This is a genomic window from Paenibacillus paludis (genome assembly GCF_042610515.1).
Taxonomy (GTDB): domain Bacteria; phylum Bacillota; class Bacilli; order Paenibacillales; family Paenibacillaceae; genus Paenibacillus_AQ.
In genome coordinates this window covers 1-55,257 of the sequence record NZ_JBGJZP010000002.1, presented here as the reverse complement: position 1 = coordinate 55,257, position 55,257 = coordinate 1, and the positions used below count along the sequence as shown (strand labels likewise).

The window sequence follows — 55,257 nt, the reverse complement described above, 5'->3', positions numbered from 1 at the left end:
ACAGTGGTTTGGCTGCGTACGAGCAGGCCGTCATATTCGCCGATGATTGCAATAAGCTCTTCTTCACTAAGTCCAGTCTTCTTGTCTACAGTCACGTCGTTTGCGTCCATCAATTGCTGAATGCCCAAATCACTGATTGGATCCGATACTAATACTTTAAACATGGTTTCTTGTCCCCCTTAAAGTGATAAAGCTTAATATGCCAAGGATGCCCTGATAAGGCAATCCACAGTACCTGAAGCATCAAAACGGGTAAAAAGCATGTCGGAATAACGGAGTAACGCGCTGTCGCATAAAAGAAAGAGAGTGTAGGAGGTCGGTCTCCTGCCAAATTTGGGCCTTTTAGGCCAAAAGACGGATTCCGGGTAACAAAAAAACTCCCAACCCCATACTACTGCCGTAGTAAGGGACGAGAGTTGTCGTGGTACCACCCTAATTCACTGCAACGTTGAAGAAGCAGCCTCATTGGCCTGCAAAGGCCACACTGGTAACGGAGATGATCCGATTGCATCTACTTATAGTTCGATACAATATCTCAGGAGCGCTAAAGATATCTGTATGCCACCGGTTTGCACCACCCACCGGCTCTCTGAAGGCTTCCAGCATCCTTGTTCCATCATCGGTTTTGCTTGATTAATTTTTTCATAATGTAACATGGTGGCACCAAAAGTGTCAATAGGCTTATTACAACCTGCCTGCCTTGAAGTAGGCTTCATTTTTCGTTATGATGCAATATACTAGTCTTATTCATAGAAAAACGGAAGCTGCGGCATCGTTTCTTTGCCATAATATTGTTCACGCCACTTCATGAAGTCCTGCTCCTGTATAGCTCCGGTAGAAATAAGCAGTGTAACAGAGGATTGGACATCCTGCAGCTTCAGGGAGCTGGCCATGCCGGAGTAGATCATGTCGTCTATTTTGGCCGTGATATCCTGCGGATCATAACCGGCGTAAATTCCCCGGTTCAGCATCATTTCGGCGATGGAAGCATTTTTAAGCAGGAGCGGCATCTTCTTCCATTGGATGAAGGACAGCGTCTTCAGTTCACTGGGTACCGCCGGGATTTTGCTGTTGGTCTTGGAACCCCACTTCAGCATAGAGTCATAGAAATCCTTCTGGGCAAGCAGCCCGAATTGCATGGCACTGGCCGTGAAGTTATCGTTCTTCAGCGCTTTGGCTGTTTCTGTGCCTGATGATCCAGCAGACACCTTGTTGGAGGCCTGGGAGAAGAGCGTCAGGCTCTTAAGTATGTTAAGCTGGGATTGATACAGGAGTGGCGAGCCGCTGAAGATGGAATCCTGGTTAACCTTCTCATATTGCTTGTCCGCCAGAATACTGAGATTTTTCAGTGTGGCCGCGTTCTCACGGGCATCCGTGCTGCGTGACAAACTGTCTACCTCTTTGTTCCAATTCCGCTTGAATTCACGATACGGCAAAAATACGTTATGATAGAAGGTAACAAGATCCTGCTGCTGGTAAGAGCCGGAGAATTCCTCCGATGCGCCATCAGCTTCAATCAGGTGGGAATATTTAGCTTCTGTCTTGTCTGCACCTACTTTCACTCCCGTAAAGAAAGCGGCGAAAGCGCATATCAGGAAAAATACAAAACCTAGTGTGTATAACATTTGAGTGCGGGAGGTACGACTGTTCATAATTAGTGCTCCTTCTTCTATGGAAATTATCTTATGTAAAAACAATATAGAACAGGCAGGTTACAATGAAAAAATTCAAATTAGGTGACATAAAGATTAAAAAAGCCGATCCTCAAGCGTTAACCGACAAGCTGCTGCTGATCAATCTCTACATTACACAGGGCCTTACCTTATTTATCGGTTTGATATGGATATTATTGCAGAAAAGAAATCCGTTTGACATATTAAATTTTCCTAACAGTGTAAATTTTGTGTACTGGGGCCTTGGTTTGGCAGGGATTATGCTGATTGTGGATTTTATTCTGACTTATATTGTACCAGAAGAAAGCATGGATGACGGAGGAATTAACCAGTTGTTGTTCGGCAACCGCCCTTTGTGGCATATTGTTGTCATTGCAGCGGTTGTTTCAGTTTGCGAGGAACTCCTGTTCCGCGGTGCCATTCAGCATGGACTGGGTCCCTACTGGACGAGCATTCTTTTCGCAGTTATTCATGTACGTTATCTGCGGCACTGGATTCCGACCGGGTGGGTATTCCTCAGCAGCTACGGTCTTGGTTATATATACATCCATTCCGGAACGATTTGGGCACCGATTTTATGTCATTTCTTCATCGACCTGTTCTCAGGTCTGATGATTCGCTACAGGAGGGTATCATGAGTGACGACTTAAGCCGGGTGAAGTCCCGCCAGAAAAAATATAAAGGCGAAGGCCAGGCTCCGGTCAAAGGTAAAAATAGAAAGCAAGCTGCCGTATCTCCCCCCAAAGAGACGGAAGCGCCTGTTCTTGTGTCCGGTACGCTGTCAAGGAAGGCCCGGCATTCCAGCACCGCAGCTAAAACCTCCGTAAAGCATGATAGAGCAGAGCAGGAGGGGGAAGATACGCCTTCCCGTGCGCAGACCTACCCTTCGGAACGTATCCGCCTGAGTAAAATCTTCGTCAACTCGTTGATCGTAATGTTTGTCATGCTGCTGGCTTCGCTCTTTTGGTGGGGGTTTGAAGGAGCTCCTGAATTGAGGACTCTATGGTAACCGGCTGGGTTATAATTATTATGGTGGCCCTGCTCCTGTTGCTGGGTATAGTAGCTGCAATTATGGTAGTTTCGGCATTTAAAAAGAACATTATTGCCGAGGAAATATCTCTCGGTTCACTTCCAGCGGAATTTGACGGTTACCGGATTCTGTTTATCACGGATATTCATCGCCGCCGGCTTCCCAAAAAGCTGCTCGATCCCTTACATGGAAAAGTAGATGCTGTTTTTCTGGGAGGTGACCTGACGGAGAAGGGGAGTCCCATAATCCGTCTCGTTGATAATATGGCGCTTGTGGCTTCACTTGCACCTGTGTATGCCGTTCACGGTAACCATGATTACCGGGCAAATATTTCGCTGGTGGACAATATTATCCGCGGCAGCGGGGCCAGCCTGCTGATCGATGAGAATATAACACTTGAACGGGGAAATGAATGTCTGCTGCTGACCGGTGTGGATTTCCCGAAGAAAGGCGGCAAAAAAGCGTATGCCCCTCTGGCTCCGGTCCCTGAGTCACTCTCCTCATGCTGCCGGATTATCCTAGTTCATGATCCGCTTTGGGTGTCCCAGCAGCCCGGCTTGCCCGCAGATCTTATTCTTGCCGGCCATACGCATGGTGGACAGGTGGTTCTGCCATTGATCAGGCAGAGGCATACAGATCCGTTCTACCAGCAATATAATGCCGGAATGTACCAGCTTGAGCGGAAGGACAGCTCGGGAGCATTCGTCCAAATGCTAATCAGCCGCGGCTTCGGCACCGCTCATCTGCCGCTGCGCTGGGGCAGTCCGGCAGAAATGCATGTACTGACCCTGCGCAAAGGGCAGGGAACCGCTTGAGCAATCAGGTTAAGAGAGCCGGATTAGCGGCTGCTGGCCTGCACTGGATCGGGTTATGTATGCAGATAAACAAGAGGTATCCTCCGCAACATGCGCTGGATACCTCTTGTTTATTGTCTTCTATATAGAACAGGGACGCAGCAATACTCAGCGCATCTTCAGCTCAATGCTGCGCGGATCTACGAAGCTGTAACCCTTGGCTTCCAGCTTCGTAAGCAGCGTATCCAATGCTTCCACGGTCCAGGGAAGCTCATGCATCAGGATGTTGCTTCCGGAATGAAGCTGGTCGGTAACATTCGTAATCAGCTTCTCCGTTTTATTGGCATCCTTTTCTTTCATTTCCCAGTCTAGTGATCCTACGGACCAGGTCATATAAAGCAGTCCGTTCTCTGCCGCCACCTTCTTGCCGACATCGCCGCCTGCTCCATGCGGGGGACGGAAGAAATGCGGGGTTTCGCCTACAACTTCCTTGACAATCTTCTGCACATCCTCGATCTGTTTCTTCACTTCGGTATAGGATTCGTCCTTCAGCTTGATATGATCCCAGCTGTGATTACCGATAATTCCGCCCCGGCTATGGATAAGCTCAAGCAGCTCGGGATGTTCTTTGACGCGGTAGCCGTTCACGAAGAAGATCGCTTTAGCTTTGTGTTTGTCCAAGGTATCCATCAGCGGATTGATCATTTCCGCTTCCTTCGGGCCATCATCGAAGGTCAGCAGGATGACTTTCTTGTTGGTGCCTTCTTCATTCGGAACAATGTCGTAATTTTTGTTCATATGGTACAGGAGCGGGATTTCTGCTGGATTTGTCTCTCCGCTTGGCTGAGCGGTACCTGCATCGCCGGAAGTCGCTGCCTGCCCATCCGTGGCTGTGCTTCCGCCCGCAGTCCCTCCGGTGTTTGAAGAGCCGGCTGGTGTCGCCTGAGGTGAGGCACTTGCCTCCGCAGTATCATTCCCCTGAGCGGCTAGAGCCGTAGAAGATGGCGATGCTGTTTCAGTTGCCGCCGCTGTCGGCTGAGCATTGTTGTTCACTGTCTTGCCGCTGTTGTCGCCGTTGCTGCAGGATACCAGCAAAATGGCGGTCAGCAGCAGTGCTGATGTCGCTTTAACCACTTTTTTCATCTCGCTTTCTTGTAACTTTGCTGTATGAGTCGGAATCTTTCCGCGAACACTAAGCATGATTTTACCATACAAGGAGGTTAGAGATATGAATACTTCGTCATTTTTATGCGGAGTGGTGATGGGTGCAGCCGCTAGTATGATTATGTCCAAAAAACGCAGCGCCATGATGTCCTCCCTCGGATCAAGCGGTTCGATGCAAGGAGCCGGTGAAAAAGCGAAGGACAAAATTCTGGGCATGGCCATGACCGGATTCGGAAACACCGCCGCCGGCGGCAGCTCCCAGGACAAGGGCTCGCATGAGCTGAAGAGCAGTGCCGATCACAAGGGGGAGTCCACGGTTAAATCCAAGGAAGCCAACCTCAATATGCTGAAGGATTTCATCCGCAGCAACCCTGATGTAAAGCATGAAGTAGAGCAGATTCTCAAAGAAACACATACAGCGATACCGGGTTTGTAACCGCAAAGCAAAGCGCTAGAATCATTTTGGGGAGGATTCCATCCGCAAAATGATTCTTTTTTTATCAATAAACCGGCACAATTGGGTGATTAAATATATTTATTTACGTGCATTTATGGCAGCAAAATGATAACATACATACATAGTAACCATTTTTGGCTCATTACTCGGGACTCATCATACATTAATATTAAATGAGCTTGCAAAAGGAGGATCCTGTCATGAGAATAGAGCGATTAAGTCAAGATAAGATACGGATTTTCCTCACTTTTGACGACCTGAGCGAGCGGGGCATCCAGAAGGAAGATATGTGGCAGGAAGTTCCCAAGGTGCATGACCTTTTTACGGAAATGATGGATCAAGCGTATAGTGAACTTGGTTTTGACGCTACCGGTCCGCTTGCCGTAGAAGTGTTCGCAATGCCCGCGCAAGGTATGGTCGTTATTGTGACCCGGGGGAAATATGATCACCATCAGTACGGTGCGCCCGGAGAAGAAGAATTGCCTGAAGAGATTTATGAAATGGAAGTTACTCTTGAACAAAGCGACTCCATTGTGTATGCATTCCGCGATTTTGAGGTTCTGGTTGAAGCGGCACATGTACTCATCGGCAATATTACTTCCCAGGGGAAACTGTATTCTTATAACAATAAATGGTATCTTTACTTCGATCCGAAGGAATTTGAGGAGCCGGCATTGTCTGGACTTGTTGCCGTATTGGCAGAGTTCGGCGATTCTTCGCCGGTTACCGAGGCCGTACTGGATGAATACGGAAAGACGGTTATGGCCGAAAATGCGATCCAATTGTTGTGCACTCACTTTAAGCGCCAGGAATAACAATTGAGGAACGGCAGGACAGCGGGTGCTTTCTGCCTTCCTTCGACCATTGGAAGATAATGCAGTAGAAATGGGTCTAGTTTCAGGGGAGGTTATTCGGTGCTTTGGTTATCGGTCATTTCGTCGGCAGTGGCACCGGGACTTGCCCTGCTGACTTTTTTCTATCTGAAAGACAAGTACGATCAGGAACCGCTGCATATGGTGGTCAAGGTGTTTTTGCTTGGACTGCTGATTGTTTTTCCGGTAATGATCATTCAGAGAGGTCTTACGCTTGGGCTGGACAGTGGACCTTATGTCGATTCTTTTCTGATTTCCTCCGGGGTGGAGGAAGGGTTGAAGTGGTTTGTGCTGTACCATATGATTTACAACCATACCGAATTTGACGAGCCATATGATGGAATACTATACGCCGTGGCGATTTCGCTCGGTTTTGCAACAATAGAAAATGTAATGTACGCCTGGTACAGTCAAGCTTCAATAGGTTCAATGATTATGCGGGCGCTGCTTCCGGTGTCGGGACATGCAATGTTCGGGGTCATTATGGGCTACCACATGGGCAGGGCCAAGTTCTCGAAACCGGGCAAAGGCAGAGGAATATTGCTGGTCTCTCTGCTGCTGCCTTGGCTGTGGCACGGAATCTACGATTTTATCCTCAGCACGTCGCCCAATTACTGGATTTGGTATATCGTACCTTTGATGGCCGTATTGTGGTACGGAGGAATGGGCAAGGTGGCGCGGGCCAACAACCGTTCGCCGTTTCGTTTTCTGAAGCGGGAGGAAGAGGTTAACCTGTAATAGAGATGGACACACTTAAACTTGAAGGGTAGTTCCCGTAAGCAAGGAATTCCAGAGAGTAGCGAGGTGTCTTTTTTTTGCGCGTAAAAGTTCGGATTGTCTGTAAGCAGTGCGGCGAGAGCTACATATTAAGAGGAAACAAGGAAGAGGGAGTCATCCAGACCGGCTTCAAGCAATGTCTGTGCAACAGCAGCAGCGGATTTCAGATCGAGGAATGTGGCTGAAATGCTGCTTGGAAGTATTCTCTTGATATTATCGGCCTGCCGGGTGCATAAGACTTCTCAGTTATTGTCAAACTAACGGCAATAAGCTACCGAAAGGAGTCTTGCAGCCCTATGTACAAAAGATTAAGTGCCATAATGTTCCCGCTTACCGCGCTTTTGCTGATTGGCGCACTGGTGTGGGGGTATCAGGAGAACCAGGAGAAAAATTCGATTCTGATTAAAGCGGAGAACCAGTATCAACGGGCTTTTCACGATCTCTCCTATCATGTGGAGCGGCTTCATGGAGAGCTGGGAAACACACTTGCCGTCAATTCGGCCTCTAACGGTGTGCACCGCAAAGGACTAGTCAATGTATGGCGGCTTACCAGCGAGGCGCAGAATGAGATCAACCAACTGCCGCTTACGCTGCTGCCGTTTAGCCAAACGGAGGAGTTCCTCTCCAAGATCTCCAATTTCTCTTACAAAGCTGCTGTCCGCGATTTCACCAAGAAGCCGCTCACCGAAGCTGAGATGGAGAATTTAAAGGCGCTCTATAAGAATTCTGGTGAAATCTCCAAGGATCTGCAGGAGGTACAGAACAAGGTCATCAGCAATAAGCTGCGTTGGATGGATGTCGAGTCAGCTCTTGCTACAGAAGAAAAGGCGGAAGACAATACAATTATTGATGGCTTCAAGACGGTAGACAAGCGTGTGGCGGCCTATCCTGAGCTGGACTGGGGACCCTCTGTTGCCAGCATTTATGACAAGCGTTCCGTTAAGAAGCTGGGCGGTAAACCTGTCACGGCAGAGGATATCAAAGCCAAGGCTGTAAAGTTTGCCGATACTGGTGCTAATACCAAGGTGGATGTTAGGGAGAATGGCAAGGGAACCGAATGGGCTTCCTATACAGCCACTGTAACACCTCCGAATCACAAAGCTCCCATCAGCATGGACTTCACGGTGGAGGGCGGACTGCTGATTTCGTACAATGACAATCGCGAGGTCGGACCAGCCAAGGTATCCATGAAGCAGGCTGTCGCCAAAGCCGGGGAGTTTCTGAAGCAGAAGGGCTATGCCGGCATGACGGCAGTCAGTGCTGACAGATACAATAATTTGGGGAATTTAACTTTTGTAAGCAGCAAAGACGGTGTATTGATTTATCCTGAGAAATTGACGCTGCGCGTCGGGCTGGATACCGGAGGAACCGTGGGCTTTCAAGCCAGCGATTATGTCCGTGAGCATCAGGAGAAACGTGAAATTCCAAAACCTGAGCTGTCCCTCGCCAAGGCCAGAGAGAAGCTGAATCCGGAATTCAAGGAACTGTACAACCGGATGGCCTGGATCGAGAATGAGGATGCTGTTGAACTGCTGACCTATGAATTTGGCGGCAAAATCAATGGTTCACAGTATCGGATTTACCTCAATGCGGCGGATGGAAATGAAGAAGCGGTCGAAGAGATTCGCACCTCTTCGGGGGCTCAGGATAAATAAATGAAGCCTGTCTACACGGGATAGGGGAGGGAGGGGCGGTTCCTTTAGGGGATGCCGCCTCTTTTTTTTCTTTCTGCTGTGCAATAATATTTCTAACCGGAGGGCAAACGGCCATGCTATAATTATGAAGAATTTATTACTAACTCTGTGGCGGTGACATGATTGTATCCCAAAATTAACGAATATCTATACATACAGATTGCTTCCAGTGATGCGGCTGAAGCAGAACTAGAATATAGATCCAGAATTGCAGATATGGAAGATGAGGCCTTGCTGATTGAAATTCCAATGCAGGCCAGCAACGGGCGGCTGAAAAAGCTGTTTATAGGGGACGAGCTCTCTGTATATTTTCTTACCGAAGGCGGAATCAAAAATTACTTCAACACGCATGTACTCGGCTTTAAAGAGGATGTTATCCGGATGGTCCGGGTGCGCAAACCGGAAACGGATGCCATCTTCAAAATACAGCGCCGCAGCTTCTTCCGTGTAAATGCCGAGCTTGAACTGGCGGTGAAGGATTCGCTGGGCAGCCGTTTTCTGGTACGGACCGATGATATCGGAGGAGGAGGAGCTTCTTTTCTCAGTGATCCCAAAGTAAAGGTGGAGGTGGGAGACAAACTGTTCTGTTGGCTGCTGGTCCCTTACCGAAACGGCAGCACCGAGCATGTGAACTTTGAAGGTGAGGTTGTGCGGATAAAGCAGCTGGAAAGCGGGCGTAATCTAGTCATGTTAAAGTTTGCCGCCATCACGGATTCCGAGCGTCAAAAAATAATCCGCTACTGCTTCGAACGCCAGTTTGATTTCCGCGACCGTTAATGTTAGGTCGCCTGAACGCCCGGGAAGGGCATCAAAATAGCCTTTTTTATGCTGAATTAATGCTATGCCATTTTGCACTGAGGTATAAACTGTGGTATAATTTTATAAGTCGCAGGCAATGCCTGCTTTTTTCTTGATAAGATCATCAAGTTCCTAGAGATACGTCGGTGGACGTATTTCTTAATGAAAGCGTGTTTGAGGAGGAATGCCCCGTTGGTTAGGCAGGGGACACATACTTACGACAGAATCAACGTCGCCATCGACGGACCTGCCGGGGCAGGCAAGAGCACTGTAGCCCGATTGGTAGCCCAGAAGTTGTCTTACATTTATGTTGATACGGGTGCAATGTACCGGGCCATTACCTGGGATATGCTCCGCAGAGGCATTCCGCCGGAAGATCATGAATCAGTGGATCAAAGGGTCCGCGATATGGTGATTGAGCTTATTCCGGAGCAGGACATCCAGAAGGTGCTGATCAATGGGGAGGACGTAACCCCGCATATCCGCAGTCTCCAGGTTAGCGGCCAGGTGTCGCAGTATTCGAAGATCGAGGGCGTTAGATCCAGACTCAGTCATTTGCAGCGTCAGATGGCGCTTCGCAAGGGGGTCGTAATGGATGGCCGCGATATCGGTACGACCGTGCTGCCGGATGCCGAAGTGAAGATTTTCATGACGGCAAGTGTGGAGGAACGGGCTCTCCGCCGTTACAAAGAGCTGAAGGAAACGGAAACAATAACTCTCCAGCAGCTTGAACACGATATTGCAGCCCGTGACCGTCTTGATGAAGGACGGGAGATTTCACCGCTGCGCCGTGCAGAAGATGCCATTCTTCTTGACACGACCTTTATGGATATCAGGCAAGCCGTGGAAGCCATTGTCTCCCACTGCAGATCTCATGTTGACGGGGAGAGAAATCATTCATGATTTATGCCATTTGCTGTGGGTTGCTTCGCTTGATTTATGCCATCCTGTTCCCGCTGAAGATTGTCGGGAAAGAGAATGTGCCGAAGGAGGGCGGGGTGCTGCTCTGCGCCAATCACATCAGCCTGCTTGATCCAATGACGATCGGCATTAAGCTGAACCGCCAGGTAAAGTATATGGCCAAAGCAGAGCTGTTCAAGGTTCCTGTGCTAGGCTGGCTCATTAATAAGTTGGGCGCTTTTCCGGTGAAACGTGGCGGCGTAAGCAAAGAATCCATCAAAACAGCCCTTAATACGCTTCGCAGCGGACATGTTATGGGCATCTTTCCGGAAGGGACACGAAACTCTGATTCCGGTGTGGCTAAGAAGGGCGCAGCGAGTTTTGCGCTTCGCAGCGGTGCAGCAGTTGTTCCGGCCGCTATCGTCGGATCTTACAAGCCCTTTCGCCGGATGACTGTCATTTATGGGGCTCCCATTGACCTCAGTTCGTTTGATGGAAAGGGAAGCGAGTCTCTTGAAGAAGTCACTGATGTAATTATGGGACGGATTCATGAGATGGCCAAGACCGGCAGGCCCAGTGCAAGATAAACGTTGAATCACGCCGCTTTTTGCAGATGCTGAGGAATAACGGCATAACCGCTATTTTTTGGAACATACTAACTTAAAAATGTAAGTGATATTTAGGTAATGCTTGTTTTGAACTCTGCTCTACGCGGGTTTAAATAAATGGGGTTTTGAATCGAGGAGGGTAATCACATGTCTGAAGAAACTAGAAATCAGGAAGCTGCGGCTAATGTTGAGAACAACGAAGCCGTGGAAGCAACAGAAACAGTGGAATCCGCTGTAGGTAACGAAGAAGAAGTGACAAGCCAAGAAGGTTTGGAAATCATTTCGTTGAAAAAAGGCGATACCGTGAAAGGAACAATCGTCAAAATCGAAGATAACCAAGCTTATGTAAGCATTGGATATAAATACGACGGCGTTATTCCTATTCGCGAATTGTCTTCTGTACAACTGGACAACGCTGCAGCAGCAGTAGAAGTTGGACAAGAAGTGGAATGCAAAGTTGTCAGCATCAACGACAACAAGGAAAGCCTGGTTCTCTCCAAACGTGCAATTGACAGCGAGAAATCATGGGAAGATCTGGAGAAGTATTTTGCTTCCCAGGAAGCGTTCGATGTTACTGTGGCTGACGTTGTCAAAGGCGGCCTCGTAGCTGATGTCGGCGCGCGCGGATTTATTCCGGCTTCCATGGTTGAACGTCACTTTGTAGAAGATTTCAGCGACTACAAAGGCCGCACTCTACGCGTGAAAGTGAAAGAACTGGACCGTGAGAACAGCAAGGTTATTCTTTCCGCCAAAGAAGTGCTGGAAGAAGAATTCGAAGCCAACAAATTGAAGATTATGGCTGAGCTGTCCGAAGGACAAATCATCGAAGGTACTGTGCAACGTCTGACACAATTCGGCGCATTTGTTGATGTGGGCGGCGTTGACGGATTGGTTCACGTATCCGAAATCGCTTGGAACCATGTCGAAAAACCTTCCGATGTTGTTTCCGAAGGCGACAAGGTTCGCGTAAAAGTGCTTAAGGTTGATCCTGAAAAAGGCAAAATCAGCCTCAGCATCAAAGCTGCTGCTCCAGGTCCTTGGGATTCTGCAGCCGGTAAAATCAACATTGGCGATGTAGTTACAGGCGAAGTAAAACGCCTTGTAAACTTCGGCGCGTTTGTTGAACTGCTTCCAGGCGTGGAAGGCCTTGTGCATATCTCGCAAATCTCCCACAAGCACATCGGTACTCCGCATGAAGTGCTCAAAGAAGGACAAGAAGTACAAGTGAAAGTGCTTGACTTCAATCCATCCGAGAAACGCGTCAGCCTGAGCATCAAAGAAACCGAAGAAGCTCCGGCTCCTACAGCAAGACCGGAACGCAGCAACAGCAGAGACAGAGCTCCTAAAGAAGTGCTGAACAATCCTAACGTATCGCTCAGCAACGAAGGACTCAGCTTCACGCTTGCTGAACGCTTCGGCGACAAGCTGGACAAATTCAAGGGTAACAACTAATCCTTTAGATTGTCATACCGGGTAAAGTAATCGGCGAGCCCTCGATAAGAGGGTTCGCCGATTGTGTTTTTACAGGCATGTAAGTCCAAAAGGGGCAAGGTACAAGCTGGTTAGCCAATTTTATTGTTTTTTGCTATGATGAGTTACGTAAGGACGACAGGAGGAATGAATATGGCAAGACCCGTTGTGGCCATCGTAGGAAGGCCTAACGTCGGAAAATCGACGATATTTAACAGGCTGATTGGCGATAGACTGGCCATTGTAGAAGATAAACCGGGGATTACACGCGACCGGATTTATGGCGTTTCAGATTGGAACGGCAAATCCTTCAGTGTAATTGATACCGGAGGGATTGAAATTGATGGTGAAGACGCGATTCTGAAATCAATCCGTGTTCAGGCGGAGCTGGCGATTGAGGAAGCGGATGTCATCGTCTTTATGTGCGAGGCGAAAAGCGGACTGACCAATTCGGATGAAGAAGTGGCACAAATTCTTTTCCGTTCCGGCAAACCGGTCGTGCTTGCAATCAATAAAGTGGACAATATGAAGCGCACGGATGACATTTATGAATTTTACACCCTTGGAATCGGCGATCCTATCGGCATCTCCGGCAGCCATGGTACCGGAATCGGCGATTTGCTGGATGCGGTAACCGAGAAGCTTCCAGAGCCAACTGAAGAGGAATACGACGAAGATGTGATTCGTGTCGCCCTGATCGGCCGGCCGAATGTAGGTAAATCTTCTTTGGTCAACGCCATTTTGGGTGAAGAACGCGTAATTGTCAGCGATGTCGCAGGGACTACACGCGATGCCATTGATACTCCTTTTGAACGGGACGGGCAGCGCTATGTTCTGATCGATACTGCGGGTATGCGCAAACGCGGCAAAGTATATGAAACCACGGAAAAATACAGCGTGATGCGCGCAATGCGGGCCATTGAGCGGGCTGATGTTGTTCTGGTGGTAATCAACGGCGAAGAAGGCATTATCGATCAGGATAAGCATATTGCCGGTTATGCTCATGATGCCGGGAAAGCTTCGATCTTTGTGGTCAACAAATGGGATGCCGTCGAGAAGGATGACAAGACGATGCAGAACTTTGAGACCAAAATCCGTGATCACTTCCTGTTCATGAGCTACGCACCTGTAGTGTTCTTGTCCGCATTAACGAAACAGCGTCTGCAGAAGCTGCTGCCGGTGGTGCAGCATGTCGCCCAGCAGCATGCTCTGCGGATTACGACGCATTTGGTCAACGATGTGGTGTCCGATGCTGTGGCCATTAATCCTCCGCCAACGGATAAAGGACGGCGCCTGCGCATCAATTATGTCACTCAGGTTGCTGTCAAGCCGCCGACGATTGTGGTATTCGTCAATGACCCTTCGCTGATGCACTTCTCCTATGAACGATACCTGGAGAACAAAATCCGCGCGGCGTTCAATTTTGAAGGAACACCAATCCGTCTATTTACACGGCGCAAATCCGAAAACGAAGGTTAGGGGAGAAGAGTAGTGGCGTTTGAACTTCTGGTGATCGTTGTAAGCTATTTGCTTGGCTCTGTCAGCTTCAGTGTATTGCTCGCCCGGCTGCTCAAAGGTATTGATATCCGTCAATACGGAAGCGGCAATGCTGGAGCGACCAATACGCTGCGAGTGATGGGGAAAGGACCGGCAATACTGGTGCTGGTTCTGGACGTACTGAAGGGAATTGCCGCAGTTTGGCTCGGAACCTGGGCTGGCGGCTGGGGAACCTGGATCGCGGTGGCTTGCGGGGTCGCAGCCATCATCGGGCATAATTGGCCGCTCTACTTTCACTTTCGCGGCGGGAAGGGCATTGCGACTACAATTGGCGTAATGGCTACGCTTTGTTTTTGGCCTGCGCTGATTGCAGGGATCATTGCCATTCTGGCAATCGTTATTACCCGCTTTGTGTCGCTGGGCTCCCTGATTTTTGTCGCGCTTACCCCGGTATTCCTGCTGTTTACCGAATTTACAACACCTGAATTGTGGGGAAGCCTTATCATTGCAGTTTTCGCTTTCTGGCGGCACCGCAGCAATATTGTGAAGATCTCCCAGGGAAGAGAGAATAAAATCGGCGCTAAAGTCAAGGAGGGGAATCGCGTTGTCTGATAAAGTAACCGTGCTGGTCGCGGGCAGTTGGGGAACTGCGCTGGCTACTGTGCTGGCGGCTAACCACTCGGAGGTTTATCTATGGACACGCAGGTCCGGACAGGCTGCCGAGATTAATGAGGCTCACACGAATGACCATTTCTTGCCCGGGATTTCTTTGCCCGCTAATATCATTGCAACTACTGATATGGAGACAGCGGTCACCGGTTCCAAGGCGGTGGTTATTGTTGCCCCGTCCTCCGGAATGCGCCAGGTCGCCCGCAGCCTCAAACCTTTCTGGAAAGAAGATATGCTCTGTGTACATGCTACAAAGGGCTTTGAGACGGAATCCATGAAACGGATGTCCACCGTCATTTCCGAGGAGCTGGGCTGTGATGAAGGCCAGGTGGTCGTTTTGTCCGGACCTAGCCACGCCGAAGAGGTGGTGCGCCTGTGTCCTACAACGGTTGTGGTAGCATCACCGGACGACAGACGCGCTACAGAAGCACAAAGTTTATTTATCAACAATGATTTCCGTGTGTACACCAATCGAGATCAGGTAGGCGTTGAACTTGCCGGAGCACTGAAGAATATCATAGCGCTTGGGGCAGGTCTGTCTGACGGTCTGGGCTTTGGCGATAATGCCAAGGCGGCATTGCTCACCCGCGGTCTTGCCGAGATTTCCCGCGTCGGTGTCGAGCTGGGTGCCAATCCGCTGACCTTTGCTGGTCTGGCTGGACTCGGTGACCTTGTGGTAACAGCAACGAGCCAGCATAGCCGCAACTGGCGAGCAGGTTCGTTGCTTGGCCAAGGGAAACCGCTCTCTGAAGTGCTGGAGTCTATGGGCATGGTCGTTGAAGGGATACGCACCACGGAAGCCGCATACGCTATTTCGCTTAAGCTGGGCGTGCAGATGCCGATCACTGATCAGATCTATCATGTGCTGTTCAAAGGCAAAACGCCTCGCAGCGCCGTTGAGGCCCTGATGGGACGCGACCGCAAGACGGAGATGGAAACGATCTCGCAGGAAACTTGGGAGCAGTGGCATTCCTGATCACGTTCACCTTTTGACGGGGATCCTCATATGTTGTAATGGGGATTGACGGAGGAGGGATGAAAAGTGAGCAAAGATTTTTCCAAGGATGCATTGAACGCCATCAATAAAAAAGCGGGCAAAAACATCACACCAGGTGCCGTCCAAAAGCTGGCCAGTACGGTTAAACCGGGAACAATGCAGAATGAAGCCCAGCTCCGCCAGTTAATTAAGCAGGTGTCATCAATGGCGAAGGTACCGGTCAGCGAGGCTACGGTGCAGGATATCATCAACGCTGTCAAAAAAGGCGGCGCGAATTCGGGCACCATGGAGTCTTTAATGAAAATGATGCTAAAAAAATAGCATTACTCTTCGCGGAGCAAAGAGCAAATGATCCGGAATCAGTCCTGATTCTGTGATCTTTTGCTCTTTTTTTTGAGCCCTTAGACTTAGTAGGTTTCATGCCGTAGTCTTCATGATATAATAGTCGCAATCAAATATTGCCGGATGGAGGCGGTTTGTCCATGGATCCGATGACGAAAATGTGGTTGTCGCTAATAGCGATTCTGGTAATGGGATTGTCCGTATTTCTGATAACCTTTGCGCGCAGCAAGACAAAAGGCCTGCTGAGAGCTATATTATCAATAGTTGCTTTTGTCATTATGCTGATCGGGCTGTTGGGTGGAGCCGCTTCAATTATGTAAGCATTTACATTAAATTCAGGCAGAAGGTTCTTGGAAGAATCGCTGGACTTTTTTGCAGGAATAGGACGTGAGTAGATGGCAGATTCGGGAATTCCCTACATATTGGAAGCACTAGCCTCTATATGCGAGGTGTTAAGCCTGAGCTGGCTGGAGAAGCCGCCTGTATGGCTGCTGGGAGGAAGCTGCGGGCTTCTGCTGCACGGAGTGCAGCTGAGTGCCCCGCCGCGCGACATCGACCTCTACGCCGATCTGGAGGATGCCGAAGTACTTCATTCGGCTCTGAGCGGATATTCGGTGGACGGAGGTCCGGAAGAAGATTATAGCGGAGGCTGCTATTCGCTGCGCAGCCGCTACCGTATCGGAGCTGCGAGGGTAGAACTGGTATGCGGTTTTCAGATCGGCTCCGGCACGCGCCGGTATGCCGTGGATGTTCAGCAGCTTCTGCCGCATGCATTCATCCAGGATTTTAACGGTATCGGCTTAATGCGCCTCATGCCTGCGGCTCACGAGCTGGTGTTTAACCTGCTGCGGTGCAGGGTGGAGCGGTGCAGTGCTATTGCCAATTTTATGAAAGTCAATCTGGCTGGTCATTTACCACTGCTTCAGCAGCTAGTTCTGGAGAATGGACTGGATGAAGCCTTTGGGCTGCAGCTGGAGAAACTGCTCGGAGTGTCGACGTCGATACAGATTTAACAAGAAGCAAAGGAAGGAAGCTATGTCATGAAGCCACAAAAAGGATGGACTGTCACCTTCCAGCCTGAAGGACGAAAAACAGTAGTGCAGCACGGGGTAACCCTGCTAGAAGCTGCGCGCAAAGCGGGAGTGGTCCTGCCTACCCGCTGCGGCGGCAAAGCCGGTTGCCTGATGTGCAAGGTGACGGTCCCACAGGAAGAGGCTGCTGCCCTTCGGCCGCCGGGGGATGCCGAGCGGCGGAAGCTTGGCGGCTTGCTGGATTCAGGCGTCCGTCTGGCGTGCCAGGCAGCCGTCTGGAACGATTTGAGCGTCGAAGTTCCCGAGGACCCGCTCAAAGCCGCAGTGCGGCGCAGACTGGAAGCAGCGCGTCGTGGAGAAGAGGACGGGCTGTGGTAAGCTTGTGAAGTAACTTTCGGAGAATGCTGGAGCAGAAAGGGGCGGACGGAGTGCTTTTCACAGATGGGCTGAAGACATCCGGAATCAGAATGGGCTTGCTGCTGGGAATAAGCTTGCTGCTCTTTGTTCTCACGGGCTGTATGTACCGCGGAGAACAGAACCAGCCTGCGGGCAATTTCCGCGAGAGTGTCAAGCGGGTCCAGGCGGCAGTGGATGATTATCAGCAGGAGGAAGGTCTGCTGCCGATCCTGAATAGCGAGGAGTCTACTCCACGCTATGAGAAATTCGTAATTGATTTGGAGAAGCTGCGCCAAAAAGGATATTTGGATGAAATTCCGGCTGCTGCCTTTGAGAAGGGCGGCAGCGCCTATTTTCTTATCTTGGACGAAGAAAGTGATCCTACCGTAAAGCTGATGGATCTCGTTACCGTGCAGAAGGTAAATGATGTCTCCCGCCAGGTCAACCGCTACAAATCAGCGCATGGAGGCGCACTCCCGGCAGGGGAGGAACGGTATCCGGGCTTCTTCACCATTGATTCCAAAAAGGCGGGAACGGCGTCTATAACGCTGAAGAGCGTCTATTCCGGACAGCCGCTGGAGTTTATCATGGACAAGAACGGTGACGTGTATGTCGATTACAGCTTTGATATTATGTCTGCCATCGACAAGGAAGGCGCAACTCCTGCGGCCAATCAGGATCTGCGGATTGAGCTGGAGCAGGCTTCTTATTATGTACCGGTGAAATCTTTGCCGTATTTGTGGATTAATGGGCAGCCAGTTCCTCAGCCTCCGGACAGTCCATAGACCGTTTCCAGCCGACAGCAGTTCCAGAAGTTATTCTGGGGCTGTTTTTTTGTGTTTTCCGGTGCTTCTGCGGCAGCGGCCACATGAAAGGAGAGAGGTAGTTCTACTTGCTACTCCGCCCTCATATGATTGATGAGAAGACTTCCGGGCGTCGTGACGCCCTGCGGGGGTGCAGAACCTCATTTCGCAAATTACTATACAAATTGTGCAGCTGCGGGTCATAAATCCGTTCCGGATACATATGATGATACTAGTCCAAATGCATGTCCGAGCATTCGGAGTTTAGCGCGGGGCAAAAGTGTTCCGCCCTTAAGCAGCAGCTAGGCTTCGGGCGGACATACGAAAGTCCGGTGGATGTCCTGCAAGGGTCAGATTGCCGGCGGAACGCGAAGTCGATGCTCTTCAGGCATTTTTTCTTCGGAGTAATATGAGGAGGGGATCTCTTTTGGAAAAAGTGGATATTTTCAAGGACATTGCCGAGCGTACCGGCGGAGACATTTATCTTGGCGTCGTCGGCGCGGTTCGCACGGGGAAATCGACGTTCATCAAACGCTTCATGGAGACGATTGTCTTGCCGAACATCACCAGCGAGGCAGATCGGGTAAGGGCAGTGGATGAACTTCCGCAAAGTGCAGCGGGCAAAACCATTATGACAACTGAGCCGAAATTTGTACCGAACAACGCGGTGCAGATCAAGGTTGCGGAAGGGCTGGAAGTGAATGTCCGGCTGGTCGACTGTGTAGGATATGCTGTGGAGGGTGCAAAAGGGTATGAGGATGAGAACGGCCCTCGCATGATCTCCACTCCTTGGTTTGAGGAACCAATTCCTTTCCAGGAAGCGGCGGAAATTGGCACACGTAAGGTGATTCAGGAGCATTCCACGCTGGGTGTAGTTGTGACTACAGACGGCACGATTGCTGAAATCCCGCGGAACTCTTATATTGATTCCGAAGAGCGGGTCATTGCGGAGCTGAAGGAAGTAGGCAAGCCGTTTGTGCTTGTGATCAACTCCACCCGGCCGCGCAGTGAAGAGGCACAGCAGCTGCGCAGTGAGCTGGCTCTTAAATATGATATTCCAGTTATGACGCTTAGTGCTGCGAATATGACGGAAGACGATGTGACCGGTGTGCTGCGCGAAGTGCTGTACGAATTCCCGGTCCATGAGGTCAATGTGAACCTGCCTAGCTGGGTGATGGTGCTGGGCGAAAATCACTGGCTGCGCAGCAGCTATGAGAATTCCGTCCGCGATACCGTGAAAGACATCCGCCGCCTGCGTGATGTTGACCGGCTGGTCTCCCAGTTTACGGAATATGATTTCATCGATAAAGCAGGGCTTAGCGGAATGAACATGGGCCAAGGTGTGGCCGAGATTGACCTGTATGCGCCGGAAGAACTGTATGATCAGGTTCTGATGGAAGTGGTAGGGGTTGAAATCCGCGGAAAAGATCATCTGCTGCAGCTGATGCAGGACTTCTCCCATGCCAAACGCGAGTATGACCGCTTCTCCGAAGCACTGGAAATGGTCAAAACAACCGGCTACGGGATAGCCGCTCCTTCACTCGCGGAAATGGCTCTCGATGAGCCGGAGCTGATCCGCCAGGGCTCGCGTTTCGGGGTTCGCCTGAAGGCGACAGCACCTTCGATTCATATGATCCGCGTGGATGTGGAATCGGAGTTCTCGCCGATCATCGGCACGGAGAAACAGAGCGAAGAGCTGGTGCGCTATCTGATGCAGGACTTTGAGAATGACCCGATCAAGATTTGGGAGTCGGACATTTTTGGCCGCTCGCTGCATTCGATTGTGCGCGAAGGGATTCAGGGAAAAATTGCCATGATGCCGGATAATGCCCGCTACAAGCTGCAGGAAACACTTGGACGGATCATCAACGAGGGTTCAGGCGGCCTGATCGCCATCATTTTGTAAGGCATACTTCATAACAAAAAGAGAGCAGGGATTTCCGGCTCTCTTTTTGTTATGCCGGAGTGGGGGCAGATGACATCCGATGAATTCCCCTCTGCACTCTTTTTATACGGAAATGCTTCTCTACTTTATGGTTAATAGGAATTTCTGCCATTAATAGTCTCTCATTTTCGGCCTTATTGAGGGTTTAGTAGATACTTTCTGCTCCTTTTTTGAGGAACGCCTTGAAATTATGGATGGGCTGTATTACTATAAGTTTGTTGCGCTTCTAGGAAGAAGGGCGCCAGTATCTAGCAATAAACGGGATTATCACGTATATTTTGCGTTGAAACGGAAACAGTGTATGATACCGGAAATTTACCCAGGGAGGTGAGAAGACATGAATAAATCAGATTTGATCAACGTAGTAACAGAAGCAACTGAACTTCCCAAGAAAGATGCTACTAAAGCGGTAGATGCCGTTTTCGAAGCGATCACAGGTGCTCTGCAAAGCGGCGATAAAGTACAACTGGTTGGATTCGGAAACTTTGAAGTGCGCGAACGTTCCGCACGTAAAGGCCGCAACCCGCAAACTGGTGAAGAAATCGAAATTCCTTCAAGCAAAGTACCGGCATTCAAACCCGGTAAGGCGCTGAAAGACGGAATCAAATAGAGATTTCTACATATCGATCCTATAGTCTTCCGAGTTACAACTATGCCGCCCTCCAAGGCGGCATTTGTTTTTGCAATCTTTATCCGCAATTGCGTAGAGAAAGCGTATACTCACACAAAATTAAGCGAACGCTTCCGAAGCCAGTTTTGTACGAAGAAATTTCTAGGAAGTAAATGCTCACAAAACTTTTAGGAGGATCAAAAATGACCGAGAAGAATAATGGCGTTAGCCCTGCACCGTCAGGCAGCGAGTACATCGTGGTGAAGGCCAAAGAGAACGGCGTTCAGGTAATCGGGCTTACCAGAGGACTGGATACGCGCTTTCACCACACGGAGAAGCTGGACAAAGGCGAGGTGCTGATCGCTCAATTCACCGATCATACCTCAGCTATGAAAATCCGCGGCAAGGCGGAAATATGGAGCAAACACGGACAACTGGAGAGCGAAAGCTGAAAAGCAGGCATAGCCTGCTTTTTTTCAAAATATAACTAAGTATAGGCAAGTCTGCAGGATCGTATAAACGCACGGCAAGGCGGAAATTATGGATAAGGGGGCAGGTCATGAACCGGGGCTGGCTAATCGGAACTGTATTGCTCGTGACCACGGCTTCTGCCGTAATTCTGCCGCAGCTGGCGGAACTCGAACCTTCCTTGCAGAGGCAGCAGGGAGTAGTGGAAACCTTCAGCGGTGCAAATACGATTCTCGATAATGATAATCTTGTAGATATACTGAACGGAATCCCCTTTACCCTGTCCATCGATAGCGTAGACTTTGATCAGAGCGTCTTGTCACTGGATCTGAAGGTAACCGGCAATAACCACGAGCCCAAGGAACTATATCAGAATATGGCTCAGGCGATCTCCTTTGCTTTCCAAGACACGGAGAATGTCGATCAGCTGCTCCTGCGCATCGTTGCCGAGGACAAATGGCTGGACACCCGCCGACTTTTGCTTGCCGGGGATATCAGACGCATGGAGTGGTCGCTTCAACTGCAGCAGAAGCTGGAGGCGTCCGGGAATGATCCGCTGCCAGATGCGCTCAAGAAAGGCTTCCGTATTCGTGAAAGCGAGCTGTGGAAAAGACAGTTCATTTATCCCTGATGTGGGTAAATGAAACTAGAACGCCCTAGAGTGCGTGACAAAAAAACATGTGATATAATAGACAAGATTGTGAACAAAGATAATGTCATAACGTCAATGGCTTCGGAGGCTGAAATGAAACCGTACCGCATACCACAACTTGCTAAACCTTACACCGACTACGATATGATTCAGCGGCATACGGAATTACCGCCGTTTTCCGATGGGCGTGGTCATTTGTTATATATTTTTCTGAATCACGGCACCCCGGACGGTGCGCAAAACGGTGAGCTGTATACTCTGGTAACAGCACTTGTGCAGCTAGGCCTTGATACGCATGAGAACATCGATATATCCCTTGAAGAACCGGGGGGAGACCAGATGCGTTCCCGTCAGCTCAAGGTGCTGGCCGGCGATTACTTCAGCAGCTGGTTTTACCATTTGCTTGCGAAACGTGAACAGATCGAGATGGTGGGCATCTTAAGTACGGCCATTGCCGACTTTAACGTGATGAAAGCCCATCTTTACGGCAAAATGAAGGGGATGCTGCTCTCCGCTGAACAATACCTGCGGCACACGGTACAGCTCAATATGCGGCTGTTCCTTTCTTTTACACCGATGATTGAGGAGTCGCTCACACAGTTGTGGGAGAAGCTGCTGGCTGAATTCAGCCACTGCGAGACCTTATGTCTGGAACTGCGGCGGTCTGGTAATCCGGCAAGTGCCCGGGAAGGCTATTGTTACTGGAAGGTGATGGAATTAGCCACAGAAGAAGAGCGGCAGCTGCTGGATGAGCAGAATCTCGATCTGAAGGATTGGAAGAAGCTCAAGCTGAAATATAAATGCGATTCCCTGCTGACCGACAAGCTGCATGGGTCGCTCCAGTCCATACAGGGACTGCTGAAAGACATTAAGGACGAGCACCTGATCAGCGAGCTTAGCTCCGCGCTTGACCACTTTCTCCTGCAGACGAAAATTTCCGGACAAGCGGCCGTGGAGGGGTAGAGAATGACTATAGAGAAAACATCAGCTTTGGGGGACCAGGGCGTCAAACCAAAGGAACAATTTGTACACTCCGTATTTGAGAGCATAGCCGGCAAATATGACCTGATGAATGATATTCTAAGCTTCCGCCGCCATAAAGCGTGGCGAAAGTTCACGATGCGCAAGATGGGCATGAAGCGCGGCGATTCCGCTGTAGACTTGTGCTGCGGTACCTGTGACTGGAGTATTGCCTTGGCTGATGCCAGCCAGACCGGAAGTGTTATCGGGCTTGATTTCAGTGCAGGCATGCTGGAGGTAGGCCGCCGCAAGGTGGAAGAGCGCAAACTGCAGGACCGCATTTCACTGGTCCAGGGCAATGCGATGGACCTGCCTTTCGGTGACAACAGCTTTGATTATGCGACGATAGGCTTCGGACTTCGCAATGTGCCTGATCTCGTTCAAGTGTTGAACGAAATGAAGCGTGTAGTGAAGCCGGGAGGAATGGTTGTCTGCCTCGAGCTTTCCAAGCCGATGAAACAGCCGTTCAAAGGCATTTATTATTTTTATTTTCAGCGTGTACTTCCGCTCCTTGGGAAACTGTTTGCCAAAAGATACGAGCAATATAAATGGCTTCCCGAATCATTGGCCCTATTTCCGGACAGAGAGCAGCTTGCGGTGATTTTCCGTGAAACCGGTCTTGAGCAAGTGGAATCCTATCCCTTGACCGGCGGCATCGCAGCATTACATATTGGGCTCAAGGAGAACTGTAATGTTTAAAAAAGTCGGCGTTTTTCTGCAAATGATCAAGTTTGAACATACTGTTTTTGCATTACCCTTCGCATTTATGGGCGCATTGCTCGGTTCAGTTGTCATGTTCGGCACACTCCCTTCCTGGGCCCAGATCGGCTGGGTTGTTATTGCCATGTTTGGCGCCCGCAGCGCGGCCATGGGCCTGAACCGGCTGATTGACCGGATCAGCGACGCCAAGAATCCGCGGACCGCAGGAAGAGCGATTCCCGCAGGGCTGCTGAAGGTTGGAGAAGTAATAATCTTTATTGGGATCTCATTCTTTTTACTATTCTGGGCTGCTTTCAAGCTTAATCCCTTGTCGGCGAAACTGCTGCCGATTGCTGTTTTTCTCCTTGTTTTTTATTCCTTCACGAAGCGATTCACATGGGCCTGCCATCTGATACTCGGGCTAACCATCGCCTTGGCTCCGCTTGGGGGCTGGGTTGCCGTCACGGGCACTGTGGACTGGACAGCCATGATCTTTTATTTCACGATTGTGTTTTGGACTGCGGGTTTTGATATTATCTATTCCTGTCAGGATGTTGAATTTGATACGAAGGAAGGCCTTTACTCCATTCCAGTCCGCTTTGGTGTTCCGCGGGCGCTGGACATTGCGAAGGTGTTTCACTTTCTTACGGGCATCGGATTCGTTTCGCTCCTTTTTATCACCGATTTAAGCTGGTGGTATGTAGCAGGGATGCTGATTGCTTACATCATTCTTTTTTATGAGCATCACATTGTGTCTCCAAGTGACTTAAGCCGCTTGCAGACTGCGTTCTTTACCATGAACGGGGTGCTGAGCATCGTGGTGTTCTCATTTACTTTGATTGACCTGGTGGTGCAGTTTTACAAATGACAGAGCAGAAGCCTGAAAATTTCGTTGTAGGAATTACCGGAGCGAGCGGAGGTATTTACGGCGTTCGTCTGACGGAAACCCTGCTTTCATTGGGGTATACGGTCCATCTCGTTGTGAGCAATGCGGGCTGGCGTGTTTTTAAAGAGGAGCTTGGCTTTGCCGCCTCCGACCGGGAAGGCTTTCTGAACGAAAAGTTCAGCGGCTATCCCGGTTCTCTGCTTTATCATAAAGTACAGGACATCGGGGCATCGATCGCCAGCGGCTCCTTCCGCACGGAAGGGATGATTATTATGCCTTGCTCCATGGGTACACTGTCTGCTGTGGCGCATGGCAGCTCCGATAATTTGATGACAAGGGCTGCCGATGTCATGCTGAAGGAAGGGCGCCCCTTGGTCCTCGTCCCCCGGGAGACACCGCTGCATGCCATTCACCTGGAAAATATGCTGAAGCTGTCCCGGCTGGGCGTCAAGCTGATCCCGGCAATGCCGGCCTTTTATTTTGGCCCGGTCAGCATGGATGATCTGATTAACTTTATGGTGGGCAAGGTGCTGGACAGCTTTAACATTGAGCACACTTTATTTCGCAGATGGGGGGAATGAGGGATGGTCAATTCGCAGCATACCGTTATCGGTAAAATCAGCTATACCAACTCATGGCCGGTATTTCACAATTTTCACCCCTCTTCGTTAAGTTATCCTGCAGAGATGGTGAGTGAAGTGCCTGCCATTCTTAATCAGGGCATGGCTGAGGGCACCATCCACGTAGGTGCATTGTCTTCCTTTGCCTATGCAGCAGCCAGTGACCGTCTGCTGCTGCTTCCGGATCTATCCGTCAGTTCGGAGGGACCGGTCAAATCAATTCTGCTGTTCTCTCGGATGCCTGTTCAGCAGCTTGGAAACGCCAGGATTGCCGTAACTAATACCTCCGCAACATCGGTGAATCTGCTGAAGATTCTGATGGAGAAGGCCGTTCATGGCAAACCGGAATATATCAGTGCAGAGCCTGATCTGGATCACATGATGGATCAGGCGGACGCCTGTCTCTTAATCGGCGACAATGCGATCAGAGCCTCGTGGCAGAATCAGGGCTACATCGTTACTGATCTGGGTGAACTGTGGAATGAGTGGACTGGACTCAGCATGACCTATGCCGTCTGGGCGGTAAACCGGGAGGCAGCGAACAGTAAGCCTAAAGCGATTGCCGAGATTGCCGAGGCCTTTACGGAAAGTAAAAGACGCGGAATCCGCGAACTCGCGCCAGTTATTCGGGAGGCGTGTTTGGCTATCGGCGGAACGGCTGCTTACTGGGAAGGATATTTCCGTAATTTATGTTATGACTTTGGGGAAAGGCAGCAGGAAGGTCTGAACCTCTATTTCCGCTACGCCTATGAAATGGGCCTGCTGCCGCAGGAAGTGAAGATGGAGCTTTGGAGCCACAATCTGCTGACACGGGTGAAAGAATGAAACGAATGCAAATATTCGGTTTGCTGAACAAGGATATGGATCTGATCGAAAAAGAGCTGTACCGCAGCGTTCAAGGCGATGATGGTCTGCTGACAGAGACTTCCCTGCATCTGCTGAAGGCGGGCGGCAAACGTCTGCGTCCAGTATTCGTGCTGATGGGCGGCAAGTTTGGCCAATATGATCTGGAGAAGCTGAAGCGTGTAGCTATCCCGCTTGAGCTCATACATAGTGCTTCGCTCGTTCACGATGATGTGATCGACGATGCAGAGCTGCGGCGTGGAGAGCTTACTGTCAAAGCGAAGTGGGGCGACAAGATCGCCATGTACACCGGGGACTATATTTATGCGAAAGCGCTCGTTATGACTTCGGAGCTGAAAAATCCCCGCATCCACCAAATCCTCTCCAAGGCGATGGTGGAAATGTCCATCGGAGAAATGGAGCAGATCCGTGATTTCTTCAACAGCGAGCAGAGTGTGCGCCACTATTTGCGGCGGATCCGCCCCAAGACAGCCTTGCTCATCGCGATCAGCTGCCAGCTGGGCGCGCTGGCCGCTGATGCGGAGCCGGAGACAGCCCGGCTGCTCTATAATTACGGATACAACGTCGGTATGGCGTTTCAGATCCGTGATGATCTGCTCGATCTTTCCGGAACGGAGAAGCAAATCGGCAAACCTCCGGGCAGCGATATGCGCCAGGGAAACATTACACTTCCCGTGATCTACAGCCTTGAGGACGACCGGCTTCGCGATTCGCTGCTGGAGGAGCTGAAGCTTATCCGTGAAGGGCAGCGCAGTGTGGGCCGGGCCATTGATCTGATCCTGTCAGGAGAAGGTATTGCCCGCGCAGAGGAGTTGGCTTCACGCTATATAGCCAAAGCACTGGCGGCGCTGGATGAGCTTCCAAACAACAAAACAAAGCGCAATCTGCGGGATATTGCATTTTTTGTAACAGGCAGAGCCTATTAGACTTCGCTCCTCTTTGAAATATAAGCGTTCACAGATGACCGGGTTTCTGATAATATCAGAAAATATACCACTTGAATTCGCAGCGATGTACTAACCTATTCATAAAAATGGAGAGTGACTCTATGGAAAAAACGTATCTGATGATCAAGCCGGACGGAGTACAACGCGGATTGATCGGGCGTATTGTCGCCCGCCTGGAGGACAAAGGATTTAAGCTGATTGCCGCGAAGCTGATTACTGTCACAGAAGCACAGGCCAAGAAGCACTACGCAGAACACGAAGGTAAAGATTTCTTTCCTGAACTTGTGGGCTTTATCACCTCCGGTCCTGTGTTTGCCATGGTGTGGGAAGGCGATGATGTAGTGGCGCTGTCCCGTCTGCTGATAGGGAAGACCAAGGTAGGCGAAGCGTTGCCGGGTACAATCCGCGGCGATTTTGCCAGCCATACACCGCTTAACCTTATTCATGGATCGGATTCACCGGAAAGCGCTGAACGTGAAATTGCCAATTTCTTTGCTCCGAATGAACTGGCTCACTACAACAAAGACATCCAGGCATGGATGTAACAACAGGCGGGAGGCAGAAGAAGTCATATGGCAGAACGTGAACAGATTGAAGCAGCAGATCCGGATTACACCGGGTTTATCCATAACGTCAAGCAAAGTACCGGAATCGATCTCGCCCAGTACAAGGAAGCACAGATGAAACGGCGTTTAACTACGCTGCGGATGAAGAACGGCTATCATTCATTTCAAGATTTTTATGCCGCAATGATGAAGGACAAGGCTTTATTTTATGAATTTCTGGACCGGATGACGATTAATGTCTCGGAGTTCTGGCGCAATCCGAACCGCTGGGAAGTACTGCGGGATGTCATTCTGCCTGATTTGCAGCGCTCGGGACGCCGGTTGAAGCTATGGAGTGCCGCCTGCTCCACCGGGGAAGAGCCATATACGCTGGCGATGATTTTATCCGACAAAAATCTTCTTTCCCAGACCGGTATTCTGGCTACTGACATCGATGATGGCGCTCTGGCCAAAGCAAAGCAGGGCCTCTACTTGGAACGATCCTTAAAGGACGTGCCAAAAGATGTAGCCGCCCGTTATTTCGCGCCGGAGGGACCGGTGTTCAAGGTCAGCGAGTCACTCAAAAAAAGTATTGATTTCCGCAAGCAGAACCTGCTGCTTGATAAGTTTGACGAAGGGTTTGACCTGATCATTTGCCGGAATGTGATGATCTATTTCACAGAAGAGGCTAAGAATAAGCTCTATCATAAGTTCTCGGACAGTCTGCGCCCGGGCGGATATTTGTTCGTGGGCAGTACGGAGCAAATCTTTACACCTGCGCAGTATGGCTTTGAATCGACGGAAACGTTCTTCTACCGGAAGAAATAGTGCTGCACCGCCCGATCTGGTAAACGTATACTTTCGCTTCTTTTCAGTGATACTGAATAGTAGATACCCGTACGCTATGCGAAAGGTCGTAAATCCAGATGGACAAAAGCAAGGTCATTGCCGCGTACAGACGCGGCTTTCTTACCGTCCGCGAATGCGGGCAGATTCTCGGCATTGAGGAGCTGCAGCTGCAAAGCCTGCTGCAGCTTGAGGAGAGCAAGACGACATTGCCTCCGTCAAACCGGAGGATCGGGGGCTGATCAGAGGCTCTTGACCCCGGATGCTCAGCAGCGCCGCTTTTACTCGGAAGAGTATGGCGGCGCTGTTCTTTTATGGATGCGGGGCACCTGATTAGAGGCCATCCCTTTCTTGTCAAAGCGGATTCCCTATACTATAATGAGCAAAGACATTTATGATTTTAGCGGTTTACAGTTTAAAAGTGTGAAGGGGGAACGCAGCATGAGTTTACGCTATTTAACAGCGGGGGAAACGCACGGCCCCCAGCTTACAGCAATTATTGAGGGACTGCCCAGCAATTTGACACTTAATTTCGAAGAGCTCAATTTTCAATTGCAGCGGCGCCAGAAGGGCTACGGCCGTGGCCGCCGGATGCAAATCGAGAAAGATACCGCACAGATTGTCGGCGGTGTACGCCATGGTTCTACGACAGGAGCTCCTGTAGCGCTGGTGGTAGAGAACAAAGACTGGACACACTGGAAGAACATTATGAATATCGAACCGATTCCCGGCAGCGACGAAGAGAAGCGGCGGGTGAACCGGCCGCGTCCAGGGCATGCGGATTTGAACGGCGGACTGAAATATAATCTTACCGACCTGCGGAATGTGCTGGAACGCTCCAGCGCCCGTGAAACGGCAGCAAGAGTAGCCGTAGGCGCTGTGGCCCGGCAGCTGCTGGCCGCTTTCGGAGTGAAGATTGCCGGACAGGTTATCCGGATCGGCGAGATTGAAGCACCGGCCAACAATCTTCCGATTGATGAACTGATCGAGCTGACCGAAGCCTCCTCTGTGAGAGTTGTTGATAAAGAGACCGAACAGAAGATGGAAGCTTACATAGACAAGATCAAGGAGGAAGGCGACTCCATCGGTGGAATTGTGGAATGCGTCGTTGAAGGATTGCCTACCGGTCTTGGAAGCTATGTGCAATACGACCGTAAGCTGGATGCAGCTATCGCCGGAGCGGTAATGTCGATCAATGCCTTCAAGGGTGTTGAAATCGGTATTGGTTTCGAGGCAGGTGAACTGCGCGGCTCACAGGTCCATGATGAAATTATGTATGAAGCCTCACGAGGTTACTACCGGGCAAGCAACCGGCTGGGCGGCTTTGAGGGTGGCATGACGAACGGAATGCCGGTTGTTGTCCGCGGAGTGATGAAGCCGATACCTACACTTTACAAACCGCTGCAAAGCGTTGATATTGATACCAAAGAGCCTTTCACCGCGCAGGTGGAGCGTTCGGATGCCTGCGCTGTTCCGGCAGCTTGTGTTGTGCTGGAGAATGTCGTGGCTTGGGAGATCGCGAAGGCATTCCTGGATAAATTCGGCGGTGATTCCCTGGAAGAAATCAGAGCCAACTATAATAATTACTTGTCCCAACTGGAGAGCTACTGATTATGCGCAGTATTACTGTAGAATTGGGAGAACGTTCTTATCCGATCCATATCGGCAGCGGTTTGCTTCAGGGTATCGGTGAACGCTGCCAGGAAGCCGGATTTCCACTGCGCAGTCCGCTGCTGGTTGTTAGTGACAGTGAAGTTGCCCCACATTTTCTGGCCACGGTGGAAAGCTCCTTGCAGGCACAGGGATATACGGTCGTAAGCCATATTATCCCTGCCGGGGAGGCTTCCAAATCTCTGGCCGTATATGAAGAGGTTATCACAACGGCCATTCAGGCTGGTCTGGACCGCAGCTCGGCGGTACTGGCACTCGGTGGCGGTGTGGTCGGTGATCTGGCGGGTTTTGTGGCCGCTTCTTATATGCGCGGTATCGGCTTCCTGCAGATTCCGACAACCATCCTTGCCCATGACAGCAGTGTCGGAGGGAAGGTGGCAGTCAATCATCCGCTAGCCAAAAATATGATCGGCGCCTTCTATCAGCCGTCTATGGTGCTGTATGATCTGGACACGCTCCGCACGCTTCCGCCGCGCCAGATTTCTTCAGGGCTGGCCGAGGTTATAAAACACGGCCTGATTCTGGACAGGGATTTTGCCTACTGGTGCCGTGATCATGCGGCAGAGCTGCTTGAGTTGAACGTAGAAGCGCTTGGTTATGCGCTCGAGCGGGGCTGTGCGATCAAAGCTGCCGTAATCGGCAATGATGAGCGTGAGCATGGACAGCGGGCCATACTGAACCTCGGGCATACCATTGGGCATGCGATCGAGGCAGTGGGGGGTTACGGTGTATTCCTGCACGGGGAAGCGATTGCCATCGGAATGGCCGGATCGGCGCTTTTAGCGGCCAAACTGGGCAAAGATAAGTCCATTTATGAAGACACGGTATCTATGCTGTCGGCGCTCGCCTTGCCGGTAAGACTGCCGGCGCAATATGGTGAGGACGAACTGATGGCGGCGATGATGCATGATAAGAAATTCAAAGAAGGCAAAATGACCTTTATCGTGCCAGATTCCATAGGTTCGGTCAGTATTGTCAATGATGTGCAGCAATTATCTGTTCGTGAGGTTATAGCGCAGCTTAAGAAGGAGGAAAGCCCATGGTAAACCGGGGGATACGCGGTGCAACAACCGTAACGAAAAACGAGGAAAATGAGATCCTGCGTGAAACGGTTGTACTGTTGCGGGAAATCGTCGAACGCAATGACGTGATTGCAGAGGATATTTGCAGCGTATGGATTACGATGACTGCTGATCTGGATGCTACCTTCCCGGCAAGGGCAATCCGTGAGATTGAAGGCTGGGAGATGGTACCGCTCATGTGTTCCGTCGAGATCCCGGTCAAGGGCAGCCTGCCACAGTGCATCCGCCTCATGGTACAGGTCAACACCGATAAATCGCAGCGGGATATCCGCCATGTGTATCTGAACGAAGCCCAGAAGCTTCGCCCGGATCTATCACAGAGCAAGTAATAATTTGCAGATGCGGGGTTGTCAATGACCTGCATCATCATGTATAGTGGAGTTAGCCGAGTGAAGCAGAGTTTAGTTTAGATGAGATGAGTATAGCTGAGTTGAGTGCAGGATTTAGTTCGTATAGGCAATCCATTTATTTGTGATTCCCTTCTGGGATTAATTTGGTGTAGAGTTTCACAGCGCTACCCGTCTATTCCCACATAGGAGATATCCGCATATATGGATCATAATGCCGGTCCTGAGCGCTTTTTCACATACTTACACTTATACAAACCTCTACTTCGGTAGAGGTTTTTCTGTATTTCGGACATAATATCAGATCCCAAGGAGGTATTTCAAATGACGAACCCAAGAGTCGAAGAAGTAGTGGCGTTGTCCCGGGAGTATAACTTAATTCCGGTCGTAAAGCGGCTGCTTGCCGACATGGAGACGCCGATCCGGCTGTTCCAGCGTTTTGCCGAACAGGATCGTGCATTTTTGCTGGAAAGTGTAGAGGGCGGTATTCAATGGGCCCGTTATTCCTTTATCGGCAGTGATCCGTTCCTCATGATCTCCGGCAAAAAAGGCATCATTCACGTTGAAGTCGGCGGAGAGAAAAAACGGCTCTTGGGCAAGCCGGTCGAGGAGCTTAAAGCGCTGCTCCGCTCTTACCGCAGCCCGAAGCTGGAAGAAATGCCTCCCTTTACAGGCGGAGCCATCGGATTCTTCGGCTATGATCTGCTGCAGTATTACGAGAAGCTGTCGGCACATGCCGTTGATGATCTGAATATGGACGACATCCGCTTTATGTTCTGCGACCGGATTATTGTCTTTGATCATGTGAAGCAGCAAATCCTGCTTGTCGGCAATCTGCACATCAAGGACGGAGATACGGACTCGGACATCCGCGCAGGCTATGAAGAGCTTAGCCGCAAGCTGGAGGTTATGGCCGAAGAGCTGCAGAAGGAAGGACCGAAGGAAAATGTCAACCGGCGCAGTATACCGCAGGATATCGAGCTGGGCCAGATCCACTCTAACCTGACGAAGGAACAATATATCGGCAATGTGGAGCAGGCCAAGGAGTACATCCGGGCCGGGGATATTTTTCAGGTGGTGCTGTCCCAGCGGCTGCACATAGAAACGGAAGTATCGCCACTCCATGTGTACCGGATGCTGCGCACATTGAACCCTTCGCCATATATGTATTATCTGAAGATGGATGAAGAGATCATTGTCGGCACTTCTCCCGAAGCGCTGGTGAAGGTAGACGGTGACCGGGTCAAGACCCGCCCGATTGCCGGAACCCGTCCGAGAGGCGAGAATGAAGCACAGGACCGGGAGCTGGCTGAGGAACTGCTGCATGATGAGAAGGAACGGGCAGAACATTTGATGCTGGTCGATCTGGGGCGCAATGATTTGGGCCGGGTCTCCAAGTTCGGCACCGTCAAATGCGATTCCTTCATGGAAATTGAAAAATACTCCCATGTGATGCACATGGTTTCGAACGTATCCGGAACGCTTGACGAGAACAAGGATTTCTTCGACGCTTTCCTGTCCTGCCTTCCTGCCGGCACCGTTTCCGGTGCACCGAAGCTGCGGGCTATGGAGATTATCTCGGAGCTGGAACGCGAAGCAAGAGGCGCGTATGCCGGAGCCATCGGTTATCTCGGATTTTCCGGAAATATGGATTCCTGCATTACGATCCGCACCATTATCTTCCGCAAGGGCCGGGCTTATGTGCAGGCCGGGGCGGGCATTGTCTGGGACTCTGTTCCAGAGAAGGAATATGAGGAGACCCTCAACAAGGCAAAAGGGATGCTGAAGGCGATCCGCATGGCGGAAGCGATGTTCCCGGCTGAAGTGAAAGAAAAGCAGGTAATCAACCAGGATTACATGTACGAATATACCCCTTAACCAGGGGATAGCAGAGATGAGCAGAGCAGAGAATGCTCCATAAAACTTTTAGCGTATGCTTCCGGTGTCAGTTTTGTTCGACGCGGGTTCAGGATGCATATGCTCACAAAACTTAAGCGAATGCTTACGAAGCGAGTTTTATTACGAAGATGAGCAGAGCAGAGAATGCTCCATAAAACTTTTAGGAGGAAAAGAACTATGGAAGCAAGTCAATTGATGCAATCAGGAATTGCCGGACTGATAGAGGGCAGGGATCTAACCCGCACACAGGCACGTGAGCTTATGGGAACAATAATGGAGGGATCGGCATCACCGGCGCAAATCGGCGCCTTGCTGACCGCATTGCGGATCAAGGGGGAAACGGTGGAGGAAATTACCGGTTTCGCCGAAGCCATGCGCGGTTTCGGTACTCCTGTGCTTACGGAGCGCACCCGGCTGCTGGATACCTGCGGAACCGGCGGTTCCGGAATCCATAAATTCAACATTTCTACGGCCTCGGCGATCATATCCGCAGCCGCTTCGGTCCGGGTCGCCAAGCACGGCAACCGTTCTGCTTCCGGCAGAGCGGGCAGCGCTGATGTGCTGGAAGCGCTGGGCGTCAACATTCATCTGAATGCGGAGCAGGCCCGGCAGTGTCTGGACAGCATCGGTATCTGCTTCCTGTTCGCACAAATCTATCATCCATCCATGAAGCATGCCGCTGCACCCCGGCGTGAGCTCGGTGTCCGGACCGTATTCAACATGCTTGGACCGCTGACCAATCCAGCGGGAGCCGACCGGCAGCTGATGGGCATTTATGACCGCAGCAAGACGGAAACAGTCGCGAATGTACTGAAGGAGCTCGGCTCCAAGCGCGCGATGATTGTAAGCAGTCTGGATGGTCTCGATGAAATCAGCATTTCGGCACCTACACAGGTATCCGAGCTGAAAGACGGGGCTGTGTTTACCTATGAAGTGACTCCAGAGGAACTGGGCCTCAGCAGACATCCGCTGGAAGATGTGCTTGGCGGAGATGCAGCTGAAAATGCAGCGATTATCACCGCCGTGTTGGCCGGAGAAGTTAATCCTTACCGTGATATTGTATTGGCCAATGCAGGTGCTTGTATCTATGTCGCCGGATTGGCGGATACATTGAGAGATGGCGTAGAGAAAGCAAGAGAAGTAGTAGATTCAGGCGCGGCACTGCTCAAGCTGGAGCAGCTGAAAGTCATGACGAAGGAGCTTGATTATGTATCTTGAACGGATTGTTGCCACCAAAATCAAAGAGGTAGAAGCGCTGGCCGCGACTTTTTCGCTGGCTCAGGCTGAACTTGAAATTTCCGGGCTGCCGTCGACAAAAGGATTCCGTGATGCGCTCACGAAGCGGCGGAACAGAGAGATGGGGCTGATTGCGGAAGTGAAGAAGGCTTCCCCGTCCAAAGGTCTGATCCGGGCGGATTTTGACCCGGTTTCCATAGCACAAGGCTATGAGGCGGGAGGTGCTGACTGCTTGTCCGTTCTTACGGACAGCGAGTATTTTCAGGGCAGCGGTTTATACCTGCAGCAGGTTAGAAAGGCGGTAAGTCTTCCACTGCTGCGCAAGGATTTTATTATCGACGAGAAACAGATTTATGAGGCGCGTCTGCTGGGAGCGGATGCCATCCTGCTGATCGCGGCTATTCTGGACCCGAACCGGCTTGCTAACTTCACAGAGTTGGCTTCCTCACTGGGAATGGATGTACTCATTGAGATTCATGACCGCAATGAACTGGAAATGCTACTGGAGACCGGCAAAGCGGCACATCCGAATGTGCTGCTGGGAATCAACAACCGCAACCTGCATACCTTTGAGACCTCGCTTGCGACTACGGCAGAGCTGGCCACGCTTGCACCTAAGGGAGTGCCAGTGATTAGTGAGAGTGGAATAGCCGGGCCCGGCGATATAGACTATCTGAGCACAACCGGCGCCCTTGGCGTGTTGGTAGGAGAATACTTAATGCGCCAGCAGAACGTGGAGCAGGCAGTGAATGAACTGCTGGGTCCGGTACAGGCAGGGAAAGGCCGTGCCGTGCATGAGTGAGACAATGGTAAAAATCTGTGGACTTCAGGACGTTGAAGTGCTAAAATCTATGAAGCGATTACCACTGGATTATGTCGGTTTTGTCTTTGCTCCCAGCCGCCGCAGAATAACCCCGGAGCAGGCAGCAGTGCTTACCGCGCAGCTTGCGGACTGGCAGGCAGACAAGGCTCCGGAAGCCGCAGGTGTGTTTGTGAACCCGGAACTGGCAGAGCTTCGGGAAATCATGAAGGCAGTTCCACTGGGTGTGATACAGCTGCATGGGCAGGAAAGTGCGGAATTTTGCCGTGAGGTTAAGCTGGCGTTTCCGCAGGTACAGGTCTGGAAGGCTCTTTCTGTGGTCAGCCGTGATACGGAACAAGCTTCGGATAGGCATAGTAGCCTGGAAAGCTATGCCGGTGTGGTGGATGCATTGCTGCTGGATACTTATGATCCGCAGGGCGGCGGTTCAGGCCGGACGTTTGATTGGGAACGTATTCCTCACTTCCAGCAGGCGGCAGCGGCGTATGGACTGCCGTTATTTATCGCCGGGGGACTGGAGCCGGGCAATGTCAGTGAATTGCTGACGGGCTACGCCCCGGATGGCGTGGATGTTTCCAGCGGAGTGGAGAGCGGCGGAATTAAGGATATTGTTAAAATGACAGCTTTTGTGGAAAGGGTGAAGCAATCATGATACAAGTACCGGACATCAATGGGCGTTTTGGTTCTTTTGGAGGCCGCTTCGTTCCTGAAACTCTAATGAATGCACTGATTGAGCTGGAGGAAGCCTACCGCAAGTATTCGGGGGAACCGGCTTTTCAGGAAGAAATAGATTATTTGCTGAAGCAGTATTCCGGACGGGAGACTCCGCTGTATTATGCGGAACGTTTCAGCAAGCATATCGGTGAGGCCAAGATCTATCTAAAGCGTGAAGACCTGAATCACACCGGAGCACATAAGATCAACAATGCGATCGGTCAGGGAATATTGGCCAAGATGATGGGCAAAACGAAGGTTATTGCCGAGACAGGTGCAGGCCAGCATGGCGTAGCTACGGCTACGGTGGCAGCGCTCCTTGGGATGGAATGCAAGGTGTTTATGGGGGAGGAGGATACACGCCGCCAAGCGCTTAACGTTTTCCGTATGAAGCTGCTGGGGGCAGAGGTTATACCGGTGACTTCCGGATCACGGACACTCAAGGATGCAGGGAATGAAGCGCTGCGCTACTGGGTCAGCAATGTTGAAGATACCTTTTATATCTTAGGCTCTGCGGTTGGGCCGCATCCTTATCCGATGATGGTCCGCAACTTCCAGCGGATTATCGGCGATGAGACCCGCCGCCAGATTCTGGAGGCCGAAGGCAGGCTGCCGGATCTGCTGGTTGCTGCCGTAGGCGGAGGAAGCAATGCGATCGGCATGTTCTATCCATTTATGGAGGATGAGAATGTCGGCATGATCGGAGTAGAGGCTGCAGGCAAGGGGATCGATACCCCTTTTCATGCTGCGACAATGAGCAAGGGAACCCATGGAGTATTTCAAGGCTCCCTGAGCTATCTGCTGCAGGATGAACATGGACAGGTTACAGAGGCGCATTCCATCTCTGCCGGATTGGATTATCCGGGAGTTGGCCCTGAGCATTCCTACCTCAAAGATATAGAGCGTGCCCGATACGTGCCGATTACGGATGAGGAAGCGCTTGAGGCTTTGAAGCTGCTGTGTATGACTGAAGGCATTATTCCAGCTCTGGAGTCGGCCCACGCCTTGGCGCATGTTGCTAAGATCGGACCCACGCTCACCAAAGATGATATTGTAGTCATCTGTCTGTCCGGGCGCGGCGACAAAGACGTGGAATCTATAATGGCCTATACGGAAGGAGCGGGTAAGCAATGACAACGGACACGACAAACCGGATGGATTTGACCTTCCGGCAGCTTAAAGAGGCCGGACGGACGGCCTTGATTCCTTTTCTGACGGTTGGCGATCCCGATCTGGAGACCACGCTTGATATCATTGCCGAACTGGAGGCGGCGGGTGCAGATATTCTGGAGCTGGGCGTTCCTTACTCCGACCCGCTCGCGGATGGTCCGGTGATCCAGCGGGCATCTGCTAGAGCGCTGCGAGGCAGCATTAACCTTCGAACCTGTATGGAAACGGCACTGAAGGCCCGACAGGCGGGAAGCGAGCTTCCGTTCATTTTGTTCACCTATTATAATCCGGTTATGCAGATGGGCCTGGACACCTTTTTTGCAGAGCTTGAGACCCACGAAATCAGCGGCCTGATCATTCCCGATCTGCCTGTGGAGGAGTCCGGGGAAATGCGCCTGCGCAGCCGTGAGGCCGGTGTGAATCTGATACCGCTTGTCGCGCCGACCTCCAGTGAGCGGATTGCCAAAATTGTCTCCGGTGCCAGCGGTTTTGTCTATTGTGTCTCCTCCCTTGGTGTGACGGGCGAAAGATCGTCGTTTCATACCGGAGTGGATGACTTTATTGAATCCGTACGCCGGGCAACAGACTTGCCGGTAGCTGTTGGATTTGGCATCTCGACGGGCGAGCAGGTGGCACGGTTTGCCCGCATTTGCGACGGTGTGGTCGTAGGCAGTGCCATTGTCCGCAAGGTGGAGGATGTGATTCCGCTGCTGGACAATCCGGATACCCGCAGCCAAGGACTGTTGCAAATTCGTGAATTTGTGGCACAATTAAGACCATAACAGTCTGCTGACAGACCTGAGAGCAGCTATCTTACCCATGGAGAGCGAGGAACATAAATGAATCCGAAACCAAATATTATCAACCTCCCTGTCTACAAGCCAGGCAAACCTATTGATGAGGTTAAGAAAGAACTGGGCTTAAGCGAGGTCATTAAACTGGCGTCCAATGAGAACCCCTATGGTCCTTCACCGAGCGCAAAAGCTGCTATTATTGCCGATCTGGACAATCTTTTTCTGTATCCTGATGGCGCGGCCGCTGATTTGACAAGCGCACTGGCAAGCCACCTTGGCGTGGAGAACGACAATATCATATTCGGCTGCGGCTCCGATGAAATCATCGCCTTGATTACACGTGCCTTTTTCCTGCCGGGTGACGAGACAATTATGGCGGATCAGACCTTCTCCGTATACAAGAGCAATGCCGATATAGAAGGTGCTGTTTCGATAGAAGTGCCTTTGGCAAATGGTACACATGATCTTGACGCGATGCTGGCTGCAGTGACGGAACGGACAAAGGTGATCTGGATCTGCAATCCCAATAATCCAACCGGTACGATTGTGCCTGAAGAGGCGCTGGTCACTTTCCTGAACGCGGTTCCTGCGAATGTAATGGTGGTGCTCGATGAAGCATACTCCGAATACGTAACAGACCTTTCCTACTCGGATGGAATTGAGCTGCTCGCTAAGTATCCGAATCTGGTGGTGCTGCGCACCTTCTCCAAGATTTATGGGTTGGCTGCGCTCCGCATCGGCTATGGTGTTGCAAGTCCGCAGATTATCAAGCTGATTAACCAGGTTCGGGAACCTTTCAACACTTCCCGTCTAGCCCAGGCTGGCGCCTTAGCTGCACTGGCTGACCAGGATTATGTGCAGGAATGCCGCCGTCTCAACAGCGCGGGCATCATTCAGCTTCAGGGAGAATTCAAACGCCTGAGCCTGGACTTTTTCCCGGCACACGGTAATTTCATTATGGTAGATGTACGCAAGCCTGCAACCGAAGTATTCGACGCCTTGCTGCGTCAAGGCATCATTGTAAGAGCGGGCCACAGGCTTTACCCGACTTATATCCGTGTTACTGTCGGATCGACAGAGCAGAACAAGGCTTTTATCGCCGCTTTGGAGCGGGTGCTTAAAGATCAGAAGGTACAGGTGTAACCTGTAACAGACAAGACGATACCTATAGAAGGCAGGTAGTACAAAGAACATGACGACAAAAATAGCCATTTTCGGTGTCGGTCTGATCGGAGGCTCACTGGCCCTTTGCTTCAAAGGCAAGGAGGGCCTGACCGTCGTAGGCCATGCCCACCGTCCTGAATCCGCAATTAAATATGTCAGCAGAGGTGTTGTCGATCAGGCAACACTTTCTGTTGAAGAAGCGGCGCTGGACGCCGATTTTATTTTTCTATGCGTGCCTGTAGGCATGCTGGAGGATTATTTGCAGCAGTTAAGCAAGCTTCCGCTGAAACCCGGCTGCATCATTACGGATGTCGGCAGCACTAAGGCCAGCATTGCCGCCTGCGCGGTTTCACTGGACTTTCCCGATGTGCATTTCATAGGCGGGCATCCCATGGCCGGTTCCGAGCGCTCCGGTGTGGAAGCAGCCTCCTCACTGCTGTTTGAGAATGCCTATTATGTGCTGACACCTCCGCCGGGAGTGCCGGACGATGCGTATCATGCACTTGAATCCTTGCTATTACATACCAAAGCGCAGATCGTCCGGCTCGATCCGGAACGCCACGATGAAATCGTCGGTGCGATCAGCCATCTGCCGCATATTATTGCCGTCGCGCTTGTGAATCAGATTCATGCCTATGATAATACGGATTCCCTGTACAGCACTTTGGCTGCAGGCGGCTTCCGCGACATCACACGGATTGCTTCCAGTGATCCGATCATCTGGCGCGATATTCTGCTTAACAACCGTACGGTGATGCTGCGCTTGCTGAAGGATTGGAATCAGGAGGTATCTTCATTTATCGAATTGCTGGAGACGGCGGACGGAGAAGGCATTGAGGAGGCTTTCAGCGAAGCTAACGGCTTCCGCAGCCAGCTGCCGGAGCGCCGCAAAGGAATGATTACGCCATTGTTCGATCTCCATATTGATGTTCCCGATCATCCGGGTATTATCGGGCGAATCGCTACAGAGCTGGGGGATCAGGGTATCAACCTTAGCAATGTGCAGATTATTGAGAGCCGTGAAGACGTTCCCGGCATTATGAGGCTGTCTTTTCGTCAGGAGAATGACATGGAGCGGGCTAAGATTCTGCTGCAGCACAATGATTATACGGTATATGTGTAGAAGCCGGGGCGAATGCCCCGGCTTTTTTAGTTATTAAGATATATAAGATATCGGACTCCACGAAAATAACCTGAGTAAACTTCGAAGTCAAAGCCCTTTTTGGTTTGGGTTACGGCGCACCTCAGCCTGAAAATGGACAAAAAAAGACCGCTTACAAAGTAAGCGGCTACAATTCACAATGAATTGGAATTGTGCAGTGTTTGGATAGGAGTGGAGAGAAACCATACTGTACTTTTATTATATGTATCCGTTTACATTTTGTCAACACTTTCTTTAAACTTTATTTTCCAAATCGCAGATCCGGCCATCCGGAATAGATAAGAAAGAGCGTTTCGACTGACTTTTTATGTGCACAGATGGCAGGTTTAGGAATGAAGCAGGATTCGACTTAATATCCGAAATGTAAAATAGTGTATTGTTGCCCCGAGTCTATTAATGTCATCCTGTTAGAATCTATGCTATACTGGGTTAAGTATGTTTATAGATTCCTTTCCGTAATCATCAAAAAAGCGCCGTGCGGGATGTAAGGAAACCTGTAAAGATGCGTATTTATTTCTGTATTTACATGTGGCATGCCTTTTTTACCGGGTATTTGAATATACATAGGAAGTATTTCATAAAACGGTACAAATTTAGCGTAAAAGCGCAACTTTTTAAGCCCCGACCGGTATAAGTAGTTACAGACCGGCCGGGATTAAACGTGCAAGGGCGAGGAGGGCCGAACTCACCATGACGGATTCCCAGTTGATCCAGCTTATTAAGCAAGGAAACACAGAATTATACTCGGAACTGATGCGAAGATACCAACGAAAAATATTGGCTTTTGTCTATCATATGCTTAAGAATTCCCATATGGAGCTGATTGCTGAAGATCTCTGCTCGGAGACCTTTTATAAGGCGTTCCGCAGCTTGCATTCCTTCCGTGAAGTGGATGCTTCATTCTCGACATGGCTGTATACAATCGCCCGTAATACGGTGCTGAGTGAGCTTCGCAAGAATCGTGCAGGCAATGTATCTCTCGAAGAAAGCGGATATACTCCTGTAGCTCCGCCAGAGGTAGCACCGGAGCAAGCGGCGCTGCGTAAAGAACGGATGATGCTGGTCCGTGAAGCGATCAATAATCTACCGGAGAAGCAGCGTTCTGCACTCATTCTGCGTGAATATGATCAAATGGATTATCAGGAAATCGCCATTATTTTGGATCAGAGTGTCAGCTCCGTGAAATCATTATTGTTCCGTGCCAGGAGCAGTGTGAAGCTCCAGCTCGAGTCCTATTTCTATGAGCCTGAACTTGAAGAGCAGGCTGAGAGGGTGTAAGGCCAATGAACTGCAGGGAAGCGCAAGATTTCATTCCGCTATTGTGGGACGCTCCCCCCACCGACCCCAAGCGGATTGAACTTGAGAGGCATATTGCAAGTTGCCCGTACTGCGCCTCCGAGTGGGCATTGTGGCAGGAGAGCAGCGAGCTTATGCTGGAGACGAAGGTAGAAGTCAGCGAAGAACGTGCGGAAGCTATAAACCTCAGGGTTATGGAGCGGATTTATCTCGAGAGTCCCTGGCTGATGCCCGGGGACGGGAAATCTGCCGGTAATTCTACAGTTTTCCGCCGCCGGATAAGCCTTTGGATTGCCTGCTTTCTGGCAGTGTTTCTATCGAGCTTCCTATATTTCACTATGTTTAAGACATCCCATAACACAACCACAGCGCAAAGCGGGATTGTGGATACGGGTGTGGCCGGCCTTTCACTAGGATGGTCGCCGGCTTATCCTGTTCTGGAATCAGAAGGCGGCATTATCGAGCCGCTTGTAGTAAGCATGGGGCCAACCCATCCACAATATTGGATGATGCTGTCCATGCTGGGGGTAGGCTTATCGATATTTTTGCTCATCCGGTTGAACCGTTACCGCAGACAATGAGGAGCTCCCTTTACTACCAAGTAAAGCGGGCTTTTTTTGTTGTCTTGTTTCCGTGCAGGAAGAGCGAAAAGGCATAATAATCTTTCAAAAAGAAGACATTTGTTTTCATTCATGATACATTATTAAGCAAACATAAAGGAGGGGAAGGGTGATGGCAATGCTTATCGGCTTAGTACGCCATGGGCTGACCGATTGGAATGCGGAAGGAAAGATACAGGGGCAAAGTGACATTCCGCTTAACGATGAGGGCCGGAGGCAGGCTGAGATGCTGGGAGACAGGCTTCTGCAGGAACCTTACCGCTGGGACTACTGCATTACCAGCAGTCTTTCCCGCGCAGCGGAGACAGGGAAGATCGTAGCTGCCAAGCTGGACATTCCACTGCTTGAACCCGATCACCGGATCCGTGAGCGTGCCTATGGACAGGTGGAAGGCATGACTGCGATGCAGCGGGAGGAGAAGTGGGGCAAAGAGTGGAACCTGCTGTCGCTGGGTCAAGAAACGGATGAACAGCTGCAGGTACGCGGTCTTGCTTTCCTGGAGGATCTATCAGCCCGTTATCCGCAGAGCAATGTGCTGGTAATTTCCCACGGCGGCTTTCTGGCTCAGCTGTACACCGCGCTTTATAAGGACAAGTACACAGAACGTCTTGGCAATCTGTCGCTGACCATCCTGGAGAAGAAGGAACAGGAATGGAGTCCGCTGTTATACAATTGTACACGTCATATCTTGCAAAATCAGCGTTAACCCGAAGCCTCGGGTTATTTTTTTTGCGTAATAAGGAATAAAAAGGGCTGTATTTCCCATAATGGTAGTAAAACGGTGAGGCGATAAAAGATGAATCTGGCGGATATGCTCACTTACGCAGACATTGGTCAGCTTACCGCCATTGCGGGGCGCTACCAGTGCGATTGCAAACGAAATTCTAAACATGATTTGATTCAGAGTATACTAATCACGCTGGGAAGCCGCGATTTCATGGAGACTCATATCCGGGATTGCACCCCGGAGGAACTGCGGTTTCTCAACACGCTGTTGTTCGACGAACGCAGCAAATTCAGTCTTGAAGATTTGCTGGCTGCTGCGAGGCAGGCCTGCTTTGATGCACCTGCCGGCAAAAGCGGCGGTTACCGTGAGATGGTCAGCCGGTTCAAAAGCGGCGGATGGCTCTTCAGCGGCGCCTCACAGCAGAGCAGATACCTCTTTCAGGTGCCGGAGGATCTGAAGAACCGTTTCCGCGAGAGGATGGGACAGCATATCAAGGAACACGTGGTCCGGAGCAGTGAACCAGCGGTATACCGCGGGGAAGGTGACCTGCTGGCGGGCGATCTGCTGCTGTTCCTGCGTTATGTGATGGACAATGAGCTGGAGCTGAACCAGGAGGGTGCCCTCTATAAACGTTATCAGCAGGGCGTAATGAACGCGATCCAAGTTCCTGAGCCGCTGCTGGGCAAGGGGGGCTGGAGATTCGGTTACGGCAGAGCATGCGAGCATTATCCGCCAAGAGTGGCGCTTCTGTATGATTATGCGAGGCACCGCCGCTATATTTCGGAAGAAGGTTACCGTTTGAAGCTAACCTCGGCAGGTGAGACGCTGCTTGCGGAAGGAAAATCAGAAAGACTGATGCAGTTATTCACCTTTTGGTTAAAACTCTATAAAGGTGCTGTTCCTAATCTTCCATCGCTCGTATACTGGATTAGCGTAAGTGCGGAAGAGTGGGTGAGCGTTTCTTCCTTGGTGGAGGGATTGGGCTGGCTGATCAAACCGTTTTACTATGATGACGCCGCATCGATCCTGGAACAGCGAATTTTGCGGATGATGCTGCATCTTGGAATGATCCGGCTTGGGGAGACACCTGAAGGCCCGGTAGTCCAAATGACGCCATGGGGAACGGAAGCTGCCACTCCGAAGCGACTGCCGAAGTAAGGGGGAGGAAAATGCGGATTGCTTATGGGAATTACATACCGCAGCTCGATGAATCTGTTTACGTGGCAGAAGGGGCTAAGCTGGTAGGGAATGTGAGTGTAGGACAGCATTCAAGTATTTGGTTCAATGCGGTGCTGCGGGGCGATCTTGCTCCAGTCATTATTGGAAAAAGCTGCAACATTCAGGATGGGGTTGTAGGCCATGTGGCGGAGAATCTGCCGCTGATATTGGGGGATGACATATCGGTTGGGCACTCCGCAATCATACATGGTTGCAGGATAGGCAGAGGCACATTAATCGGAATGGGTGCGATTGTATTGAACGGAGCAGAGATTGGTGAATATGCTTTAATAGGAGCCGGATCTCTTGTAACCGAAAACAAAGTGATCCCGCCGTACACCCTTTCCTTGGGTACCCCCGCCAAAGTGGTCCGTGAATTGACCGAGCAGGACTTACTGAGAATGTCACGCACCAGCGAGAGTTATGTGAACAAGGCGAAGGAATATGGAAACTTCTAAACAGCGGAGGTGTATCGAATGGACAAAATGAAGGCTACCTATGAAGTGATGCTAGGGCTTGCGGCAGAAATGGTGTGGGATGAAGCGCTGCGAAAGCGTCGTACCGACATCTTGTACCGGGAGATTGACACAGCGCTGGCGGCCGGAGATAAAGCGGCTTTCCGGTATCTGACTGAAGAACTGAAAAGTTTGGCATAAGAGATGCGCTTGGCGCATTTCTTTTTTTGTTGTCCTGTAAAAGAGGGATTTAACGGTATCTTCGAGAAAGCAAGGAGAAATGTTTGTCAAAAATGTTTGAACAATTCAGGTGAGGGGAATGAACAGTAATGAAATTTAGTGATTTTGACAAAAGCAGCTGGGAGGCAAACTGCAAATACTTCGATACCTGCCTGATTCCGTTTACCGGCCTGACGGGTACGGAGAGTCCGCCGGAGGCGGCAGAGGCACTTGAACGGCTGCGTGATTTGCTGGACTGTATTGAACAACCCTTTCAAGGACGCATTGTAACCTACCCGGCAATTCAGTACAGCTCAGGTGACAGTCTTCAATACATAAATGAGATTTGCCGAAAAGTCAAATCCAGTCACTTCCAATATGTCATTGTGGCTTCATCCGATTTGGAGGTATTGTCCAACGAAACTGTTGAAAGCGATTTAGTCCTTTCCCTGACTGGATTTGACGCGTCCCGGATAATAGCCTTTAAGAGTCAGATAGGAAGAGAAATTGAGCAGATGTGGCAAGGTGATAAATGAGTTAAATGTGACAGAAAATCAACAATTCATAAAAAAGTACCCCAATATGCCTGTCACAATTTAGACAATATTCTTGACGGGTTTTGGACCCTACGCTATGATTAGGTTGAACTTATATGTCGTGTGACTTATATCATTGTAAACGGATTATTTACAGGAAAAACCTCTGGATAACACTGCAGGTGCCTTCTCCAATTTCTGAATAGGGGGTTACACACAGTATGAGCAGCCATGAAGAAGAGCAGGAGCCGCATCCGCAAGGACCGCCCAGCCAAAAAGAGATGTCACGCAGACAGTTTCTAACCTATACCCTTGGCGGAGCTACCGCTTTTATGGGGGCCGGGGCAGTCCTGCCGATGATCCGTTTTGCCGTAGACCCGATATTACATAAAAAAGGCGAGGGTGAATTCATCAAAATTGCGGAAACCTCTAAAATTACCGATGAACCGCAGGAGTTTACGTTTGAGCTGAAACAGCAGGACGGATGGTATGCCAGTACAGCTACGCTGACGGCCTGGATCCGTAAAAATGAGAGCGGAGAAATTTATGCGCTTTCACCGATCTGCAAGCATCTGGGATGTACGGTCAGATGGAACAATAACAAGTCCTATCCGGATGAATACCATTGCCCATGTCATGGAGCGAGGTATACCAAAGTAGGCAAGAATCTAGAGGTCGCCCCGAAGCCGCTTGACCAGTACAAGACCAAGATTGATGGAGGCTGGGTCTATCTTGGCGATATCGTCCCCAACACCGAAGCTAAGAAGGAGGCGTAAATCTGATGTTTAAAAATGTCTACAACTGGATTGATGAACGTCTGGATATTACGCCGATTTGGAGAGATGTCGCCGATCATGAGGTACCTGAGCATGTCAATCCGGCACATCACTTTTCGGCATTTGTCTATTGCTTTGGCGGACTTACTTTCTTTATTACAGTCATTCAGATCTTATCGGGCATGTTTCTGACAATGTATTATGTTCCAGATATTATAAATGCCTATGCCAGTGTGGAATATTTGCAGACTAAGGTGGCCTTCGGGCAGATCGTCCGCGGTATGCATCACTGGGGCGCAAGTCTTGTCATCGTGATGATGTTCCTTCATACAATGCGCGTATTTTTCACCGGTTCCTACAAGGCACCGCGCGAAATGAACTGGATCGTCGGTATGCTTATCTTTTTCGTGATGCTGGGGCTTGGACTGACCGGATATTTGCTGCCTTGGGACAACAAAGCTTATTTTGCAACCAAGGTTACACTGGAAATTGCTAATTCTGTACCCGTTATGGGGCCTGTGCTGAAGGAACTGATGCAGGGCGGCACTATTGTCGGCGCAGAAACTTTAACCCGTTTTTTTGCACTGCATGTATTTTTCCTCCCGGCGGTCCTGCTTATTCTGCTCGTCGGACACTTTATTATGATCCGCAGACAGGGTATCTCCGGTCCGCTGTAAGTCAATTGACAGAAAGGGGGAACTGCAGATGGCACACAAAGACAAGGACAACACCAAAGAAAAGGTCGTATTTGTCGGTGATTCCCGTGTCCGCAAAGGTAACGGTTTCATTACACCGCCGGACTATACGGCATATCCGGGCAAATCGGAAGCGTTTATTCCCAACTTTCTATTGAAAGAATGGATGGTCGGTGTCGTCGTGCTGGTGGGCATCCTGGTGCTGACCATTTCAGAGCCGGCGCCGCTAGGCTTCCCTGCGAATGCCAGTGCAACCGTAATTCCGATACCAGACTGGTATTTCCTGTTCCTGTATCAATATTTGAAGCTGCCTTATGCCTCCGGCGACTATATTGTGCTGGGCACACTCGGCGTTACAGGCGTAGCCTTTGGGGCGCTCCTGCTGGCCCCCTTTCTGGATACGGGCCGGGAACGGCGGTTCTACCGCCGGCCGATCGCTTCCTCTTTAATGTTCCTCTCCCTCGCAGCGATCATTTATTTGACGAATACAGCCTGGACGGAATATAAGCATGAAATGGCGTTAACGGATCAAATTCCTGAGGATGTGCAGCGTGAGGAAAAGGCGGCAGAGAACAGAGCCAAAGGTTTGCCGACCACAAGTGTTGTTGAAACGGAGGAAGTAGCCATCGTGGACAAGAGTGATCCGGCGATGGCGCTTTATAAGCAAGCTACCTGTGTTTCTTGTCATGCTGTCGATATGAAAGGTGGAGGTAGTGTGCCTGCGCTTCGTGGTGTCGGCGATACCCATGACAAAGATGCGATTCTCGCGATCATTAAAGAGGGACAGGGGCAAATGCCTCCGATGTATGAAACGGCGGTGGCGGCAGGTCTGACAGAGCAGGATATTGACACTCTTGCCGGCTGGCTTGCCAAACAAAAAAGCGAACAGTAAAATAATGATAAGCGCAAACCTGATCGTGCATGCGGTCAGGTTTTTGGTTGTGTAAATGCAGAGGCTGCCATGATCTAGGAGGTAATGTGTCGATATGCCGTTTCATTGGTTCGAGAAGTTGTTTAAACACCGGGGAGTCATATGGCTGCTCTTTATTGTGAATTTCTTCGGTACGATTTACGGTTACATGTGGTACGGCAATCAACTGGAATATACAGCAGCCAATTATCCTGCCTGGCTGCTTCCGTTTGTTCCGGATAGTCCGACTGCGAGCCTGTTCTTTACGGCCGCTTTATTGCTCCTGCTGTATCCGCCAAAGAGTCTGAAAGGGACTCTGCTGCGTGAACTGATCGAGGCACTGGCGGTTCTCACCTCCGTGAAGTACGGTATCTGGGCGGTAAGTATTATTTTTGCCGGGGGATATCAGGGGGACACTGTGGGCTGGAAGGACTGGATGCTGGTCGCATCGCATACCGGGATGGCGGTTGAAGCGCTGATCTATGCCCGCTTCTTCGCTTTCCGCAGAATGCTGCCATTAGCGCTGCTCTGGACCCTTGCCAACGACATGGTGGATTATTCGATTGGGATTTATCCGTGGCTGCCTTCTGTGCTGGAGGATGATGTAATTGGTGTGCAGTACTTCACTATTGGATTAACCTTGCTCAGCGCCGCCGCGGCCTGGATTTTCAGCAGAAGAACCAGGCCGCTGGAGAGCTTCAGCGACAGGCGCTGACAGGCTGTTCTATCTCTTGTCCTCCTGCCATACATTTAGGGTAGGAGGGATGTCTCATGCCGCGCAGGGGATATTATGTGCTGACAGGGTTAGTGTTGTGCTGGCTGCTTGCCGGAGGTAATACTGGAAAGGTTATGGCAGATTCTAGTGCTGCCGCTGCAGGTTCCGGCCTTGAGAATTCGCTTAGTACCGGGAGCTCCGTAGGCGGAGAAGCTCCAGCGCTTACCGGCAGGACTGGAGCGCAGCGGCTGGAGCAGGCGGCAGAAACTTTGTACAGCTATGTTCTGGAAGGGAATGTCGCCAAGGCAAGGCAGGAGAGCGGGGAGATTTCACAGATTGTTGTATCCTCATCCTTTGAAGGCCTGACCTCGGTGGAAGGAATAAATGCACTGACGACAGTGGTTATGGATCTTAAGACTACAATGGCGGCTGCGCAAATCAATCCCCAGAAGTGGGAAGCTGCCGCTGCCAAGCTCAGGCTCGCTGCCAACAGTCTGAATCATCCAAAGCAACCGATGTGGCTGCAGTACTACAAGCTGATCCGCGAGGATCTGAACGATATGGAGCAAAGTGCTGTTGCCAATAATCTTAAGGATTGGAAAACGGCAGTAACAAGACTGCAAAGCAGATATGATAATATCCGCCCTGCAGTGGTCATCTCCCGCCAGCCGGAGGTGGTGAATGCCTTTGATTCCTGGTTATCTTACGCGGCGGGTATTCCATCCTCCTCTCAGCCGATCGAACGCACACGCCTGCTGGAGATCGTTTCTTACGGACAGGACGCAGTGCGGGTGATGTTTGGCAAAGAGAGGGATGAGCCGGCTTTATCTCTGCCGCTGTCTCCGCCGGAGTATGGAGGGTGGGGGCTGCTTGCCGGGGCGTTTATTCTGGCAGCGCTGGCCTATACCGGATACCGCAAGTACCGCGGCGAGAATGAGGAGTGGAAGCCGGTATAGATCCGGCCATGAGGCAGGCGGCGGCAGACCCCGTATGGTTAATAGTTCTGCCACGATACATTTTCTGCTGATTATTAGATGTAGCTAAAATAAAAGGCTCCCCCATCATCCATCGTGATGATGGCAGGGAAAGCCTTTTTTTGTCCACCCTCTATTAATGATGAATCACGCTGATTCATGGATTTAGGTTTGCCGGAAGCCTTCCCCCTGCACATCATGCACATCGCTGATGATCACAAATGCCGTGGGGTCGATGGATTTCACCAGCTGGCTGAGGCGGCGGATCTCCTGGCGGGAGACGACACAGTACACCATATGCTTCGCCTGCTTGGAGTAAGCGCCGATAGCAGGGATAAGCGTTACGCCCCTGTCCATCTCTGCTGTGATAAGATCGGCAATTTGCGGGGCGTCATCGCTGATAATGGTGAAGGCTTTGGCGGCATACGCACCTTCCTGTATAAAATCAATGACCCGCGAAGAAATAAAGACGGCGACCAGGGTATACAATATTTTTTCCCGGGGTATGTAGAGCAGGGAGGCGCCAATGATGATAATGTCGACAGCCAGAATAATCTGCCCCATGCTCCAGCCGAACTTGCGGGCAAGAATTCTGGCTACGATATCGACACCGCCGGTGGTTCCGCCGTAACGGAAGACGATCCCAAGTCCCGCGCCAAGCGTCACCCCTGCATATAATGAAGCAAGAATGAAATCATGCTCGGTGCTGAACGGGACAAGCCAGCCGCCGGCAATCAGCCGTTCAAATACCCAGAGGAAAAAGGTCAACAAACCGATTCCTATACCTGTATAAAAAATCTGGTTTGAGCCGAGTACTTTCCAGCCGAGCAGGAACAGCGGAAGGTTAAGCAGTAATGTAGTCAGGAATATAGGAAGGTCAAAGGCGTAATTCAGCAGGATGGTAATCCCGGTTACCCCGCCTTCCATCAGCTGGTTGGGCACTATAAAATAGAGAAGCCCAAATGCATAGATTGCGGCACCGAGCATAATGGGAGCTACTGTTTTGCCGATCGCGAACAATTTGGATGATTTCATATAATCCCTCGCCTAAGCCTCTTAATGGGCAGTTTGTACTAACATTGCTTTCACGGGGTGAAGCTGTAAATTTAAAAAAGATTTGTCTTCAAAACGTCTTTACGATAACATAGGGGCAAACAGAAGGCAAGAACTCTCAGGGGGGCGAAGAAACAAATTATGGATAAAAGTCTTGGTGATTTGCAGCGTGAAGTCGACGCGTACATCTCACAATTTAAAGAAGGTTACTTCAGCCCGCTGTCTATGCTGGCCCGAATGTCCGAGGAAGTGGGTGAGTTGGCCCGTGAAGTAAACCATCAGTTCGGTGAGAAGCCGAAAAAATCCGACGAAGCGGAAAATTCCATTGAATTGGAGCTGGGCGATATTCTGTTCATTACGATCTGCTTCGCCAATTCGCTGGGCATCGATCTGACCGAAGCCCACAATAAAGTCATGCATAAGTTCAATACCCGCGATGCCGGGCGATGGACACTGAAAAACACCGATTAGGCTTCTATAACATATGCTGTACCAAACGAACGGGATTTAGCCGTTAGGATGGTGAGGATATGAATCATAACGATTTTGTAAAAGCGGCCTACCGCTCTATTCTGCGCAGCGATTTCGCCGAAGCGATACACTTCTTTGAGGCAGCTATAGCGGCCAGTCCGGATGATGCCGAGGTGAGATACCGCTGTTCCATTACCTATGCCCGCAGCGGGATGCTGGAGAAGGCGCTGGAGCATGCACTGGCAGCGCTCAAGCTTGATAACGGCAAGCCTGAATACCGGCTGCATCTTCAGCATCTGCAGGCGCTACAGCTTGTCCAGGAGGCCAAAAGGCTGCTTGAAGATGAAACGGAAGGGACAAATAATCCGTATCATCCGATCACGCTGCTGAAAGAAGCGATTACGCTGGATCCACTATACGGGGATGCATATGTATGGCTCGCCATTGCGCACAGCCGGATGAACGAGCACTTGCAGGCCATCGCCGCGATGAAAGAGGTCATTTCCCTGCATCCGGATGATTCCGGTCTGCGGCAGCTCATGAAGGACCTGCAGAAATCATTGCAAAAATATATCCAATAAACATGGAACCAGTGAAAGCGAGGAGGAAATAAGGGTGAGCGACAAGATCAGAGTAATTGTCTCCGGAGCAGGAGGCAGAATGGGCAAAGAGGTAATAAAGCTGGTGCTGCAGGATGATGAACTGGAATTGGCTGCGGCAGTAGATCGATCGGCAGGCAGTATCGATGCCGGTCGTCTCGCGGGACTGGAAGAATGCGGAGTTAATGTTACATCGGACTTTGAGGCCGCCCTTGCACATAGCAGCGGGGATGTGTTAGTTGATTTCACGACTCCTCAATCAGCCTTTGCTAATACGACACTCGCAATTAAATATGGGGTACGTCCGGTGATTGGTACTACCGGATTTACTCCCGAACAAATTAAGGAACTGGACAAGCAATGCCAGGAACAGGGAATCGGCGGGCTGATCGCACCTAACTTCTCCATCGGGGCCATCCTGCTTATGAAGTTTGCCGCCCAAGCTGCCAAGTATTTTCCACATCTCGAAATTATCGAGTATCATGGAGATCAGAAGCTGGATGCTCCATCGGGCACGGCAATCAAGACAGCGGAAATGATTTCTGAAGCGCGTGAGGAGCTGCGTCAAGGCAATCCTCAAGAAGAAGAAATTATTGAGGGCTCACGCGGCGGCTACTACAACGGCTTCCGCATTCATAGCGTCCGCCTCCCCGGTGTGTTTGCCCAGGAGGAAGTAGTCTTCGGCGGTTTTGGGCAATCGCTTAAAATACGCCATGATTCTTACGAACGGGCTGGATATATGCCTGGAGTCAAGCTGGGTATCCAGAAAGTGATGGAGTACACAGGAATGATCTACGGTTTTGAGCACTTTATAGAATAGACAGGAGAGAAGAACACATGTTGAAGATTGCATTTATTGCACATGACCGGAAAAAAGATGAGATGGTGAATTTTGTAACCGCTTATGAGCATGTATTTACAGGACTTGAGATGTACTCTACAGGAACGACCGGCCAGCGGATTATGGACGCAACCAACCTTCATATCCACCGCTACATGTCCGGTCCGCTGGGCGGAGACCAGCAGATCGGTTCGCTGGTGGCGCAGGATGAGCTGGATCTGATTATTTTCCTGCGTGATCCTTTGATGGCACAACCTCATGAGCCCGACATTACTGCCCTTCTGCGTTTATGTGACGTGTATGGCATTCCGGTAGCGACAAATATTGCTACTGCGGAAATTCTGGTCAAGGCGATTGACCGGGGCGATTTCGGCTGGCGGGAGCTGGTACATAAGTACAAGCCGGGTGTGGACGAATAATGAAGCTGGATATCCTAGTATTCGGCGCTCATGCCGATGATGCCGAGATCGGCATGGCTGGAACCATCGCCAAACATACTGCTGCAGGCCTGAAAGTGGGCCTATGCGATTTGACCGCAGCGGAAATGTCCTCGAACGGAACCGTGGAACGGCGCAAGCTGGAAGCTCAGCAGGCCGCTGATCTGCTCGGTGCCTCACTCCGCACGAATCTGGGGCTCCCTGACCGGGGACTCTATTTGACAGAGGAGCATCTCTCAGCGGTGACCTCGGAAATTCGCAAATTCGCACCGGACATCGTATTTGCACCTTATTGGGAAGACCGCCATCCTGACCATATTGCTTGCAGCAAGCTGGTGGAAGAGGCGGTGTTTAATGCCAAGCTGCGCAAATATATGCCGGACAAGCCTGCGGTAGCGGCACCGCTGCTTTATTTTTACTTCATTAACGATCTCGGACGGTGTGATCTTATCGTGGATGTGACTGCACAATACAGCATTAAAGAGCAGGCGCTATCCTGCTACCGTTCGCAATTCGAGAAAGCACCTGGTGAGGATGTAGTTTCGACCCCGCTTAATGAAGGCTATATCGAACGTGTCCGTTCGCGGGATATGCTGCTAGGACAGCGCAGGCTTATTCCTTATGCGGAGGGCTTCGCCAGTAAAGTGCCGCATGCCGTTGAATTGTTCACCACCGGAGGCCGTTAAACACAAAGCTTTATTTCAGCCCGATGAACAACTATAATTAACTCATGTCATTACTAAAAGTACTAACATAACATAAGTTTATCGAAGGGGCGGAGCTATGGACCGGCTAAAAATAGGCATCACTTGTTATCCGTCTCTTGGCGGCTCGGGTGTAGTGGCGACTGAACTGGGCAAGCTGTTGGCTGAGAAAGGCCATGAAGTCCATTTTATTACACACAGTATCCCGTTCCGGCTTGGTACGTTTCAGAAAAATATATTTTATCACGAGGTAGAGGTTAACGATTATTATGTCTTCCGTTATCCCCCCTACGATCTGGCGCTCGCTACTAAGATGGCTCAGGTCGCCAAAATGCAGGGGCTGGATTTATTACATGTCCATTATGCGGTGCCGCACGCGGTCTGCGCTTTCCTTGCCAAGCAGATGTTAGGCAATGACATTAAAGTGGTAACGACACTGCATGGTACCGATATTACTGTACTTGGCCAGGATGAATCGCTTAAGGATTTGATCCGTCTCGCCATCAATGAGAGTGATGCGGTGACGGCGGTGTCTCTGGATCTGATCAACGAGACACGGCGTGTGCTGGATATTACCCGCGATATTGACCTGACTTATAACTTTGTCGATAAACGTGTGTATTATCCGCGTGACGTGTCCGACCTGCGGGGGGATTTTGCTTCACCGAATGAGAAAATCCTGATGCATATCAGCAATTTCCGTCCAGTCAAACGTGTCGGTGATGTGGTTGATATCTTTGCGAAGGTGAGCCATGAGTTGCCTGCCAAGCTGCTGCTGGTGGGTGAAGGGCCTGATCTGCCGAAGATTCAGGCAAAGATCAATGAGATGGGTCTGGAAGACAAGGTTCGCTTTCTCGGTAAGCAGGATGATATTGCACAGGTCATTTCCTTGGCCGACCTCCTGCTGCTGCCTTCCGAGAAGGAAAGCTTTGGTCTTGTAGCCCTGGAAGCGATGGCTTGCGGTGTGCCGACAATCGGCTCGCAGGCCGGCGGAATTCCGGAATTGATCCAGCATGGCAAAACCGGCTTCCTGGCTCCGATTGGCGATACGGCCGCCATGGCTAAATATGCCGTTCAGCTGCTCTCGAATGAGGACATGATAGAGCAATTCAGAAGAGCTTGTCTGGAGCGGTCCTGCAACGATTTCAGCAGAGACATGATTACGAATCAATATGAGGATATTTATTACCGTGTGCTTGGGCGCAAGGTGCTCGGACTGGATAAAGTCCGGGGGTAAGGGGTGCTTCATGGAATGGAAAATGGCACCATCCGGCATGGCAGAGGCGGCAGGCAAAGTGATTGCCACCCTGCTTGCAGACGGCCGTGAGGCATATTTTGTCGGCGGCTGCATCCGTGATGAGCTGCTTGGCAGACCGGTGCATGATATGGATCTTACGACTTCGGCACTGCCGGAAGAAGTAATGGCCATGTTCACACGTTGTGTCCCGACCGGGCTTGCACACGGCACGGTTACAGTATTGCAGGATGGATATAGCTTTGAAGTAACGACGTACCGGACGGAGAGCGGCTATGCCGATCACCGCCGCCCGGAGCACGTCTTTTTTGTAAGCGATGTGCAGGAGGACCTGCGGCGGCGCGATTTTACGATCAATGCCATCTGCTGCGGCCTGGATGGGCAGCTGGTCGATCCTTTTGGCGGAGCTGCTGACCTGAAGCATCGCCTGATCCGCTGTGTGGGCACGGCGGAGGAACGCTTTGACGAGGACGCGCTGCGCATGCTGCGCTGCGTGCGGTTCGCGTCTGTGCTGGACTTCGCCATCGCCAAGAATACGTGGCGGGGGCTGCTGCGCCAGCGTGACAAGCTGGCGCATATTGCCGTAGAGCGTCTCCGCGCGGAGCTGGAGCGCATGATAGAGG

The 55,257-nt window shown here is 50.7% G+C and carries 67 protein-coding genes and 1 other annotated feature (1 of these 68 only partly in view); of the genes, 63 read left to right on the top strand and 4 right to left on the bottom strand.

Translation table 11 applies throughout. The features are described 5' to 3' along the window. On the bottom strand, positions 1 to 164 hold the beginning of the coding sequence (serA, locus tag ACAN56_RS03605; protein WP_076109875.1) for a phosphoglycerate dehydrogenase. It extends 1,429 nt beyond the left edge of the window; the window shows 164 of its 1,593 coding nt (coding positions 1-164); its start codon is at positions 162 to 164; its stop codon lies off the left edge, out of view. Between the two features lie 238 nt (positions 165 to 402). Beyond that, positions 403 to 629: a binding site (T-box leader), on the bottom strand. Positions 630 to 743: 114 nt separating this feature from the next. Beyond that, positions 744 to 1,652: a hypothetical protein gene (locus ACAN56_RS03600; RefSeq protein WP_038594560.1), complete on the bottom strand. Its 909-nt coding sequence runs from the start codon at positions 1,650 to 1,652 to the stop codon at positions 744 to 746. Positions 1,653 to 1,717: 65 nt separating this feature from the next. On the opposite strand from ACAN56_RS03600, the gene ACAN56_RS03595 reads away from it, so the two are divergent. From ACAN56_RS03595 to ACAN56_RS03585, 3 genes are read left to right on the top strand one after another with little or no spacing between them, the layout of a single operon-like run. Continuing rightward, positions 1,718 to 2,311 (top strand): CPBP family intramembrane glutamic endopeptidase, encoded by a 594-nt coding sequence (locus ACAN56_RS03595; RefSeq protein ID WP_379140519.1) that lies wholly within the window; start codon positions 1,718 to 1,720, stop codon positions 2,309 to 2,311. Beyond that, positions 2,308 to 2,682, top strand: coding sequence for a hypothetical protein (locus ACAN56_RS03590; protein ID WP_038594556.1), 375 nt, complete (start codon positions 2,308 to 2,310; stop codon positions 2,680 to 2,682). Before ACAN56_RS03595 ends, ACAN56_RS03590 begins: the two co-directional genes overlap by 4 nt. Then, positions 2,676 to 3,518, top strand: a complete 843-nt coding sequence (locus tag ACAN56_RS03585; protein WP_379140517.1) for a metallophosphoesterase — start codon at positions 2,676 to 2,678, stop codon at positions 3,516 to 3,518. Before ACAN56_RS03590 ends, ACAN56_RS03585 begins: the two co-directional genes overlap by 7 nt. A 147-nt stretch (positions 3,519 to 3,665) precedes the next feature. On the opposite strand, the gene ACAN56_RS03580 is transcribed toward ACAN56_RS03585, so the two are convergent. Further along, the gene (locus tag ACAN56_RS03580) at positions 3,666 to 4,631 is read right to left on the bottom strand and encodes a polysaccharide deacetylase family protein (RefSeq protein WP_489685692.1); all 966 of its coding nucleotides are present in this window, start codon (positions 4,629 to 4,631) and stop codon (positions 3,666 to 3,668) included. Positions 4,632 to 4,725: 94 nt separating this feature from the next. On the opposite strand from ACAN56_RS03580, the gene ACAN56_RS03575 reads away from it, so the two are divergent. The 53 genes from ACAN56_RS03575 to ACAN56_RS03315 all read left to right on the top strand — a co-directional run bounded on the left by ACAN56_RS03575 (position 4,726) and on the right by ACAN56_RS03315 (position 49,256). Further along, complete coding sequence (locus tag ACAN56_RS03575) at positions 4,726 to 5,097, top strand: hypothetical protein (protein ID WP_038594552.1); 372 nt, start codon at positions 4,726 to 4,728, stop codon at positions 5,095 to 5,097. Positions 5,098 to 5,318: 221 nt separating this feature from the next. After that, positions 5,319 to 5,933 (top strand): genetic competence negative regulator, encoded by a 615-nt coding sequence (locus ACAN56_RS03570; RefSeq protein WP_038594550.1) that lies wholly within the window; start codon positions 5,319 to 5,321, stop codon positions 5,931 to 5,933. Positions 5,934 to 6,032: 99 nt separating this feature from the next. After that, on the top strand, positions 6,033 to 6,728 hold the full coding sequence (gene prsW / locus ACAN56_RS03565; protein ID WP_038594548.1) for a glutamic-type intramembrane protease PrsW: 696 nt from the start codon (positions 6,033 to 6,035) through the stop codon (positions 6,726 to 6,728). 77 nt (positions 6,729 to 6,805) lie between these two features. Next, a complete protein-coding gene (locus ACAN56_RS03560; protein ID WP_179091702.1) occupies positions 6,806 to 6,952 on the top strand; it encodes a hypothetical protein in 147 nt (48 codons plus the stop codon). Positions 6,953 to 7,063: 111 nt separating this feature from the next. Continuing rightward, complete coding sequence (gene ypeB, locus ACAN56_RS03555; RefSeq protein ID WP_379140511.1) at positions 7,064 to 8,422, top strand: germination protein YpeB; 1,359 nt, start codon at positions 7,064 to 7,066, stop codon at positions 8,420 to 8,422. Between the two features lie 162 nt (positions 8,423 to 8,584). Then, positions 8,585 to 9,238 carry a flagellar brake protein gene (locus tag ACAN56_RS03550; RefSeq protein WP_038594544.1) on the top strand — a complete coding sequence of 218 codons (654 nt, stop codon included), beginning with the start codon at positions 8,585 to 8,587 and terminating at the stop codon, positions 9,236 to 9,238. A 213-nt stretch (positions 9,239 to 9,451) separates the two neighbouring features. Then, the gene (gene cmk / locus ACAN56_RS03545) at positions 9,452 to 10,162 is read left to right on the top strand and encodes a (d)CMP kinase (protein WP_342436240.1); all 711 of its coding nucleotides are present in this window, start codon (positions 9,452 to 9,454) and stop codon (positions 10,160 to 10,162) included. Then, entirely contained in the window at positions 10,159 to 10,746 is a 588-nt protein-coding gene (locus ACAN56_RS03540) for a lysophospholipid acyltransferase family protein (RefSeq protein ID WP_038594540.1), read from the top strand. Before cmk ends, ACAN56_RS03540 begins: the two co-directional genes overlap by 4 nt. Positions 10,747 to 10,914: 168 nt before the next feature. Further along, the gene (gene rpsA / locus ACAN56_RS03535) at positions 10,915 to 12,219 is read left to right on the top strand and encodes a 30S ribosomal protein S1 (RefSeq protein WP_076109867.1); all 1,305 of its coding nucleotides are present in this window, start codon (positions 10,915 to 10,917) and stop codon (positions 12,217 to 12,219) included. Positions 12,220 to 12,390: 171 nt separating this feature from the next. Next, a complete protein-coding gene (der, locus tag ACAN56_RS03530) occupies positions 12,391 to 13,716 on the top strand; it encodes a ribosome biogenesis GTPase Der (protein WP_342436238.1) in 1,326 nt (441 codons plus the stop codon). A 12-nt stretch (positions 13,717 to 13,728) separates the two neighbouring features. Next, positions 13,729 to 14,346 carry a glycerol-3-phosphate 1-O-acyltransferase PlsY gene (plsY, locus tag ACAN56_RS03525; protein WP_038594534.1) on the top strand — a complete coding sequence of 206 codons (618 nt, stop codon included), beginning with the start codon at positions 13,729 to 13,731 and terminating at the stop codon, positions 14,344 to 14,346. Beyond that, on the top strand, positions 14,339 to 15,379 hold the full coding sequence (locus ACAN56_RS03520) for an NAD(P)H-dependent glycerol-3-phosphate dehydrogenase (RefSeq protein ID WP_379140504.1): 1,041 nt from the start codon (positions 14,339 to 14,341) through the stop codon (positions 15,377 to 15,379). The genes plsY and ACAN56_RS03520 overlap by 8 nt, the downstream gene beginning before the upstream one ends. Positions 15,380 to 15,445: 66 nt before the next feature. After that, positions 15,446 to 15,721, top strand: a complete 276-nt coding sequence (locus ACAN56_RS03515; RefSeq protein ID WP_038594530.1) for a stage VI sporulation protein F — start codon at positions 15,446 to 15,448, stop codon at positions 15,719 to 15,721. 161 nt (positions 15,722 to 15,882) lie between these two features. Continuing rightward, positions 15,883 to 16,062, top strand: a complete 180-nt coding sequence (locus ACAN56_RS03510) for a DUF2768 family protein (protein WP_038594528.1) — start codon at positions 15,883 to 15,885, stop codon at positions 16,060 to 16,062. Positions 16,063 to 16,137: 75 nt separating this feature from the next. Then, positions 16,138 to 16,755, top strand: coding sequence for a hypothetical protein (locus tag ACAN56_RS03505; protein ID WP_379140501.1), 618 nt, complete (start codon positions 16,138 to 16,140; stop codon positions 16,753 to 16,755). Between the two features lie 27 nt (positions 16,756 to 16,782). Further along, complete coding sequence (locus ACAN56_RS03500; RefSeq protein WP_342436235.1) at positions 16,783 to 17,151, top strand: 2Fe-2S iron-sulfur cluster-binding protein; 369 nt, start codon at positions 16,783 to 16,785, stop codon at positions 17,149 to 17,151. A 23-nt stretch (positions 17,152 to 17,174) separates the two neighbouring features. Beyond that, positions 17,175 to 17,954, top strand: coding sequence for a DUF3939 domain-containing protein (locus tag ACAN56_RS03495; RefSeq protein ID WP_379140499.1), 780 nt, complete (start codon positions 17,175 to 17,177; stop codon positions 17,952 to 17,954). A gap of 445 nt (positions 17,955 to 18,399) precedes the next feature. After that, positions 18,400 to 19,878, top strand: coding sequence for a stage IV sporulation protein A (spoIVA, locus tag ACAN56_RS03490; RefSeq protein WP_038594524.1), 1,479 nt, complete (start codon positions 18,400 to 18,402; stop codon positions 19,876 to 19,878). A 376-nt stretch (positions 19,879 to 20,254) separates the two neighbouring features. Beyond that, on the top strand, positions 20,255 to 20,527 hold the full coding sequence (locus ACAN56_RS03485) for an HU family DNA-binding protein (RefSeq protein ID WP_019909963.1): 273 nt from the start codon (positions 20,255 to 20,257) through the stop codon (positions 20,525 to 20,527). Positions 20,528 to 20,730: 203 nt separating this feature from the next. Further along, positions 20,731 to 20,979, top strand: coding sequence for a trp RNA-binding attenuation protein MtrB (gene mtrB / locus ACAN56_RS03480; RefSeq protein ID WP_038594522.1), 249 nt, complete (start codon positions 20,731 to 20,733; stop codon positions 20,977 to 20,979). Between the two features lie 107 nt (positions 20,980 to 21,086). Continuing rightward, positions 21,087 to 21,626: a hypothetical protein gene (locus ACAN56_RS03475; RefSeq protein ID WP_379140495.1), complete on the top strand. Its 540-nt coding sequence runs from the start codon at positions 21,087 to 21,089 to the stop codon at positions 21,624 to 21,626. A 114-nt stretch (positions 21,627 to 21,740) separates the two neighbouring features. Then, a complete protein-coding gene (locus tag ACAN56_RS03470; protein ID WP_076109860.1) occupies positions 21,741 to 22,610 on the top strand; it encodes a heptaprenyl diphosphate synthase component 1 in 870 nt (289 codons plus the stop codon). Between the two features lie 3 nt (positions 22,611 to 22,613). Continuing rightward, positions 22,614 to 23,366, top strand: a complete 753-nt coding sequence (locus tag ACAN56_RS03465) for a demethylmenaquinone methyltransferase (protein WP_038594516.1) — start codon at positions 22,614 to 22,616, stop codon at positions 23,364 to 23,366. Beyond that, a complete protein-coding gene (locus ACAN56_RS03460; RefSeq protein WP_341094520.1) occupies positions 23,359 to 24,234 on the top strand; it encodes a UbiA-like polyprenyltransferase in 876 nt (291 codons plus the stop codon). Before ACAN56_RS03465 ends, ACAN56_RS03460 begins: the two co-directional genes overlap by 8 nt. Then, positions 24,231 to 24,833 carry a UbiX family flavin prenyltransferase gene (locus tag ACAN56_RS03455; protein ID WP_379140492.1) on the top strand — a complete coding sequence of 201 codons (603 nt, stop codon included), beginning with the start codon at positions 24,231 to 24,233 and terminating at the stop codon, positions 24,831 to 24,833. The genes ACAN56_RS03460 and ACAN56_RS03455 overlap by 4 nt, the downstream gene beginning before the upstream one ends. Before the next feature lie 3 nt (positions 24,834 to 24,836). Then, a complete protein-coding gene (locus ACAN56_RS03450; RefSeq protein WP_379140490.1) occupies positions 24,837 to 25,697 on the top strand; it encodes a menaquinone biosynthetic enzyme MqnA/MqnD family protein in 861 nt (286 codons plus the stop codon). After that, on the top strand, positions 25,694 to 26,662 hold the full coding sequence (locus ACAN56_RS03445; protein WP_379140488.1) for a polyprenyl synthetase family protein: 969 nt from the start codon (positions 25,694 to 25,696) through the stop codon (positions 26,660 to 26,662). The genes ACAN56_RS03450 and ACAN56_RS03445 overlap by 4 nt, the downstream gene beginning before the upstream one ends. 122 nt (positions 26,663 to 26,784) lie before the next feature. Then, positions 26,785 to 27,228: a nucleoside-diphosphate kinase gene (ndk, locus tag ACAN56_RS03440; protein WP_076109858.1), complete on the top strand. Its 444-nt coding sequence runs from the start codon at positions 26,785 to 26,787 to the stop codon at positions 27,226 to 27,228. 27 nt (positions 27,229 to 27,255) lie between these two features. After that, entirely contained in the window at positions 27,256 to 28,056 is an 801-nt protein-coding gene (locus ACAN56_RS03435; protein ID WP_038594503.1) for a CheR family methyltransferase, read from the top strand. Positions 28,057 to 28,154: 98 nt separating this feature from the next. Continuing rightward, positions 28,155 to 28,316, top strand: a complete 162-nt coding sequence (locus tag ACAN56_RS03430; protein WP_179091700.1) for a hypothetical protein — start codon at positions 28,155 to 28,157, stop codon at positions 28,314 to 28,316. Between the two features lie 199 nt (positions 28,317 to 28,515). Beyond that, complete coding sequence (gene aroC / locus ACAN56_RS03425) at positions 28,516 to 29,685, top strand: chorismate synthase (RefSeq protein WP_038594501.1); 1,170 nt, start codon at positions 28,516 to 28,518, stop codon at positions 29,683 to 29,685. A gap of 2 nt (positions 29,686 to 29,687) precedes the next feature. Next, a complete protein-coding gene (gene aroB, locus ACAN56_RS03420) occupies positions 29,688 to 30,791 on the top strand; it encodes a 3-dehydroquinate synthase (protein WP_379140484.1) in 1,104 nt (367 codons plus the stop codon). Further along, positions 30,785 to 31,156 carry a chorismate mutase gene (gene aroH, locus ACAN56_RS03415; protein WP_076109855.1) on the top strand — a complete coding sequence of 124 codons (372 nt, stop codon included), beginning with the start codon at positions 30,785 to 30,787 and terminating at the stop codon, positions 31,154 to 31,156. The genes aroB and aroH overlap by 7 nt, the downstream gene beginning before the upstream one ends. Positions 31,157 to 31,498: 342 nt before the next feature. Then, positions 31,499 to 33,052 (top strand): anthranilate synthase component I, encoded by a 1,554-nt coding sequence (gene trpE, locus ACAN56_RS03410; RefSeq protein WP_341379140.1) that lies wholly within the window; start codon positions 31,499 to 31,501, stop codon positions 33,050 to 33,052. A 198-nt stretch (positions 33,053 to 33,250) separates the two neighbouring features. Next, the gene (gene trpD, locus ACAN56_RS03405; RefSeq protein WP_379140481.1) at positions 33,251 to 34,291 is read left to right on the top strand and encodes an anthranilate phosphoribosyltransferase; all 1,041 of its coding nucleotides are present in this window, start codon (positions 33,251 to 33,253) and stop codon (positions 34,289 to 34,291) included. Next, positions 34,281 to 35,111 (top strand): indole-3-glycerol phosphate synthase TrpC, encoded by an 831-nt coding sequence (gene trpC / locus ACAN56_RS03400; RefSeq protein ID WP_379140478.1) that lies wholly within the window; start codon positions 34,281 to 34,283, stop codon positions 35,109 to 35,111. The genes trpD and trpC overlap by 11 nt, the downstream gene beginning before the upstream one ends. Next, entirely contained in the window at positions 35,104 to 35,781 is a 678-nt protein-coding gene (locus tag ACAN56_RS03395; RefSeq protein WP_379140475.1) for a phosphoribosylanthranilate isomerase, read from the top strand. Before trpC ends, ACAN56_RS03395 begins: the two co-directional genes overlap by 8 nt. Next, on the top strand, positions 35,778 to 36,977 hold the full coding sequence (trpB, locus tag ACAN56_RS03390; RefSeq protein WP_076109850.1) for a tryptophan synthase subunit beta: 1,200 nt from the start codon (positions 35,778 to 35,780) through the stop codon (positions 36,975 to 36,977). Before ACAN56_RS03395 ends, trpB begins: the two co-directional genes overlap by 4 nt. After that, entirely contained in the window at positions 36,974 to 37,795 is an 822-nt protein-coding gene (trpA, locus tag ACAN56_RS03385; protein WP_342436222.1) for a tryptophan synthase subunit alpha, read from the top strand. The genes trpB and trpA overlap by 4 nt, the downstream gene beginning before the upstream one ends. A 57-nt stretch (positions 37,796 to 37,852) precedes the next feature. Further along, complete coding sequence (gene hisC / locus ACAN56_RS03380; RefSeq protein WP_076109848.1) at positions 37,853 to 38,950, top strand: histidinol-phosphate transaminase; 1,098 nt, start codon at positions 37,853 to 37,855, stop codon at positions 38,948 to 38,950. A gap of 49 nt (positions 38,951 to 38,999) precedes the next feature. After that, on the top strand, positions 39,000 to 40,094 hold the full coding sequence (locus tag ACAN56_RS03375; protein ID WP_379140472.1) for a prephenate dehydrogenase: 1,095 nt from the start codon (positions 39,000 to 39,002) through the stop codon (positions 40,092 to 40,094). Positions 40,095 to 40,823: 729 nt separating this feature from the next. Next, positions 40,824 to 41,411, top strand: coding sequence for an RNA polymerase sigma factor (locus ACAN56_RS03370; RefSeq protein ID WP_038594474.1), 588 nt, complete (start codon positions 40,824 to 40,826; stop codon positions 41,409 to 41,411). A 5-nt stretch (positions 41,412 to 41,416) separates the two neighbouring features. Beyond that, complete coding sequence (locus ACAN56_RS03365; RefSeq protein ID WP_038594472.1) at positions 41,417 to 42,010, top strand: anti-sigma factor; 594 nt, start codon at positions 41,417 to 41,419, stop codon at positions 42,008 to 42,010. 157 nt (positions 42,011 to 42,167) lie between these two features. Further along, entirely contained in the window at positions 42,168 to 42,755 is a 588-nt protein-coding gene (locus tag ACAN56_RS03360) for a histidine phosphatase family protein (RefSeq protein WP_038600248.1), read from the top strand. Between the two features lie 90 nt (positions 42,756 to 42,845). Then, a complete protein-coding gene (locus ACAN56_RS03355; protein WP_379140469.1) occupies positions 42,846 to 43,934 on the top strand; it encodes a hypothetical protein in 1,089 nt (362 codons plus the stop codon). A gap of 11 nt (positions 43,935 to 43,945) precedes the next feature. Then, positions 43,946 to 44,452 carry a gamma carbonic anhydrase family protein gene (locus tag ACAN56_RS03350; RefSeq protein ID WP_038594465.1) on the top strand — a complete coding sequence of 169 codons (507 nt, stop codon included), beginning with the start codon at positions 43,946 to 43,948 and terminating at the stop codon, positions 44,450 to 44,452. An 18-nt stretch (positions 44,453 to 44,470) separates the two neighbouring features. After that, the gene (locus tag ACAN56_RS03345) at positions 44,471 to 44,650 is read left to right on the top strand and encodes an IDEAL domain-containing protein (protein ID WP_038594463.1); all 180 of its coding nucleotides are present in this window, start codon (positions 44,471 to 44,473) and stop codon (positions 44,648 to 44,650) included. Between the two features lie 128 nt (positions 44,651 to 44,778). Next, positions 44,779 to 45,204, top strand: a complete 426-nt coding sequence (locus ACAN56_RS03340; RefSeq protein ID WP_379140466.1) for a DUF2487 family protein — start codon at positions 44,779 to 44,781, stop codon at positions 45,202 to 45,204. A gap of 221 nt (positions 45,205 to 45,425) precedes the next feature. Beyond that, the gene (locus tag ACAN56_RS03335) at positions 45,426 to 45,980 is read left to right on the top strand and encodes a QcrA and Rieske domain-containing protein (protein WP_038594455.1); all 555 of its coding nucleotides are present in this window, start codon (positions 45,426 to 45,428) and stop codon (positions 45,978 to 45,980) included. A gap of 5 nt (positions 45,981 to 45,985) precedes the next feature. Beyond that, positions 45,986 to 46,657, top strand: coding sequence for a menaquinol-cytochrome c reductase cytochrome b subunit (gene qcrB / locus ACAN56_RS03330; protein ID WP_038594453.1), 672 nt, complete (start codon positions 45,986 to 45,988; stop codon positions 46,655 to 46,657). Between the two features lie 28 nt (positions 46,658 to 46,685). Continuing rightward, positions 46,686 to 47,567: a menaquinol-cytochrome c reductase cytochrome b/c subunit gene (locus ACAN56_RS03325; RefSeq protein WP_038594451.1), complete on the top strand. Its 882-nt coding sequence runs from the start codon at positions 46,686 to 46,688 to the stop codon at positions 47,565 to 47,567. A gap of 94 nt (positions 47,568 to 47,661) precedes the next feature. After that, positions 47,662 to 48,300, top strand: a complete 639-nt coding sequence (locus ACAN56_RS03320) for a DUF1405 domain-containing protein (RefSeq protein ID WP_379140463.1) — start codon at positions 47,662 to 47,664, stop codon at positions 48,298 to 48,300. A 56-nt stretch (positions 48,301 to 48,356) separates the two neighbouring features. Next, positions 48,357 to 49,256, top strand: coding sequence for a sporulation protein YpjB (locus tag ACAN56_RS03315; RefSeq protein WP_379140461.1), 900 nt, complete (start codon positions 48,357 to 48,359; stop codon positions 49,254 to 49,256). Positions 49,257 to 49,439: 183 nt separating this feature from the next. Here ACAN56_RS03315 and ACAN56_RS03310 read toward each other — a convergent pair whose 3' ends face one another. After that, the gene (locus ACAN56_RS03310) at positions 49,440 to 50,309 is read right to left on the bottom strand and encodes a YitT family protein (RefSeq protein ID WP_342436214.1); all 870 of its coding nucleotides are present in this window, start codon (positions 50,307 to 50,309) and stop codon (positions 49,440 to 49,442) included. A 159-nt stretch (positions 50,310 to 50,468) separates the two neighbouring features. Here ACAN56_RS03310 and ACAN56_RS03305 point away from each other — a divergent pair, with 159 nt between their 5' ends. The 7 genes from ACAN56_RS03305 to ACAN56_RS03275 form a co-directional block, all read left to right on the top strand. Next, positions 50,469 to 50,798 (top strand): nucleotide pyrophosphohydrolase, encoded by a 330-nt coding sequence (locus ACAN56_RS03305; RefSeq protein WP_038594447.1) that lies wholly within the window; start codon positions 50,469 to 50,471, stop codon positions 50,796 to 50,798. A 59-nt stretch (positions 50,799 to 50,857) separates the two neighbouring features. Further along, positions 50,858 to 51,379 (top strand): tetratricopeptide repeat protein, encoded by a 522-nt coding sequence (locus ACAN56_RS03300; protein WP_038594445.1) that lies wholly within the window; start codon positions 50,858 to 50,860, stop codon positions 51,377 to 51,379. Positions 51,380 to 51,413: 34 nt separating this feature from the next. Further along, positions 51,414 to 52,217, top strand: a complete 804-nt coding sequence (dapB, locus tag ACAN56_RS03295; RefSeq protein WP_342436212.1) for a 4-hydroxy-tetrahydrodipicolinate reductase — start codon at positions 51,414 to 51,416, stop codon at positions 52,215 to 52,217. A 17-nt stretch (positions 52,218 to 52,234) separates the two neighbouring features. Further along, positions 52,235 to 52,657: a methylglyoxal synthase gene (mgsA, locus tag ACAN56_RS03290; RefSeq protein WP_038594440.1), complete on the top strand. Its 423-nt coding sequence runs from the start codon at positions 52,235 to 52,237 to the stop codon at positions 52,655 to 52,657. Then, the gene (bshB1, locus tag ACAN56_RS03285; protein ID WP_038594437.1) at positions 52,657 to 53,361 is read left to right on the top strand and encodes a bacillithiol biosynthesis deacetylase BshB1; all 705 of its coding nucleotides are present in this window, start codon (positions 52,657 to 52,659) and stop codon (positions 53,359 to 53,361) included. The genes mgsA and bshB1 overlap by 1 nt, the downstream gene beginning before the upstream one ends. A 97-nt stretch (positions 53,362 to 53,458) precedes the next feature. Then, positions 53,459 to 54,616 carry an N-acetyl-alpha-D-glucosaminyl L-malate synthase BshA gene (gene bshA / locus ACAN56_RS03280; protein ID WP_038594434.1) on the top strand — a complete coding sequence of 386 codons (1,158 nt, stop codon included), beginning with the start codon at positions 53,459 to 53,461 and terminating at the stop codon, positions 54,614 to 54,616. Positions 54,617 to 54,626: 10 nt separating this feature from the next. Then, positions 54,627 to 55,257, top strand: a 631-nt coding sequence (locus tag ACAN56_RS03275; RefSeq protein ID WP_379140455.1) for a CCA tRNA nucleotidyltransferase, incomplete at its 3' end; no start/stop codon positions are given.

Excerpts from the sequence above, each read along its gene's own strand:
- ACAN56_RS03600 (WP_038594560.1), bottom strand. The coding sequence starts at position 1,652 with ATGAACAGTCGTACCTCCCGCACTCAAATGTTATACACACTAGGTTTT.
- ACAN56_RS03595 (WP_379140519.1), top strand. The coding sequence starts at position 1,718 with ATGAAAAAATTCAAATTAGGTGACATAAAGATTAAAAAAGCCGATCCT.
- ACAN56_RS03590 (WP_038594556.1), top strand. The coding sequence starts at position 2,308 with ATGAGTGACGACTTAAGCCGGGTGAAGTCCCGCCAGAAAAAATATAAA.
- ACAN56_RS03585 (WP_379140517.1), top strand. The coding sequence starts at position 2,676 with ATGGTAACCGGCTGGGTTATAATTATTATGGTGGCCCTGCTCCTGTTG.
- ACAN56_RS03575 (WP_038594552.1), top strand. The coding sequence starts at position 4,726 with ATGAATACTTCGTCATTTTTATGCGGAGTGGTGATGGGTGCAGCCGCT.
- ACAN56_RS03570 (WP_038594550.1), top strand. The coding sequence starts at position 5,319 with ATGAGAATAGAGCGATTAAGTCAAGATAAGATACGGATTTTCCTCACT.
- ypeB (WP_379140511.1), top strand. The coding sequence starts at position 7,064 with ATGTACAAAAGATTAAGTGCCATAATGTTCCCGCTTACCGCGCTTTTG.
- ACAN56_RS03540 (WP_038594540.1), top strand. The coding sequence starts at position 10,159 with ATGATTTATGCCATTTGCTGTGGGTTGCTTCGCTTGATTTATGCCATC.
- rpsA (WP_076109867.1), top strand. The coding sequence starts at position 10,915 with ATGTCTGAAGAAACTAGAAATCAGGAAGCTGCGGCTAATGTTGAGAAC.
- der (WP_342436238.1), top strand. The coding sequence starts at position 12,391 with ATGGCAAGACCCGTTGTGGCCATCGTAGGAAGGCCTAACGTCGGAAAA.
- ACAN56_RS03510 (WP_038594528.1), top strand. The coding sequence starts at position 15,883 with ATGGATCCGATGACGAAAATGTGGTTGTCGCTAATAGCGATTCTGGTA.
- ACAN56_RS03505 (WP_379140501.1), top strand. The coding sequence starts at position 16,138 with ATGGCAGATTCGGGAATTCCCTACATATTGGAAGCACTAGCCTCTATA.
- ACAN56_RS03500 (WP_342436235.1), top strand. The coding sequence starts at position 16,783 with ATGAAGCCACAAAAAGGATGGACTGTCACCTTCCAGCCTGAAGGACGA.
- ACAN56_RS03495 (WP_379140499.1), top strand. The coding sequence starts at position 17,175 with ATGCTGGAGCAGAAAGGGGCGGACGGAGTGCTTTTCACAGATGGGCTG.
- ACAN56_RS03485 (WP_019909963.1), top strand. The coding sequence starts at position 20,255 with ATGAATAAATCAGATTTGATCAACGTAGTAACAGAAGCAACTGAACTT.
- mtrB (WP_038594522.1), top strand. The coding sequence starts at position 20,731 with ATGACCGAGAAGAATAATGGCGTTAGCCCTGCACCGTCAGGCAGCGAG.
- ACAN56_RS03475 (WP_379140495.1), top strand. The coding sequence starts at position 21,087 with ATGAACCGGGGCTGGCTAATCGGAACTGTATTGCTCGTGACCACGGCT.
- ACAN56_RS03470 (WP_076109860.1), top strand. The coding sequence starts at position 21,741 with ATGAAACCGTACCGCATACCACAACTTGCTAAACCTTACACCGACTAC.
- ACAN56_RS03465 (WP_038594516.1), top strand. The coding sequence starts at position 22,614 with ATGACTATAGAGAAAACATCAGCTTTGGGGGACCAGGGCGTCAAACCA.
- ACAN56_RS03460 (WP_341094520.1), top strand. The coding sequence starts at position 23,359 with ATGTTTAAAAAAGTCGGCGTTTTTCTGCAAATGATCAAGTTTGAACAT.
- ACAN56_RS03455 (WP_379140492.1), top strand. The coding sequence starts at position 24,231 with ATGACAGAGCAGAAGCCTGAAAATTTCGTTGTAGGAATTACCGGAGCG.
- ACAN56_RS03450 (WP_379140490.1), top strand. The coding sequence starts at position 24,837 with ATGGTCAATTCGCAGCATACCGTTATCGGTAAAATCAGCTATACCAAC.
- ACAN56_RS03445 (WP_379140488.1), top strand. The coding sequence starts at position 25,694 with ATGAAACGAATGCAAATATTCGGTTTGCTGAACAAGGATATGGATCTG.
- ndk (WP_076109858.1), top strand. The coding sequence starts at position 26,785 with ATGGAAAAAACGTATCTGATGATCAAGCCGGACGGAGTACAACGCGGA.
- ACAN56_RS03435 (WP_038594503.1), top strand. The coding sequence starts at position 27,256 with ATGGCAGAACGTGAACAGATTGAAGCAGCAGATCCGGATTACACCGGG.
- ACAN56_RS03430 (WP_179091700.1), top strand. The coding sequence starts at position 28,155 with ATGGACAAAAGCAAGGTCATTGCCGCGTACAGACGCGGCTTTCTTACC.
- aroC (WP_038594501.1), top strand. The coding sequence starts at position 28,516 with ATGAGTTTACGCTATTTAACAGCGGGGGAAACGCACGGCCCCCAGCTT.
- aroB (WP_379140484.1), top strand. The coding sequence starts at position 29,688 with ATGCGCAGTATTACTGTAGAATTGGGAGAACGTTCTTATCCGATCCAT.
- aroH (WP_076109855.1), top strand. The coding sequence starts at position 30,785 with ATGGTAAACCGGGGGATACGCGGTGCAACAACCGTAACGAAAAACGAG.
- trpE (WP_341379140.1), top strand. The coding sequence starts at position 31,499 with ATGACGAACCCAAGAGTCGAAGAAGTAGTGGCGTTGTCCCGGGAGTAT.
- trpD (WP_379140481.1), top strand. The coding sequence starts at position 33,251 with ATGGAAGCAAGTCAATTGATGCAATCAGGAATTGCCGGACTGATAGAG.
- trpC (WP_379140478.1), top strand. The coding sequence starts at position 34,281 with ATGTATCTTGAACGGATTGTTGCCACCAAAATCAAAGAGGTAGAAGCG.
- ACAN56_RS03395 (WP_379140475.1), top strand. The coding sequence starts at position 35,104 with ATGAGTGAGACAATGGTAAAAATCTGTGGACTTCAGGACGTTGAAGTG.
- trpB (WP_076109850.1), top strand. The coding sequence starts at position 35,778 with ATGATACAAGTACCGGACATCAATGGGCGTTTTGGTTCTTTTGGAGGC.
- trpA (WP_342436222.1), top strand. The coding sequence starts at position 36,974 with ATGACAACGGACACGACAAACCGGATGGATTTGACCTTCCGGCAGCTT.
- hisC (WP_076109848.1), top strand. The coding sequence starts at position 37,853 with ATGAATCCGAAACCAAATATTATCAACCTCCCTGTCTACAAGCCAGGC.
- ACAN56_RS03375 (WP_379140472.1), top strand. The coding sequence starts at position 39,000 with ATGACGACAAAAATAGCCATTTTCGGTGTCGGTCTGATCGGAGGCTCA.
- ACAN56_RS03370 (WP_038594474.1), top strand. The coding sequence starts at position 40,824 with ATGACGGATTCCCAGTTGATCCAGCTTATTAAGCAAGGAAACACAGAA.
- ACAN56_RS03365 (WP_038594472.1), top strand. The coding sequence starts at position 41,417 with ATGAACTGCAGGGAAGCGCAAGATTTCATTCCGCTATTGTGGGACGCT.
- ACAN56_RS03360 (WP_038600248.1), top strand. The coding sequence starts at position 42,168 with ATGCTTATCGGCTTAGTACGCCATGGGCTGACCGATTGGAATGCGGAA.
- ACAN56_RS03355 (WP_379140469.1), top strand. The coding sequence starts at position 42,846 with ATGAATCTGGCGGATATGCTCACTTACGCAGACATTGGTCAGCTTACC.
- ACAN56_RS03350 (WP_038594465.1), top strand. The coding sequence starts at position 43,946 with ATGCGGATTGCTTATGGGAATTACATACCGCAGCTCGATGAATCTGTT.
- ACAN56_RS03345 (WP_038594463.1), top strand. The coding sequence starts at position 44,471 with ATGGACAAAATGAAGGCTACCTATGAAGTGATGCTAGGGCTTGCGGCA.
- ACAN56_RS03340 (WP_379140466.1), top strand. The coding sequence starts at position 44,779 with ATGAAATTTAGTGATTTTGACAAAAGCAGCTGGGAGGCAAACTGCAAA.
- ACAN56_RS03335 (WP_038594455.1), top strand. The coding sequence starts at position 45,426 with ATGAGCAGCCATGAAGAAGAGCAGGAGCCGCATCCGCAAGGACCGCCC.
- qcrB (WP_038594453.1), top strand. The coding sequence starts at position 45,986 with ATGTTTAAAAATGTCTACAACTGGATTGATGAACGTCTGGATATTACG.
- ACAN56_RS03325 (WP_038594451.1), top strand. The coding sequence starts at position 46,686 with ATGGCACACAAAGACAAGGACAACACCAAAGAAAAGGTCGTATTTGTC.
- ACAN56_RS03320 (WP_379140463.1), top strand. The coding sequence starts at position 47,662 with ATGCCGTTTCATTGGTTCGAGAAGTTGTTTAAACACCGGGGAGTCATA.
- ACAN56_RS03315 (WP_379140461.1), top strand. The coding sequence starts at position 48,357 with ATGCCGCGCAGGGGATATTATGTGCTGACAGGGTTAGTGTTGTGCTGG.
- ACAN56_RS03310 (WP_342436214.1), bottom strand. The coding sequence starts at position 50,309 with ATGAAATCATCCAAATTGTTCGCGATCGGCAAAACAGTAGCTCCCATT.
- ACAN56_RS03305 (WP_038594447.1), top strand. The coding sequence starts at position 50,469 with ATGGATAAAAGTCTTGGTGATTTGCAGCGTGAAGTCGACGCGTACATC.
- ACAN56_RS03300 (WP_038594445.1), top strand. The coding sequence starts at position 50,858 with ATGAATCATAACGATTTTGTAAAAGCGGCCTACCGCTCTATTCTGCGC.
- mgsA (WP_038594440.1), top strand. The coding sequence starts at position 52,235 with ATGTTGAAGATTGCATTTATTGCACATGACCGGAAAAAAGATGAGATG.
- bshB1 (WP_038594437.1), top strand. The coding sequence starts at position 52,657 with ATGAAGCTGGATATCCTAGTATTCGGCGCTCATGCCGATGATGCCGAG.
- bshA (WP_038594434.1), top strand. The coding sequence starts at position 53,459 with ATGGACCGGCTAAAAATAGGCATCACTTGTTATCCGTCTCTTGGCGGC.